This window comes from Pseudoalteromonas marina, assembly GCF_000238335.3.
GTDB classification, from domain to species: Bacteria; Pseudomonadota; Gammaproteobacteria; order Enterobacterales; family Alteromonadaceae; genus Pseudoalteromonas; species Pseudoalteromonas marina.
In genome coordinates, this window is record NZ_AHCB03000008.1 from 1 (window position 1) to 57,671 (window position 57,671).

Annotated in this window: 55 protein-coding genes, 2 tRNA genes and 1 rRNA gene (1 of these 58 running past the window's edge); 31 read left to right on the top strand and 27 right to left on the bottom strand. The window is 40.7% G+C overall.

What is annotated here, in order from left to right; genetic code table 11:
- Positions 1–156: 156 nt before the first annotated feature.
- The 3 genes from PMAN_RS13960 to PMAN_RS13970 form a co-directional block, all read right to left on the bottom strand.
- Positions 157–232, bottom strand: a tRNA-Ala gene (locus tag PMAN_RS13960).
- 44 nt (positions 233–276) lie between these two features.
- Positions 277–353: transfer RNA gene (locus PMAN_RS13965), tRNA-Ile, on the bottom strand.
- Between the two features lie 75 nt (positions 354–428).
- A 16S ribosomal RNA gene (locus PMAN_RS13970) occupies positions 429–1,964 on the bottom strand.
- A gap of 578 nt (positions 1,965–2,542) precedes the next feature.
- On the opposite strand from PMAN_RS13970, the gene PMAN_RS13975 reads away from it, so the two are divergent.
- Positions 2,543–3,079, top strand: a complete 537-nt coding sequence (locus tag PMAN_RS13975; protein WP_010558126.1) for a gamma carbonic anhydrase family protein — start codon at positions 2,543–2,545, stop codon at positions 3,077–3,079.
- Here the strand turns inward: PMAN_RS13975 and PMAN_RS13980 are convergent.
- Together PMAN_RS13980 and aroE are read right to left on the bottom strand one after the other, a co-directional pair.
- On the bottom strand, positions 3,062–3,322 hold the full coding sequence (locus PMAN_RS13980) for a DUF1488 family protein (protein ID WP_008130816.1): 261 nt from the start codon (positions 3,320–3,322) through the stop codon (positions 3,062–3,064). The two genes, PMAN_RS13975 and PMAN_RS13980, sit on opposite strands and share 18 nt — an antisense overlap.
- Complete coding sequence (gene aroE / locus PMAN_RS13985; protein WP_010558125.1) at positions 3,319–4,143, bottom strand: shikimate dehydrogenase; 825 nt, start codon at positions 4,141–4,143, stop codon at positions 3,319–3,321. Before aroE ends, PMAN_RS13980 begins: the two co-directional genes overlap by 4 nt.
- 53 nt (positions 4,144–4,196) lie before the next feature.
- On the opposite strand from aroE, the gene PMAN_RS13990 reads away from it, so the two are divergent.
- On the top strand, positions 4,197–4,634 hold the full coding sequence (locus PMAN_RS13990; protein ID WP_021032469.1) for a group II truncated hemoglobin: 438 nt from the start codon (positions 4,197–4,199) through the stop codon (positions 4,632–4,634).
- Positions 4,635–4,676: 42 nt separating this feature from the next.
- On the opposite strand, the gene hemF is transcribed toward PMAN_RS13990, so the two are convergent.
- The 6 genes from hemF to PMAN_RS14020 all read right to left on the bottom strand — a co-directional run bounded on the left by hemF (position 4,677) and on the right by PMAN_RS14020 (position 9,624).
- Positions 4,677–5,627, bottom strand: a complete 951-nt coding sequence (hemF, locus tag PMAN_RS13995) for an oxygen-dependent coproporphyrinogen oxidase (protein ID WP_006794008.1) — start codon at positions 5,625–5,627, stop codon at positions 4,677–4,679.
- 1 nt (position 5,628) lies between these two features.
- Positions 5,629–6,192 carry an L-threonylcarbamoyladenylate synthase type 1 TsaC gene (gene tsaC, locus PMAN_RS14000; RefSeq protein ID WP_006794007.1) on the bottom strand — a complete coding sequence of 188 codons (564 nt, stop codon included), beginning with the start codon at positions 6,190–6,192 and terminating at the stop codon, positions 5,629–5,631.
- A gap of 24 nt (positions 6,193–6,216) precedes the next feature.
- Positions 6,217–6,786, bottom strand: coding sequence for a DNA topoisomerase family protein (locus PMAN_RS14005; RefSeq protein ID WP_010558124.1), 570 nt, complete (start codon positions 6,784–6,786; stop codon positions 6,217–6,219).
- 118 nt (positions 6,787–6,904) lie between these two features.
- Positions 6,905–7,378, bottom strand: coding sequence for a DUF494 family protein (locus PMAN_RS14010; protein ID WP_006794005.1), 474 nt, complete (start codon positions 7,376–7,378; stop codon positions 6,905–6,907).
- Position 7,379: 1 nt separating this feature from the next.
- Complete coding sequence (dprA, locus tag PMAN_RS14015) at positions 7,380–8,471, bottom strand: DNA-processing protein DprA (RefSeq protein WP_010558123.1); 1,092 nt, start codon at positions 8,469–8,471, stop codon at positions 7,380–7,382.
- Positions 8,472–8,502: 31 nt separating this feature from the next.
- The gene (locus PMAN_RS14020; protein WP_006794003.1) at positions 8,503–9,624 is read right to left on the bottom strand and encodes a LysM peptidoglycan-binding domain-containing protein; all 1,122 of its coding nucleotides are present in this window, start codon (positions 9,622–9,624) and stop codon (positions 8,503–8,505) included.
- A 119-nt stretch (positions 9,625–9,743) separates the two neighbouring features.
- On the opposite strand from PMAN_RS14020, the gene def reads away from it, so the two are divergent.
- The 4 genes from def to trkA all read left to right on the top strand — a co-directional run bounded on the left by def (position 9,744) and on the right by trkA (position 13,975).
- Positions 9,744–10,250 carry a peptide deformylase gene (gene def, locus PMAN_RS14025; RefSeq protein WP_006794002.1) on the top strand — a complete coding sequence of 169 codons (507 nt, stop codon included), beginning with the start codon at positions 9,744–9,746 and terminating at the stop codon, positions 10,248–10,250.
- 21 nt (positions 10,251–10,271) lie between these two features.
- Positions 10,272–11,225, top strand: coding sequence for a methionyl-tRNA formyltransferase (gene fmt, locus PMAN_RS14030; RefSeq protein WP_010558122.1), 954 nt, complete (start codon positions 10,272–10,274; stop codon positions 11,223–11,225).
- Positions 11,218–12,513, top strand: coding sequence for a 16S rRNA (cytosine(967)-C(5))-methyltransferase RsmB (gene rsmB / locus PMAN_RS14035; protein WP_010558121.1), 1,296 nt, complete (start codon positions 11,218–11,220; stop codon positions 12,511–12,513). The genes fmt and rsmB overlap by 8 nt, the downstream gene beginning before the upstream one ends.
- Before the next feature lie 85 nt (positions 12,514–12,598).
- Positions 12,599–13,975, top strand: a complete 1,377-nt coding sequence (gene trkA / locus PMAN_RS14040) for a Trk system potassium transporter TrkA (protein WP_006793999.1) — start codon at positions 12,599–12,601, stop codon at positions 13,973–13,975.
- A 67-nt stretch (positions 13,976–14,042) separates the two neighbouring features.
- On the opposite strand, the gene PMAN_RS14045 is transcribed toward trkA, so the two are convergent.
- The 8 genes from PMAN_RS14045 to PMAN_RS14080 all read right to left on the bottom strand — a co-directional run bounded on the left by PMAN_RS14045 (position 14,043) and on the right by PMAN_RS14080 (position 21,617).
- Positions 14,043–14,258, bottom strand: coding sequence for an EF-hand domain-containing protein (locus tag PMAN_RS14045; RefSeq protein ID WP_010558120.1), 216 nt, complete (start codon positions 14,256–14,258; stop codon positions 14,043–14,045).
- A gap of 80 nt (positions 14,259–14,338) precedes the next feature.
- Positions 14,339–14,551, bottom strand: a complete 213-nt coding sequence (locus PMAN_RS14050; protein WP_006793997.1) for a calmodulin — start codon at positions 14,549–14,551, stop codon at positions 14,339–14,341.
- A 144-nt stretch (positions 14,552–14,695) separates the two neighbouring features.
- Entirely contained in the window at positions 14,696–14,908 is a 213-nt protein-coding gene (locus tag PMAN_RS14055; protein ID WP_006793996.1) for an EF-hand domain-containing protein, read from the bottom strand.
- Between the two features lie 464 nt (positions 14,909–15,372).
- Positions 15,373–16,035, bottom strand: coding sequence for a flagellar brake domain-containing protein (locus PMAN_RS14060; protein WP_010558119.1), 663 nt, complete (start codon positions 16,033–16,035; stop codon positions 15,373–15,375).
- 36 nt (positions 16,036–16,071) lie between these two features.
- Entirely contained in the window at positions 16,072–17,523 is a 1,452-nt protein-coding gene (locus tag PMAN_RS14065; RefSeq protein ID WP_008130797.1) for a TrkH family potassium uptake protein, read from the bottom strand.
- A gap of 96 nt (positions 17,524–17,619) precedes the next feature.
- The gene (locus PMAN_RS14070) at positions 17,620–18,234 is read right to left on the bottom strand and encodes a YigZ family protein (protein WP_006793993.1); all 615 of its coding nucleotides are present in this window, start codon (positions 18,232–18,234) and stop codon (positions 17,620–17,622) included.
- A gap of 57 nt (positions 18,235–18,291) precedes the next feature.
- A complete protein-coding gene (gene pepQ, locus PMAN_RS14075) occupies positions 18,292–19,614 on the bottom strand; it encodes a Xaa-Pro dipeptidase (RefSeq protein WP_010558118.1) in 1,323 nt (440 codons plus the stop codon).
- Between the two features lie 116 nt (positions 19,615–19,730).
- Positions 19,731–21,617 carry a transglycosylase SLT domain-containing protein gene (locus tag PMAN_RS14080; protein WP_010558117.1) on the bottom strand — a complete coding sequence of 629 codons (1,887 nt, stop codon included), beginning with the start codon at positions 21,615–21,617 and terminating at the stop codon, positions 19,731–19,733.
- Between the two features lie 192 nt (positions 21,618–21,809).
- Between PMAN_RS14080 and fadB the strand changes: the two genes are divergently transcribed.
- From fadB to tusA, 3 genes are all read left to right on the top strand, one after another.
- A complete protein-coding gene (gene fadB, locus PMAN_RS14085) occupies positions 21,810–23,969 on the top strand; it encodes a fatty acid oxidation complex subunit alpha FadB (RefSeq protein ID WP_008130792.1) in 2,160 nt (719 codons plus the stop codon).
- A gap of 4 nt (positions 23,970–23,973) precedes the next feature.
- Entirely contained in the window at positions 23,974–25,143 is a 1,170-nt protein-coding gene (gene fadA / locus PMAN_RS14090; RefSeq protein ID WP_008130791.1) for an acetyl-CoA C-acyltransferase FadA, read from the top strand.
- A gap of 290 nt (positions 25,144–25,433) precedes the next feature.
- The gene (gene tusA, locus PMAN_RS14095; RefSeq protein WP_006793987.1) at positions 25,434–25,673 is read left to right on the top strand and encodes a sulfurtransferase TusA; all 240 of its coding nucleotides are present in this window, start codon (positions 25,434–25,436) and stop codon (positions 25,671–25,673) included.
- A gap of 150 nt (positions 25,674–25,823) precedes the next feature.
- Here tusA and PMAN_RS14100 read toward each other — a convergent pair whose 3' ends face one another.
- The 7 genes from PMAN_RS14100 to dnaA form a co-directional block, all read right to left on the bottom strand.
- Complete coding sequence (locus PMAN_RS14100; protein ID WP_008130788.1) at positions 25,824–26,273, bottom strand: early set domain-containing protein; 450 nt, start codon at positions 26,271–26,273, stop codon at positions 25,824–25,826.
- 103 nt (positions 26,274–26,376) lie between these two features.
- Positions 26,377–28,446, bottom strand: a complete 2,070-nt coding sequence (gene glyS, locus PMAN_RS14105; protein ID WP_006793984.1) for a glycine--tRNA ligase subunit beta — start codon at positions 28,444–28,446, stop codon at positions 26,377–26,379.
- A 2-nt stretch (positions 28,447–28,448) separates the two neighbouring features.
- Positions 28,449–29,351 (bottom strand): glycine--tRNA ligase subunit alpha, encoded by a 903-nt coding sequence (gene glyQ, locus PMAN_RS14110; protein ID WP_008130780.1) that lies wholly within the window; start codon positions 29,349–29,351, stop codon positions 28,449–28,451.
- A 141-nt stretch (positions 29,352–29,492) separates the two neighbouring features.
- Entirely contained in the window at positions 29,493–31,919 is a 2,427-nt protein-coding gene (gene gyrB, locus PMAN_RS14115; RefSeq protein ID WP_008130779.1) for a DNA topoisomerase (ATP-hydrolyzing) subunit B, read from the bottom strand.
- A gap of 12 nt (positions 31,920–31,931) precedes the next feature.
- A complete protein-coding gene (gene recF / locus PMAN_RS14120) occupies positions 31,932–33,026 on the bottom strand; it encodes a DNA replication/repair protein RecF (protein WP_010558116.1) in 1,095 nt (364 codons plus the stop codon).
- Positions 33,027–33,041: 15 nt separating this feature from the next.
- Positions 33,042–34,145: a DNA polymerase III subunit beta gene (dnaN, locus tag PMAN_RS14125; protein WP_006793980.1), complete on the bottom strand. Its 1,104-nt coding sequence runs from the start codon at positions 34,143–34,145 to the stop codon at positions 33,042–33,044.
- A 13-nt stretch (positions 34,146–34,158) separates the two neighbouring features.
- Entirely contained in the window at positions 34,159–35,547 is a 1,389-nt protein-coding gene (gene dnaA / locus PMAN_RS14130; protein WP_010558115.1) for a chromosomal replication initiator protein DnaA, read from the bottom strand.
- 518 nt (positions 35,548–36,065) lie between these two features.
- On the opposite strand from dnaA, the gene rpmH reads away from it, so the two are divergent.
- The 20 genes from rpmH to glmU all read left to right on the top strand — a co-directional run bounded on the left by rpmH (position 36,066) and on the right by glmU (position 55,032).
- Positions 36,066–36,200, top strand: coding sequence for a 50S ribosomal protein L34 (gene rpmH, locus PMAN_RS14135; protein WP_004335215.1), 135 nt, complete (start codon positions 36,066–36,068; stop codon positions 36,198–36,200).
- A gap of 7 nt (positions 36,201–36,207) precedes the next feature.
- Complete coding sequence (rnpA, locus tag PMAN_RS14140) at positions 36,208–36,633, top strand: ribonuclease P protein component (protein ID WP_006793978.1); 426 nt, start codon at positions 36,208–36,210, stop codon at positions 36,631–36,633.
- 126 nt (positions 36,634–36,759) lie between these two features.
- The gene (gene yidD / locus PMAN_RS14145; RefSeq protein ID WP_006793977.1) at positions 36,760–37,035 is read left to right on the top strand and encodes a membrane protein insertion efficiency factor YidD; all 276 of its coding nucleotides are present in this window, start codon (positions 36,760–36,762) and stop codon (positions 37,033–37,035) included.
- A gap of 8 nt (positions 37,036–37,043) precedes the next feature.
- A complete protein-coding gene (gene yidC / locus PMAN_RS14150; RefSeq protein ID WP_010558114.1) occupies positions 37,044–38,720 on the top strand; it encodes a membrane protein insertase YidC in 1,677 nt (558 codons plus the stop codon).
- Between the two features lie 134 nt (positions 38,721–38,854).
- Complete coding sequence (mnmE, locus tag PMAN_RS14155) at positions 38,855–40,219, top strand: tRNA uridine-5-carboxymethylaminomethyl(34) synthesis GTPase MnmE (protein WP_010558113.1); 1,365 nt, start codon at positions 38,855–38,857, stop codon at positions 40,217–40,219.
- A gap of 938 nt (positions 40,220–41,157) precedes the next feature.
- Positions 41,158–41,607: an FMN-binding protein MioC gene (mioC, locus tag PMAN_RS14160; RefSeq protein WP_006793961.1), complete on the top strand. Its 450-nt coding sequence runs from the start codon at positions 41,158–41,160 to the stop codon at positions 41,605–41,607.
- Between the two features lie 426 nt (positions 41,608–42,033).
- Positions 42,034–43,923, top strand: a complete 1,890-nt coding sequence (gene mnmG / locus PMAN_RS14165) for a tRNA uridine-5-carboxymethylaminomethyl(34) synthesis enzyme MnmG (protein ID WP_006793960.1) — start codon at positions 42,034–42,036, stop codon at positions 43,921–43,923.
- A 15-nt stretch (positions 43,924–43,938) separates the two neighbouring features.
- Complete coding sequence (gene rsmG / locus PMAN_RS14170; RefSeq protein WP_010558112.1) at positions 43,939–44,559, top strand: 16S rRNA (guanine(527)-N(7))-methyltransferase RsmG; 621 nt, start codon at positions 43,939–43,941, stop codon at positions 44,557–44,559.
- Between the two features lie 14 nt (positions 44,560–44,573).
- Complete coding sequence (locus PMAN_RS14175; protein ID WP_006793958.1) at positions 44,574–45,359, top strand: ParA family protein; 786 nt, start codon at positions 44,574–44,576, stop codon at positions 45,357–45,359.
- Positions 45,360–45,379: 20 nt separating this feature from the next.
- Positions 45,380–46,306 (top strand): ParB/RepB/Spo0J family partition protein, encoded by a 927-nt coding sequence (locus tag PMAN_RS14180; protein ID WP_010558111.1) that lies wholly within the window; start codon positions 45,380–45,382, stop codon positions 46,304–46,306.
- A 142-nt stretch (positions 46,307–46,448) separates the two neighbouring features.
- On the top strand, positions 46,449–46,829 hold the full coding sequence (locus tag PMAN_RS14185) for an ATP synthase subunit I (RefSeq protein WP_006793956.1): 381 nt from the start codon (positions 46,449–46,451) through the stop codon (positions 46,827–46,829).
- 15 nt (positions 46,830–46,844) lie between these two features.
- Complete coding sequence (gene atpB, locus PMAN_RS14190; protein ID WP_006793955.1) at positions 46,845–47,702, top strand: F0F1 ATP synthase subunit A; 858 nt, start codon at positions 46,845–46,847, stop codon at positions 47,700–47,702.
- 53 nt (positions 47,703–47,755) lie between these two features.
- Positions 47,756–47,989: a F0F1 ATP synthase subunit C gene (gene atpE, locus PMAN_RS14195; RefSeq protein WP_004335261.1), complete on the top strand. Its 234-nt coding sequence runs from the start codon at positions 47,756–47,758 to the stop codon at positions 47,987–47,989.
- Positions 47,990–48,030: 41 nt separating this feature from the next.
- Positions 48,031–48,501, top strand: coding sequence for a F0F1 ATP synthase subunit B (gene atpF, locus PMAN_RS14200; RefSeq protein ID WP_006793953.1), 471 nt, complete (start codon positions 48,031–48,033; stop codon positions 48,499–48,501).
- Between the two features lie 16 nt (positions 48,502–48,517).
- Positions 48,518–49,051, top strand: a complete 534-nt coding sequence (gene atpH / locus PMAN_RS14205; RefSeq protein WP_006793952.1) for a F0F1 ATP synthase subunit delta — start codon at positions 48,518–48,520, stop codon at positions 49,049–49,051.
- Positions 49,052–49,065: 14 nt separating this feature from the next.
- A complete protein-coding gene (gene atpA / locus PMAN_RS14210) occupies positions 49,066–50,607 on the top strand; it encodes a F0F1 ATP synthase subunit alpha (RefSeq protein WP_006793951.1) in 1,542 nt (513 codons plus the stop codon).
- A 60-nt stretch (positions 50,608–50,667) separates the two neighbouring features.
- Positions 50,668–51,528: a F0F1 ATP synthase subunit gamma gene (atpG, locus tag PMAN_RS14215; RefSeq protein WP_010558110.1), complete on the top strand. Its 861-nt coding sequence runs from the start codon at positions 50,668–50,670 to the stop codon at positions 51,526–51,528.
- A 33-nt stretch (positions 51,529–51,561) separates the two neighbouring features.
- Positions 51,562–52,947, top strand: a complete 1,386-nt coding sequence (atpD, locus tag PMAN_RS14220) for a F0F1 ATP synthase subunit beta (RefSeq protein WP_006793949.1) — start codon at positions 51,562–51,564, stop codon at positions 52,945–52,947.
- A gap of 13 nt (positions 52,948–52,960) precedes the next feature.
- On the top strand, positions 52,961–53,383 hold the full coding sequence (locus PMAN_RS14225; RefSeq protein ID WP_006793948.1) for a F0F1 ATP synthase subunit epsilon: 423 nt from the start codon (positions 52,961–52,963) through the stop codon (positions 53,381–53,383).
- Between the two features lie 290 nt (positions 53,384–53,673).
- Positions 53,674–55,032 carry a bifunctional UDP-N-acetylglucosamine diphosphorylase/glucosamine-1-phosphate N-acetyltransferase GlmU gene (gene glmU, locus PMAN_RS14230; protein ID WP_010558109.1) on the top strand — a complete coding sequence of 453 codons (1,359 nt, stop codon included), beginning with the start codon at positions 53,674–53,676 and terminating at the stop codon, positions 55,030–55,032.
- Between the two features lie 28 nt (positions 55,033–55,060).
- Here glmU and PMAN_RS14235 read toward each other — a convergent pair whose 3' ends face one another.
- Positions 55,061–55,903: a LytR/AlgR family response regulator transcription factor gene (locus tag PMAN_RS14235; protein WP_010558108.1), complete on the bottom strand. Its 843-nt coding sequence runs from the start codon at positions 55,901–55,903 to the stop codon at positions 55,061–55,063.
- A gap of 143 nt (positions 55,904–56,046) precedes the next feature.
- Here PMAN_RS14235 and PMAN_RS14240 point away from each other — a divergent pair, with 143 nt between their 5' ends.
- Both PMAN_RS14240 and PMAN_RS14245 read left to right on the top strand, forming a co-directional pair.
- Positions 56,047–57,276, top strand: coding sequence for an acyltransferase family protein (locus PMAN_RS14240; RefSeq protein WP_010558107.1), 1,230 nt, complete (start codon positions 56,047–56,049; stop codon positions 57,274–57,276).
- 85 nt (positions 57,277–57,361) lie between these two features.
- Positions 57,362–57,671, top strand: partial view of a choice-of-anchor I family protein gene (locus PMAN_RS14245; protein WP_010558106.1) — the start only. It continues 1,493 nt past the right edge of the window; only the first 310 of its 1,803 coding nucleotides appear in the window; it begins with the start codon at positions 57,362–57,364; its stop codon lies off the right edge, out of view.

Consider the following 57,671-nt stretch of genomic DNA (forward strand, 5'->3'; position numbering starts at 1 on the left):
CTGTACAAATAACAATGTTATTCATACGAATTTTATTATCAGCTTTTCCAAATTTTTAAAGAGCAAGAGATACAAAAACCTCTCAAAATTAAACACACTCTATTCTCAGGCTATTTAGCTGCCCGATAAAGAATATTTATTTTTAAGAAGTAAAAGTGGTGGAGCTAAGCAGGATCGAACTGCTGACCTCCTGCGTGCAAGGCAGGCGCTCTCCCAGCTGAGCTATAGCCCCACATATGCTGGTCTTATTGTTTAGTTACCGACTTCGTGAAGAAGTGGTGGGTCTGAGTAGATTTGAACTACCGACCTCACCCTTATCAGGGGTGCGCTCTAACCAGCTGAGCTACAGACCCAAACAATAAGTGTTGTTCTCTTTACAATAACAATCATCTGTGTGGACACTACGAACAAATAAGTTCTAAATCGTATAAGGAGGTGATCCAGCCCCAGGTTCCCCTAGGGCTACCTTGTTACGACTTCACCCCAGTCATGAATCACTCCGTGGTAAACGTCCTCCCGAGGGTTAGACTATCTACTTCTGGAGCAACCCACTCCCATGGTGTGACGGGCGGTGTGTACAAGGCCCGGGAACGTATTCACCGCGTCATTCTGATACGCGATTACTAGCGATTCCGACTTCATGGAGTCGAGTTGCAGACTCCAATCCGGACTACGACGCACTTTAAGTGATTCGCTTACCTTCGCAGGTTCGCAGCACTCTGTATGCGCCATTGTAGCACGTGTGTAGCCCTACACGTAAGGGCCATGATGACTTGACGTCGTCCCCACCTTCCTCCGGTTTATCACCGGCAGTCTCCTTAGAGTTCTCAGCATTACCTGCTAGCAACTAAGGATAGGGGTTGCGCTCGTTGCGGGACTTAACCCAACATCTCACAACACGAGCTGACGACAGCCATGCAGCACCTGTATCAGAGTTCCCGAAGGCACCAATCTATCTCTAGAAAGTTCTCTGTATGTCAAGTGTAGGTAAGGTTCTTCGCGTTGCATCGAATTAAACCACATGCTCCACCGCTTGTGCGGGCCCCCGTCAATTCATTTGAGTTTTAACCTTGCGGCCGTACTCCCCAGGCGGTCTACTTAATGCGTTAGCTTTGAAAAACAGAACCGAGGTTCCGAGCTTCTAGTAGACATCGTTTACGGCGTGGACTACCGGGGTATCTAATCCCGTTTGCTCCCCACGCTTTCGTACATGAGCGTCAGTGTTGACCCAGGTGGCTGCCTTCGCCATCGGTATTCCTTCAGATCTCTACGCATTTCACCGCTACACCTGAAATTCTACCACCCTCTATCACACTCTAGTTTGCCAGTTCGAAATGCAGTTCCCAGGTTGAGCCCGGGGCTTTCACATCTCGCTTAACAAACCGCCTGCGTACGCTTTACGCCCAGTAATTCCGATTAACGCTCGCACCCTCCGTATTACCGCGGCTGCTGGCACGGAGTTAGCCGGTGCTTCTTCTGTCAGTAACGTCACAGATATGAGGTATTAACTCACACCCTTTCCTCCTGACTGAAAGTGCTTTACAACCCGAAGGCCTTCTTCACACACGCGGCATGGCTGCATCAGGCTTTCGCCCATTGTGCAATATTCCCCACTGCTGCCTCCCGTAGGAGTCTGGACCGTGTCTCAGTTCCAGTGTGGCTGATCATCCTCTCAAACCAGCTAGGGATCGTTGCCTTGGTGAGCCATTACCTCACCAACTAGCTAATCCCACTTGGGCCAATCTAAAGGCGAGAGCCGAAGCCCCCTTTGGTCCGTAGACATTATGCGGTATTAGCAGTCGTTTCCAACTGTTGCCCCCCCCCTCAAGGCATGTTCCCAAGCATTACTCACCCGTCCGCCGCTCGTCAGCAAAGTAGCAAGCTACTTTCTGTTACCGCTCGACTTGCATGTGTTAGGCCTGCCGCCAGCGTTCAATCTGAGCCATGATCAAACTCTTCAATTAAAAAGTTTTGTGTCTTTCGACAGCTCAATGAATTCTGAATTTATTTAATATCTTTCGATATTGAATTGACTGTGCTGAATAACTACCGAAATAATTATTCTGTTGGTCACTCAGTTTCAATTGAGACTCTAATTTGTTTGCCTCACTACCTAAGTAGCTTGGCTGTTAGAACTCAATCTGTACGAGTGCCCACACAGATGATTGCTTTATATTGTTAAAGAACGTTGCGACGTTGTCGCTAGGGATGCGTATAATACATCCTTTATTTTTCGAGTCAATACTTTGTTTTAAACTTTCTTACGATAATTTAAAACCGAAGTTTTACTTAACTCTCTGATTAACTTTTGCCTCGCTATGCGTTGGCGCCTGCCGTCTCAGTGGGGTCGCATTATAGGGAGAACAGATTTTTACGCAAGTACTTTTTCAAAGAAAAACTAAAATAAAACACTGTTCGGTCACTATATGAGCGAAAGCCCTTAAAACTGATAGTTTTATAAACAATATAGGCTTTACTGGCACTGAAATAAGCACTACTGCTACACTAATGCACTTAATATGTTTAATTTAAAGGTGCATATATGGCAATACGTTCTTATAGAGGAATTACCCCTGCGTTTAATAAGTCTGTTTATATAGACGAGTCGTCTGTATTAGTCGGTGATATTACTATAGGCGATGATAGCAGTGTATGGCCTTTAGTTGCTGCTCGCGGCGATGTTAACCATATTCGTATTGGTGAGCGCTCTAATATTCAAGATGGCAGTGTATTACATTTATCGCGTGCAACTAAAAGTAATCCAGATGGTTACCCTCTTATAATAGGCGATGATGTAACGGTTGGTCACAAAGTGATGCTACATGGGTGCGTGCTTGGTAACCGTATACTCGTGGGTATGGGTGCGATTATCATGGATAATGTAATTGTAGAAGATGATGTTATTATTGGTGGGGGCTCGTTGGTACCACCAAATAAGCGCCTGGAATCAGGCTATTTGTATGTAGGAAGTCCAGCAAAGCAAGCCCGTCCATTGACTGAGCAGGAGCTCGCTTTCTTAAAAATATCGGCAGATAACTATGTCCAATTAAAAGATGAATATCTAGCTGAAGCTAACTAATTCCACTTCAATTTGACCTGCCGAGTTATAACTTTCTTCTTCTATTAGTTGCTCGGCACGTTCTTCGTATTCAAAACGGTATTTTTCAAAATAATCTGTAGCGTGACTTTCATCCGTGAGTTTAAGTTTACTTATCGCAATAACACACTCCACCAGCATGCCACTCACTTGAGCAAAAAACACTAACTGATGATCAGGCTCTCTAAACTCGAGTCTATCTATAAATTGTACAGCTTGGTTCATTTTAGTGAGCCTTGTTTAAGCGCTTTAACCACGGGAAGAATTTCTGGCATTTTGTTATGCCAAACATAATAAGCTTGTGCTGCCTGCCCTACCAACATACCACTGCCATCTAAAAGCTTAGTATTGTTACTATGCTCTGCAACCCAGTTCATAAAAATAGTGTTTGTCAGTGAATAAAACATATCGTATGCAACATCACAGCATGTTAAGTGCTTTTTATCTAGGGCTGGCAATTCGTTATTCATGCTGCTAGATGTTGAGTTTACAATTAGTGAGTAATTACTTACTGGTAAACCATCGAACCCATAGCCTGAAACTTTTCCGTATTCAGCAAATAGCAGAGCTAAGTCTTTTGCTTTTTGAGCGGTACGATTAACAATAATAATTTCTGCGGGTTTTTGTTCAAGCAATGGTAATATAACCCCCCTTGCAGCACCACCAGCACCAATTATTAAAATACGCTTATTTGTAATCACAACTTTATTAGCAAGGAGGTCATTTACAAAACCAACACCGTCGGTGTTATCTCCTAATAATGTTCCATCTTTTCTTTTTTTAAGTGTATTAACCGCGCCGACTATTTTAGCAAGCGGTGTAAGTTCATCAGCCATTGCAAACGCCTGCTCTTTAAATGGCATGGTAACGTTCGCACCTTTTCCACCTTGCTCAAAAAATGTCGATACTGTTTTTTCAAAGCTGTCGATAGGTGCTAATATTGCGCGATAGTCGATTTGCTCACCTAGCGAGATAGCAAATTGTTTATGTATCGCGGGGGATTTTGAATGTTTAATTGGATTTCCAAAAACCGCATATTTGTCCATTTTAAAACAACCTCTTTGCAGCTAAGTGCTGCTTATAATCGATGATAAATAATATGATTAAACGACTTTTTTCTAAATCTAAGCCTAAGAAAGTAGATCAAACACCTACACCTGAAAAAACGCCTTACGAAATCATTGGCGGAGAGAAAGGTGCACGCGCTATTTCTGAACGATTCTACGACATTATGGCCTCAGATGAATACGCTAAACCGTTATATGATATGCATCCTCAACCATTAGATAGAATTCGCCAAGTCTTTTTCGAGTTTTTATCTGGTTGGTTAGGTGGGCCTTCACTATTTGAGCAAAATCATGGGCAGCCCATGTTACGTAAACGCCATATGCCATTTTTAATTGACCAGAACTTACGGGATCAATGGATGTATTGTATGAACAAAACTCTTGATATTGAAATTGACAACCCACTACTTCGAGAAGGGCTTAAAAACTCATTTGCTCAGCTAGCAAGCCACATGATTAACCAACATTAATCATAAACAATAAAAAAGACGCTTTCGCGTCTTTTATATTGTTTATATTTGCCACTCTCGGGCTATTAGCTCTTCTGGTTTACTTGAAAGCCAAGCTTGTGGTCGCAAGTAATACTGATATAAGTTTGCCTCAAGGCTGTTTTCAGCTGGTGTAAAGTTATACTCCCAGCGCGCTAGTGGTGGCATCGACATTAAAATAGACTCTGTTCGCCCGCCACTTTGCAATCCAAATAATGTGCCTCTATCCCACACTAAGTTAAACTCAACGTAACGACCACGGCGGTAGAGCTGAAAGTCACGTTGCTGTTCAGTGTACTCATCGTTTTTGCGACGTTCAATAATCGGAATATAGGCATCTAAAAAGCCATTGCCGACTGACTGCATAAATGCAAAGCTTTGCTCAAAGCCTAGTTCATTTAAATCATCGAAAAATAAACCACCCACCCCACGTGTTTCATCACGATGTTTAAGGTAAAAGTACTCATCGCACCATGTTTTGTATTTTGAATAAACATCACTACCAAACGGCACACATATATCGTGTGCAACTTGATGCCAATGCTGTACGTCTTCAAATACCGGGTAAAAAGGGGTTAAATCAAAACCTCCACCAAACCACCATATTGGCTCTTCGCCCTCTTTTTCTGCTATAAAAAAGCGTACGTTGGCATGACTTGTTGGTACGTGCGGGTTTTTGGGATGAATAACAAGTGAAACCCCGCAAGCATGAAAACTACGCCCTGCAAGCTCTGGCCTATGGGCGGTTGCAGAACCTGGCATGGATGCGCCAAATACATGAGAGTAATTTACGCCCCCCTGCTCAATTACGTTACCATCAGTAGTTACTCGAGTACGGCCACCACCGCCTTCAGCTCTTTGCCAGCTATCTTCGACAAATTTAGCACTGCCATCTGCAGCTTCTAGCCCTTGGCAAATGGTATCTTGCAAAGCCATAAAGTAGGCTTTTACTTGTTCTAATAATTCGCTTTGCATATTACCCTCTAAATACTTTACCGGTCATGGCATCTTTTATTGTGCTGGGTTGAGTGTTTCCACCTAACGGCTCATCAACATAAAAGCCAACTTGATCAGCAAATTGCTCCTTTGCTTGCTCAATGCTTATTACTGTTTCTTGGCCTGTTAAATTTGCACTGGTTGATACCAGTGGCTTTCCAAACTCTTGGCATAAGCGCTTAACTGTTGGGTGATTTGTTACCCTAACCGCAATAGTATCAAACTGCCCTGTTAACCATTTTGGTGTGCTTTTTGCCGCTGGCATAACCCACGTAATAGCAGCAGGCCAACTAGAAAATATGTCTGCACGTTTGTCCATAGGTACTTTAGCATCATCAACATACTTTAATAATTGCCCATAATTATCAGCAATTAAAATAAGGCCCTTTTCAACTGGTCGCTGCTTAATTGCCAATAATTTTTCAACAGCATGCTGATTATCGGGGTCACATCCTAAGCCGAACACAGCCTCTGTTGGATAAACAATAACTTCGCCTTCATTTAAACATGTAAGTGCTGAAGGCGTATTTGAAAGTTCTGACAAGATGGTCTCCAAAAATGTTAAACGTTATTGAGTAAGCTTATGCATGCAACTTTTTTGCGGGCATTGCAGTAGTGTACCATTTGCCATGTGTCTTTCTATTACGATGGGCCAATCACATTTTGGACATGGCTGCTCTACAGGTTTATTATTAAGCGTGTATTTACAGCTAGGGTAGCTGTCGCATGAGTAAAATACTTTACCAAACTTATTACTGCGAGCAACTAAGTGGCCTTTTTTGCATTTTGGGCATGCTGGTAACGTAGCCTCTTGTTCCTTTTGCTCGTTGTCGTTTGCAATATAATGGCAATCAGGGTACCCCGTACAACCAATAAACATACCGTAACGGCCATTTTTAACCACCAGCGGTTTGCTGCATTGAGGGCAAGAGGAATCTTCAAGTACTTTTATTTCGTTACTTTCGTGTTGTACTAATGGCCTAATAAAGTCACATTGAGGGTAACTTGCACACCCCAAAAAAGGGCCTGACTTACTGTTGCGGATCACTAACTCTGAACCACACTGTGGGCATACTTCGTATTCTTTTTCTAAGGCGTGCTTATTCGCCGAGAAAAGCGAATGGTCGATTTTACTCATAGTGTTCCTAAGAGGTAAGTGAATTTTCGCCTAATATACCCAAACCACTTAAAGATACAAGCTATGCTATGCGCTTCATCTCTAGTAATTTGGGTTATATAAATAAATTCATAAGGTATTAATGCAATAACTCGGTGGGCTCATCAAAAATTAAGTCTTCCATTTGCTCATATGCTTCTTCAGAGCCGGGGACATTAAATAACACCATAAGCACTATCCACTTTAAATCATCTAAGCTAATCGCTGGCTTATCAAGTGCTGCAAGCTTATCCATAACCATTTCACGGGTAATACTGTTAATAACCCCAATTTGCTCAACAAACATTAAAAAACCACGGCACTCGACGTTTAACATATTGCATTCGCTTTCTGTAAATATACGAATAGCGCGCCCTGGGTTAGCGATTAAATAAGGAGATTCATCGCTGTGTTGTAAATCGGCTAACTGTTCTAGCCAATTTAAGGCTTTAAATATTTCTGGTTTATTAAAGCCTGCACGAACTAACTCGTCGGTTAATTCATTTTGCTCAGCAAAAATGTCAGCTTCGCTATGAATGTAATTTTCAAATAGATACATAAGAATATCGAACATGCTACCTTCCTACGCTAAGCCTAATATAACCATCTAAAATGCGTTCAATTTGATCGTCTAACTCTAAATCAAGCAACCTTGCCAGTACTTTATCTATTGGCCATTGAACACGGCGTACAATATCGTCAACAGTTGTTACCTCAAACCCAATACTGTTTAAAACTTCACAATCACTACTTTGCTGAAGCGTCTCTTCTTTACTATATAGACCGCTTTGATAAGAAAAGCTCACTTCATCTAAAATATCTGTCACATTTTCAACAAGTTTAGCACCCTGCTTAATTAAAAAGTGGCTGGCTTGTGCAAGCGGGTTTTTAATAGAGCCTGGTACTGCAAACACCTCTTTATTTTGTTCAAGCGCATAACGCACAGTAATTAATGAGCCGCTTTTAATTTCAGCTTCAACAATTAATACACCTAAAGATAAGCCCGAAATAATCCTATTTCGGCGAGGAAAATTATGTGCGTTAGCGGCGGTTCCGGGTAAAAACTCACTAATTAATAAACCACTATTGAGTACTTGTTCTGTTAATAGTTTATGGCGTTTAGGGTAGTAAATATCAACACCCGTGCCTAAAACCGCGATAGTTTTACCATTCCCTGCTAAAGCACCTTTATGTGCTGCGCCATCTATTCCTCTAGCCATGCCCGATGTCACAGTAATACCAGCCTTTGTTAATTCGTAGGCAAACTCGGAGGCTATTTCAAGCCCTGTAGGGGTGGCGTTACGGCTACCAACAATGGCTATTTGCGAGCTAGAAAGTAAAGACACATCGCCCTTACAAAATAGTAATAAAGGTGCGCTAGCTATGTGTTTTAGTGAATCTGGGTAACGTGTATCAAAAAAACAAATAACTTCAATATTATGCTCTGCAACAAGCCGCTCATAATGCTGTACTTTTTGCCAATCTGTATTGAGTAAATTACTAGCCTGATTAGCCGTTAACCCTAACTCGTGTAATTTAGTGTGGGGTAAGTCAAACAATGACTCAAGTGGGTGGTGTTTAGATAGGGCTAATAAGGTTTTTGTGCCTAATCCCTTACACATATAAAAGGCAAGCCAGTGAGCTAACTTGCCTGATGACTGATCCATGCTCTCTCCTAGAGCACCGACTCGCTACTTCTTAATGAATAACTGCAATATCTCCAACGCGAATTGGGTGCTGGTTTTTTGTTATTAATGCATAACTTACTTTGTCATACACTTTGAATACGATTAACTCGCCTACTTTTTCTTTAGGCATTTTCCATGTTGTATTATCTTCGTCAGCTTTATTACTAAACAACTGACTTGCATCAGATAACAGTTTTTCAAATTTACTTGAATCCTCTGGGTAACGAGGACCACGAGGGCCATCAATAACCGTAGGTGACTCACGCTCTAAATCTAAAACATGACCTGGTTCAATATTTTGCTCGCTGCCTAAGTTTAGCACTACAACATCCATCGTGCTGAATTCTCTTACTTGGCGAGGAGACGCTATAACTTGCCCTTCTACTGGCTCTAGTGGGCGGTGAATATCAAAATAGGCTGGCAGCAACTGCCCCTCCATTGCTGGCATTAAAAAATCACCTTGTTTAATTTCTCGTTTTACTGACTCAACACGTAATGACGACGGCACACCATTACTTTCATCGCCACTTCTAAACGCTCGCGCCATGCCAACGTACGATGCACGCGTTGCTAATACTTCGCCTGTGTTTAAATCTCTGTAGGGTTCACCCTCGTTGTAAATCGCATAAGCACCATGTACTTTTAAGTCACCTTTAACGTATAAAATATGGCCTAAAGTTTGGGTTTTTGTGTTTTCGTTAGCACCTAACACATACGGCATATTTTTTATATCGTCGCTGTTAATCGCTTGCTCGTAGCTTAAATAAGGTTTAATCATTTGCAAAGGTAAGGTGGTAATTGCATTCAACCCTTTTGGGGTAATACGTCCTTGAGGTGACAGCTTTCGGTACGCTTTATTAATAACTAAACGTGGATTTCCGTCAGCATCGTATATAAGTGCCAACGCATCACCCGGATAAATTAGGTGAGGGTTATCGATTTGCGGGTTCATTTGCCATAGTTCTGGCCATAACCATGGCTCATCTAAATAAATGCCAGATATATCCCACAACGTATCACCTTTTTTTACAACATACTGTTTTGGTGCATCTTTTTTTATTTTTAACACATCAGCAATCGCCCCAAAAGAGGTGCTTAGTGCCAGTATGATTGCAACTAACGGAAATTTCATTGAGCTTCCTTGTATTGTTTTTTCATTATTATTGCCCAAAACCTGTTAAAGGTGAACGTGAATGGCTAAAATAAGAGCATACAATACCCTAAATTAAGCACAAGTGAAAAAGGTAACTAATGGCTAGGTTAGAAGTTTTAAGATTTCCAGATGAGCGTTTACGTACAATAGCAAAAGATGTTGCAGACGTTGACGACCAAGTTCGCCAAATTGTAAAAGACATGCTCGAAACCATGTACGACGAAAATGGCATTGGTTTAGCAGCAACACAAGTAAATATCCACCAGCGTATTGTGGTTATTGATGTCTCTGAAGAGCGTGACGAACCACTGGTATTAATTAACCCGCAAATCATTAAAAAAGATGGGTCAACGATTAGCGAAGAAGGCTGTTTGTCAGTGCCTAACTCGTACGCAAAAGTAGACCGAGCAGAAACAGTGACTGTAGCTGCACTAAACGAAAACGGTGAAGAATTTGTGTTAGACGCAGATGAGCTATTAGCTATTTGCATTCAACACGAACTAGACCACCTTCAAGGCAAGCTATTTATTGATTACTTATCTCCATTAAAGCGCCAACGTATTCGTAAAAAGCTTGAAAAAGAAGCTAAGTTTGCAGCACAGTAATTAGTACCTTAGGAAAACTCAGTGATCCAACCATTACGCATAATATTTGCCGGTACGCCGGATTTTGCCGCACGCCATTTACAAGCGCTAATAAATAGCGAACATGAAATTGTGGGCGTATATAGTCAACCAGATCGCCCAGCAGGTCGTGGTAAAAAATTAAAAGCGAGCGAAGTTAAAGCGCTAGCACTTGAAAATGACTTGCCTGTTTTTCAGCCTCAGTCATTAAAAAATGATGAGGCACTTGCAGAGCTCACCGCTTTAAACGCCGACATAATGATTGTGGTGGCCTATGGCTTAATTTTACCCAAAGCTATTTTAAATGCGCCACGCTTAGGCTGCTTAAACGTGCATGGTTCTATACTACCTCGCTGGCGTGGTGCTGCGCCTATTCAACGTGCAATTTGGGCGGGTGACGAGGAAACGGGCGTAACCATAATGCAAATGGATGAGGGCTTAGATACCGGCGACATGCTGCATATTAGCCGCTGTCCTATTAGTGACACAGAAACCAGTGCCAGTTTATATAACAAACTAGCAGAGTTAGGTCCTAGTGCATTAATCGACACCGTTAATAAGCTAGCTAATGGCGACATTACCCCTCAGCCTCAAAATGATGAGCTAGCTAACTACGCTAAAAAACTCTCTAAAGAAGAAGCAAATATAGATTGGTCTATGAGCGCCGTGCAAATAGAACTTAATATTCGCTCTTTTAATCCTTGGCCAGTGTGTTTTACCCAAATGGGCGAACAAACCGTAAAAATATACCAAGCGAAAGTAGTTGATCAATCAGGTAAGCCAGGCGAAATTTTAACAAGTGATAAAAACGGTGTTGTGGTTGCCTGTGGTGAACACGCTTTAAGTATTACTCAGTTACAACCGCAAGGTAAAAAACCAATGGCAATTAGCGACTTTTTAAATGGTCGCAGTGACTGGGTTAGCCCTGGCACACTATTAGGCGAAAATAATGAATAAAGTACAAAACGTACGAGCGCTAGCCGCTGAGACTTTATATAACGTGGTTGATAAAGGCGCTTCGCTTAATCAAGAACTACCATTTGCAAGCCAAGGTTTACCACCAAAAGACAAAGCACTGTTACAGCAAATTTGTTATGGCGTATTACGCTACTTACCTAGCCTTGAAAACTACTGCCAACATTTAGTAGAAAGCCCACTAAAAGGTAAACGCAGAATTTTTCAGTTTTTACTCTACGTAGGTATTTATCAATTGCAGCACATGCGCGTTCCACCGCATGCAGCAATAAGCGAGACCGTAAATGCACTGGGTCAAATGCGTGCACTAGGGTTAAAAGGGTTAATAAATGCTATTTTACGTAGCTTTCAACGCCAGCAAGCAGAGCTTGAAGAAAAAGCAAAGCTTATTCCAGTGTGTTTATACAACCACCCCAATTGGTTTATTAAACAGGTAAAAGAAGCCTACCCAGAAAACTGGGAAGCCATACTTGAAGAAAACCAGCAACAAGCACCAATGTGGTTACGTGTAAATCAATCACAATTTAGCACGCAAGAATACAGTGATATGCTAACGGCTAACGATATAGAACATACATTAAACCCAAACTTCATAGACGGGATTAAACTAGCCAAGCCGCGTGATGTTTTTTCACTTCCTGAGTTTGATACGGGTGCTTGTTCAGTGCAAGATGCAGCAGCGCAATTAGCTGCTCGCTTTTTAGAGCCAAAAGATGATGACGTTATTTTAGATGCCTGTGCAGCACCTGGCGGTAAAACATGCCATATATTAGAGCTTGCCGACGCCGACGTACTTGCACTTGATAGCGATGCCACTCGCCTTGAACGCGTAAAGCAAAACTTAACCCGTATAGGTTTAGGTGCCGACCTACAATGTGGTGATGCATCGCAACCGCACACATGGTGGGACGATGAACAGTTCGATCGTATTTTATTAGACGTGCCTTGTTCAGCAACCGGCGTTATTCGTCGCCACCCTGATATAAAATGGCTACGCCGTGCATCCGACATTGAAGACTTAGCCGCACTACAAGGCGATATACTCAATAGCATTTGGCCTCTACTCAAGCCTGGTGGTACATTGGTATATGCAACATGTTCGGTTCTTCCAAAAGAAAACCAACAACAAGTTGCTAAATTTTTAGCTAATAACGATGACGTAGAGCATATTCCACTTCATGATAAAGACACCCTCACCACACCGGGTTTGCAGCTACTTCCGGGTGAAAGTGATGGTTTTTATTACGCTAAAATGGTTAAAAAAGCCTAGTTAAACAAGGCTTAATAACGCGTACAACAAGCCATTTTTAAATTTAAAAATGGCTTTTTATTACTACTTAATACACTGGTAAATAATGAAAATAATCATACTCGGTGCTGGACAGGTTGGCGCCACGCTAGCTGAAAACTTAGTAGGCGAACAAAACGAAATTACCGTAGTAGATATTGACGGTAACCGTATACGCGAACTGCAAGATAAATACGACCTTCAAGGTGTAATGGGCCACAGTGCTCACCCTGATGTTTTGCGCCGCGCCGGCGCAGACGATGCCGATATGATTATTGCGGTAACCAGCTCAGATGAAGTAAACATGGTGGCGTGCCAAGTGGCGTATAGTATTTTTAATACACCCACTAAAATTGCCCGAATTCGCTCTGAGCAGTATTTAAAATACCGTGAAAAACTTTTCCAAAACGATGATTTACCAATCGACCATTACATTGCCCCAGAAGCGTTAGTTACTAAGTATATACGCCGCTTAATTGACTACCCTGGCGCATTGCAAGTATTGCAGTTTGCCGATGGTATGCTCTCGCTAGTTGCAGTAAAAGCCTATTACGGTGGTTTATTAGTGGGCTATGCCTTATCTGCATTAAAAGAGCATATACCCAATGTAGAAACTCGCGTTGCAGCTATTTACCGTCAAGGCAAAGCCATTAAACCGCTCGGTACAACCGTTATTGAAGCCGACGATGAAGTGTTCTTCATTGCGGCAACCAAACATATACGCGCCGTAATGAACGAACTGCAGAAGCTTGAGCGTTCATACAAAAAAATAATGATTGCTGGTGGCGGTAACATTGGTGCAGGCCTTGCTCGCTCTCTTGAAAAAAATCACACCGTTAAGCTAATAGAGCGCAGTAAAGAACGTGCTGAACAGCTTTCAGAAATGCTCGACAACACGGTAGTATTTTGTGGCGACGCCTCCGATCAAGAACTTCTTTCTGAAGAACATATCGAACAAGTGGATGTGTTTATCGCCGTTACCAACGACGATGAAGCCAATATTATGTCGGCCATGCTTGCCAAACGCATGGGCGCGCAAAAAACCATGGTGCTTATTCAACGTGGTGCGTATGTAGACCTAGTACAAGGTGGCGAAATAGACATTGCCATATCGCCGCAACAGGCAACAATTTCTGCATTGTTAACCCATGTACGTCGAGGTGATATTGTTAACGTGTATTCATTGCGTAAAGGGGCTGCAGAGGCTATTGAAGCAGTTGCTCATGGCGATGAAAATACCTCCAAAGTAGTTGGCCGTGCAATTGCCGATATAAAACTACCAGCCGGAACAACTATTGGGGCCATTGTGCGTAACGACGATGTACTTATTGCCCACGACGACACCATTATTATGTCGGGCGATCACGTGATTATGTTTTTAATTGATAAAAAGCATATCAACGTAGTAGAAAAGCTCTTCCAAGTAAGTGCTATATTTTTATAACGCATCAAACACAAAAAAGCCGCTGAACATGGCGGCTTTAGTGGAGTATGATTGGGGCTTATCAATGCTACTGTACTTTGGAAAATTCTTCTTTAGAAAGCTCACCATTTCCATCTGTGTCTAAATCTTTAAAAATTTTCACTAGTTGTGAGTTTACTTGAGCTTCTTCCATGCTGATAACACCGTCACTGTTGCTATCAAACGATGCAAAGTCTACCGCTGCATAAGCTGCTGAAGAAGATGCTAAAACTAAAACCGCAAGTGTTGTATTTAATGTTTTCATAGTGATGTTCCTAGTAAAATGAGAAATCCTTTTCTAAGATCCCTGTCTGTGAAAAATAGCTAAACCAATACCGGTTAACTTTAAAATTTTGCAAACTCGTCTTTAGACAGCTCACCGTTACCATCTGTATCTAGCTCTGTAAACTCAGCCATTAAATCAGTGTCTATTGCCGCCTCACTTGGGCTAATTGCTCCACTGCTGTCGGTATCTAAACTGTCAAAATCTGATGCTGCAAACGCAGCTGAAGAAGACGCTAATGCAATAAGTGCTAGTGCTTTATTTAAATGTTTCATAACTTAATCCTTCATGCTTAATGTTCTATCAAAAAAATGGGCTTATTACCTTTTAAAATGGTTTCACTTCCTTGTTATCCTTTTTCGTAAGCTCCCTTGCTTACTTAGGTTGTCTTTGGCAACTCAGGACTCCATTTACTGAATTTAGGCTTTTGAAAACTCTTCTTTTGATAACTCACCATTTTGGTCTGTATCGAGCTCTGAGAACATGCTCATTAATTTTGCATCAACTGATGCTTCGGCTTGGCTAATTGCACCATTACCGTCTACATCGAGTGTATTAAAGTCAGAGCCTGCAAAAGCGGCTGACGAAGAAGCGAGTGCGATAAGTGCTAATGTTTTATTAATGCGTTTCATAGTATGTATCCTTCAAGTTGTATGTGAGTGATTGGTACTTACTGTTAATCACGTTTTTCGATTAGTACAACCAGACTATTACAACTTAAATGCCAATATTTATTAGTTTATATTTTTCAGTGCCTTACGTGTTAAATACTGAAAAAAGTGCAAATTTAAGCATTATTTTTGTAGCTATTTAGCAACGCTGGTTTAATTAAAAAATATAAGTTATTAAAAATCAGATATTTAGGTTTAATGTAAAAAACCACAAAGCGAAGTTATTTAAATGATCAAGGTGTAATTAGGTATTGAGCAGGAAGTTTTAAACTGAACAAGGTGTAAAAATAAAATAAAATATAAAAAATTTGAATGCTATATCTCTGTTTTTATTTAATAAAAAATAATAATTTAGAGCTTGGTAATTTATTTTCGTTCATAAAGTAAAAAGTCGCTATTTTGTTGCAAAATAGCGACATTAAAACCTAATCGGCATCGAGTTCTATCATAGCGGGGTCAATAAAGTGCTCTTTCATAAAAGCTTTCATCTCTTCTTTACTGGCTAATAACTTAATACCGCAACGCAGGCCTGCATTATGATCTTTCACGCTGCACACTTCGCCTTCAAAGCCTTTGCTATTACTACCTAATACCACAGTGCATTGTGAGTCTTTGATGCTTTCTAGATCTGCGTCAGTTTTTACATCAAACATAGCCCCCGTTAGCGAAATATCTTTTATAACACCATCGAGTACCTTGTCATCACTGAGTTTAAGTTTTGCAGGTAATAGAGTTGGGATACGGGTTTGCGAACGTAAACTAAATAGCTGAACTTGCTTGGGGTAGTTTATAAAAATCAGCCTAACGGGGTGTGATGCAATAGATTTAATTTGCTGTCTAAACGCAATTATTTGTCCATCGTCACCCTCTATTAATGCTCTTACAACGACGGTGACGCCATCTCGTAAGTAATCATTTCCACCCGGTAAACGTTTGGCTGTAGGGAAGTTTAAAATAATAAACTTTTCATCAAGCAAGCCTACCATTTCTGTTTTCACGCGCTTACTGCTAGTGGGTGTTAATATTTCTAAGTCAACTAAACTGCCAACCGGTATATTATTTAATTTATCTGCATGTGTTGCTGGCATATCCATTCCATAAACATAGTAGTAAAACGTTGTGTTTTATCCGCGCCAAAACGTAGGCGTAAATAACACAAGCAAAGTAAAAATTTCTAGTCGGCCAAATACCATTGCAATAGTCAGCAACCATTTAGCGCCGTCGGTTATTGCACCATAATGCGAGGCAACATCACCCAACCCTGGGCCTAAGTTATTTAAACACGCTGCCGTGGCCGAAAAAGCCGTAATATTATCCATTCCCGTGCCCATAAGCGCCAGCATAATAATAATAAATACTAAGGCATAGGCAGAGAAGAACCCCCACACAGCTTCTACAACCTTATCGGGCAATGCTTTACGGCCAAGTTTGATTGAATAAATAGCACGAGGGTGCACTAGGCGGTTTAGCTCACGTACGCCTTGCAGGTAAAGTAAAAACACGCGCACCACTTTCATACCGCCCCCGGTAGACCCTGCACAGCCACCAATAAAGCTCGAAAATATTAATAAAATAGGTAAAAACAGCGGCCACGTTGAAAAGTTATCGGTAGCAAAACCTGCCGTTGTACTCATTGATACCGCTTGAAATAGTGCTTGGTCAAGGGTTTCATCACCATTGGCGTATATCTCGTTTGACGACAACACAGTAAAACAAATAACCACCAGCGCCAATTGAATGCATAAAAATACTTTAAACTCGGGGTCGCGAATGTAGACCTGCACGTTCCGGCTTGCCACCGCAGCGTAGTGCAAGGAGAAGTTAATAGCGGCAATGATTAAAAAGAATACACAAATAAAGTTAATAACCGGGCTGTCGAAATGGCCCATAGAAGCATCATATGTCGAAAACCCACCAATGGCGACGGTAGAAAACGCATGACAAATAGCATCAAACCAGTCCATTCCCGCCGCCCAATACGCCAACATACAGGCAATGGTTAACGACACATAAATATACCAAAGGTGCTTTGCGGTATCGGCTATGCGAGGGGTCATTTTTGAGTCTTTTACTGGGCCGGGGATTTCAGCACGGTACAGCTGCATTCCACCAACACCTAGCATGGGCAGTATTGCAACAGCTAATACAATGATCCCCATACCGCCAAACCACTGTAATTGCTGGCGATAAAACAGCACTGACTTAGGTAAATATTCAATCCCCGTCAGCACCGTAGCGCCTGTGGTTGTTAAACCCGAAAAGGCTTCAAACACCGCATCAGCAAGGGATAAATTAGGTTCTTGTAAAAAGATAAGAGGCAAGGATGCGAATGCCCCCAGTACCAACCAAAACAAAACCACTATTAAAAAGCCTTCGCGGGCTTTTAAATCCCCGTTTTCGTGTCGGTTTGGGTAATACGCTATTAAGCCAATAATAATACTGAAAATAAACGCTAAAACAAAAGGAACACCACCACCATCTTTATAAATTAAAGACACCACAGCAGGTGGCACCATGGTAATACTAAACAGCGCAACAAGTTGCCCAAGAATTTTTATGATGGTACGAAATTGCATTTAGCTAATCGCTTTTATTATTAGTAAATTCAGGCTCAACTGCATTAGCCTGGTTAAATAGAATGAATATGCATTGTATGCAACTTGTGTAGGTTATTACTCTTTAATAGTTAACTCAACTGCGCCGTGACTTAAATCAAAAATATCTTTAATTGCTTGCTGTGCTTGGCGGCTATCAATAGTGATCACCCAATCAATATTAGCAGTAAATTGCTTTTCAATGTTGAGCACTTGGTAGTGCGTTTTAAGTAGCTGCTCAATTGCGCCTTGCATACTGTATTCACTGCTGCCAATTAGCTCAACACTTGGAACTTTAAGTACGGTGTCTAATTTGGCTAATGCATTATTTAACGACCCGCCATAAGCTCGCACTAACCCGCCAGTTCCAAGTTTAATTCCTCCAAAATACCGGGTTACCACGGCAGTAACTTCACCAAGTCCCGATCCCACCAGCACATTTAACATTGGTTTACCGGCCGTACCATTGGGTTCACCATCATCTGAAAAACCATACACGTGGCTGCCACCGGGGTTACCTGCCACATGGGCCCAACAATTATGCCGAGCATCGCTGTATTTATCTTCAATACTTTTAATAAAAGCTTTAGCTGCGGCTAAATCGGGAGTATGTGCAATATGCACAATAAACGTGCTTTTTTTAATTTCTTCTTGGTGAAACACAGCACCGGCTGGGTATTTATATTCTGACATATTTTACTTAACCAAAAAAATGGGGCCATTAGGCCCCTTCTCTTGCTAACTTATCACTTAATCTAAGTGTAAGTCGCGCGTCATATTTTCTAAACTATCATCGTGCACAATAATGTTATCTTCAATACGAATACCGCCATAAGGTTTAAACGCTTCAACCTTATCCCAGTTGATGTATTGCTTGTTGTCGGTTTGCGCTAAATCACCTAACAACGAATCAATAAAGTACAAGCCAGGTTCAATAGTAAACACCTGATTTTTCTCTATCATACGTGTACAACGTAAAAATGGGTGCCCTTCTGGAGATGCTTGATGAGTACCTTTGTCGTCACTCATAAAGCCGCCCACGTCGTGTACTTGTAAACCAAGGTGATGCCCTAAACCATGCGGAAAGAAAGTAGAGGTGATTTTACGCTCTACAATATCTGCAGCTGGTAAGTTAACTATATTAAAGTCGCTAAGAATTTGCGCTATGCGGTTATGGCACTCAACATGTAAGTCGCCGTAAAGCATACCTGGCTTTAATCCTTTGCCTAATTCGATTTGCGTAGCCGTCATTGTATTAACTAGCTCAGCAAATTCACCCTGCTTTTTGAAGTCATAAGTACGCGTTATATCTGCGGCGTAGCCGTTAAAGTTTGCGCCAGCATCAATTAAAAATGAGTTATGCGTTTGCGGTGCGTTTGGCTCAAAATGAGTGTAATGCAAAATAGCGCAGTTTTCGTTAAGCGCCACTATATTGCCATACGGCATTTCGTTTTCGCTTTGGCGTGTAGCCATAAGGTACGCTTGTTGAATATCAAACTCACTACCACCATTAAAAAAAGTGTCGCGTGCAGCTTTATGGCCATCAACCGCTATGCGGTTAGCATTACGTAAACACTCAAGTTCATACTGCGTTTTGTATGCTCTATTAAAGTGTAAATAGTTAAGCACGGGCTCTGGGTTCATTATGCTAAAGCCAAGTGCTTGAGCTACTTCTATGTATTCGCCCATGTAAGCGTACTTTGCTTTGTCATAAGGAAGTAGCTTTTCAACCTGATCGGGTTGTAACAATAGTTCTATATCAAAATACTCAGCCCAAAAATCATGTGGTTCGTCAGGTACTTTATGCCAAAAATCAACAGGACGATAAAAAATAAGCTTAGGTTTGTCGCTACCATTAACAACAATCCAGCAATGTGGATTATCAATAACAGGTAACCAAGCTTTAAAGTGAGGATTAACTTTAAACGGGTAATACATGTCGTCTAAAAATTGGCGCTTTGCTTGGCCAGAGTGAATAACTAATCCTTCTAACCCTTCGCTTTCGCAAATTGTACGAGTACGCTGCTGCAGTGTTGCAATATGTTCGGCGTATAAAACGGCTAATTTATCCATTGTTAATCCATCTGTTAAATTTAACTTGCTTTGAGTCTACCACTTATAGCTATTACGCTCAAAAAAGGGAGATGGCCCACTGTGAGCACAATCCCCCTTATTTAAACTTATGTTTACTAACCGCCTATTTTCATTTCCAGTATGGGAGCCAGTAAATTACCCTCTCGGCCCATACGAGTATGATATACCTGCCTGTAAGCAAATACATTTTTGACATAATCGCGTGTTTCTCTATACGGAATAAGCTCTATCCATAACTCTGCTGGCATTGCATCATCAGGCACCCAACGTTTTATACGATGGTAGCCTGCGTTATAAGATGCTGTAGCAAGTATCTCGTTACCATGGTTTTTCTTTTTCAAGTAACGTAAATAACTGGTACCTAGCCTAATATTTGTTTTAGGTTGATATAACCGACTATTAGACACACTGCCTTTATTTACATACTTAGCGGTACTTGGCAGCAATTGCATTAAACCTCGTGCATTAGCACTTGATCGCGCGTCAGGAGCAAATGAGCTTTCACGCCTTGCAATAGCAATACTCCAAGCTACATCTATTTTATTACGCTTGCTGTAGCGCTCAAATATGTCTTGAAAAGCAAATGGAAAACGTTGTTCAACATTATCCCAGGCTTTTATTTTAGCGAGTGTGAATATCGTGCTGTCGTGCCACCCCAAATTGGTAGATAAAACAGAGGCTGCAAGCTTTTCTTCTTCATTTGAAGTGTTTGTTAAGTAATTCCATTCACGTCTCGCTGAAGTAACACGCTCTAACTCATATAATGCTTTTGAACGTTTAAAACCAGGGGCATTACTCACCTTTGCGATTAATTGCTCACTAACCACTTTTGGTTGATTATTTAGATCAACCGGCAAGCCTAAACGCGCAGCGGCTAAAAAACCATAATAGTCTCGGTTAGTCGCAATACTTTGCCACATTTTTTTAGCTGTTTGATCGTCACCGCGTTCTGCATAACTATACGCAAGCCAATATTGCTGGCCTAAACTAAGATTTTCTTTGCCTGTAAAAAACGCAGCAATGCCTGCCCAATCTTGGGTTTTAAGCATGTTACCAAGCTGCCATTGCATTAATTTGTTGTCTTGGCGCTCTTTTGGCACTTTGTTTAACCAAAAACTGGCTTGCTTATGCCCACTAGAAGCAAGTGATAAAGCAAAGGTGTAGTATAAATCTGCCTTTTCTTTATCGCTGTAGTTAAACATACGCTCTATTTTTTCCCATGCGCGCAGCGCTAGTTCTTTGTCGCGCCAAATTAGACGCTTAACACCATAAAGTGCAATTTCACCCTCTTTAGGCGATTTATTTTTATAGCGATATAACCCCGCCGCAGCGCTTGGGTCGCGGCGAACTTTTAAATATAAGTCAGCAAGGTAACGCTCATTTTTTGGTAAAAGTGTTTTTAAATAAGGTAGTAGGCTTTGCGTTCCGCCTTGCGCGGCAAGTGTAATTCGTTGCCATACAGTATCGGCATTCATATAGCCTTTTTTGCGCCAGTACGAGAATAACGAATCGCACTCCTTAGGTTGTGACTTTCCCACCGTCCATAAATCCGTCACCTGATTTAAAATGGCTTTTTCTGGGGCGCCTAAATCTAATTGATAACCCAAATATGTACAGGTGTATTCAGCGTTGCTCGTGTCGCGGTAATTACGAATATACGCCGCTTTTCTATTATTTTTTTCAAGATACTCCAGCCATACTTTACGAACGGGCCATTCAAGTGGCGTATGCTGATATATATTTAAGTAATCTTCTATTTCTGCTTGATATTTTATGCTCGGGTTTCGTTGCCAGTATGTTTTTTCTACATACGGTTTTAGTGGGTGGTTTAGGTTATTAACTACGTTTTTAAACTCGCGGTAACTTGCGTTGCGTACTTTTTTTTCAGCATCTAAAAATGCGTCGTTATCGATGCTAGCCTCGGCAGAATAAAGAGGAAAAATAAAAGCAGCTGCCGCAAAACTAAATAATTGTTTTTTCATAATGTCCTTTAATAAAAAATTAAAGTAGTGAATAAAAGCTTTTTCACCACCTTAGCACCAAACCAGCTATATTTTAACCAGTCGTTTGTAACCGAGTTAAATTTTTCGTTGCATTTTTTACTCAAAGCAAGCACACTGATTGAAATGCAAACTCATCGTACCAGTCTTAGTTCGTCAACTAGGGAGAATAAAATGTTATATAAAAGCGATTCCTTTGAAGTTAGCTTCCTAAAGGAAAACATCGCCGAGTTTAAGTTTTGTGTTGCAGGTTCTGTAAACACATTATCTCAAAAAACTCTTTCAGATTGTGCAGCAGCATTAAAAGAATTAGCTGCTAATTCTGATATCAAAGGCATGGTTTTTACCAGTGATAAAGACCACTTTATTATTGGCGCCGACATCTTCGAATTTTTACCTACATTTACTAAACCTGAAGAAGATTTAGTCGTGTGGATCAAAAACGCAACTGACGTTTTTGATGCAATTGAAGATCTTCCATTCCCAACTCTAAGCGTTGTAAACGGCTTAGCACTTGGCGGCGGATGTGAGTGGGCACTTGCTACCGATTATCGTGTTGCAAGCGAAAGCGCTAAAATGGGCCTACCAGAAGTTAAACTTGGCATAATGCCTGGTTTTGGTGGCACAGTGCGCTTACCACGTATCATTGGCGCAGATAACGCCATGATGTGGATCACTTCTGGCGCTGAAAACCGCGCAGCTGACGCCCTTAAAGTAGGTGCGTTTGACGCAGTAGTTAGTGCTGACAAACTTTTAGAGTCAAGTGTAGCAACACTTGAGTTAGCGATTGCAGGCAAGCTAGATTGGCAAGCAAAACGCAACGCAAAACTACAGCCACTTAAATTAAACCGTGTTGAGCAAGGTATGAGCTTTGCTATGGCAGAAGGTATGGTAATGGGTAAAACCAAAGGCCACTATCCTGCTCCGGTTATGGCAGTGCGTACTATTAAAGCAGCGGCAAACTGTACTCGCGATGAAGCAATGGCAATCGAAAATGCTAACTTTGCAAAACTTGCGCGTACCAACGAAGCTGCAGCGCAAACGGGCATTTTCTTAAATGACCAGTTCATCAAAGGTAAAGCACGCAAACTTGCTAAGCACAGCGATGTAGAAATTAAACAAGCTGCAGTATTAGGCGCGGGTATTATGGGCGGCGGTATTGCATATCAGTCTGCTTATAAAGGCACACCAATCATAATGAAAGACATCCAACAAGATGCGCTTGATTTAGGTATGGGTGAAGCGTCTAAATTATTAGGTGCAAAAGTTAAGCGTGGCCACATGCCAATGGAAAAAATGTTGGCAACACTAAGCAAAATTAAGCCAACACTTAACGATGCAGACCTACAAGACGCTAACATTATTGTTGAAGCCGTTGTAGAAAACCCTAAAGTTAAGCAAGCAGTATTAGCAGACCTTGAAAAGAACATGCCAGAAGGCACTGTACTTACATCAAATACGTCGACTATCTGTATTGACCTACTTGCTGAAGCACTTGATAAACCAGAAAACTTCTGTGGTATGCACTTTTTCAACCCAGTGCCAAAAATGCCATTAGTAGAAATTATCCGTGGTGCAAAAACGTCAGACAAAACAATTAACGCAGTCGTTGATTACGCCCTTAAACTTGGCAAGTCTCCTATTGTTGTAAACGACTGCCCAGGCTTTTTTGTAAACCGTGTTTTATTCCCTTACTTTGCAGGCTTTAGCAAATTAGTTGTTGAAGGCGCTAACTTTGCAAAAGTAGATAAAGTAATGGAAAACGTATTTGGCTGGCCTATGGGTCCGGCTTACCTACTTGATGTTGTAGGTATTGATACGGCTTATCATTGTACTGGCGTAATGGCTGACGGTTTCCCTGAGCGTATGGCACGTGCAGAAAAAGATCCGGTAACTGTTTTTGCTAACGAAAAACGTTTTGGTCAAAAGAACAAAGCAGGTTTTTACAAGTACGAAACAGACCGTCGTGGTCGTCTTAAAAAATCAAGCGATGCAACAGCCGTTGAGCTACTAGCGCCAATTACTGATGCACCGAAAGAATTCGATAAGCAAGAAATCATTGACCGTTGTATGATTCCAATGATCAACGAAGTACTTCTTTGTTTACAAGAAGGCATTGTTGCTTCTCCACAAGAAGCTGATATGGCACTTGTTTACGGCGTTGGTTTCCCTCCATTTAGAGGCGGCGCGTTCCGTTACTTAGATCAAACTGGTTTAGCTAACTTTGTTGCAGCAGCAGACAAATACGCTCACCTAGGTGCGATTTACCAAGTATCAGAGCAAACTCGCAAATGGGCTGAAGAAGGCCGTGTTTTCTATAAGGTGGAAGGTTAATATCATGAATAATCCAGTAATTGTAGATTGTATCCGCACACCAATGGGTCGCTCAAAAGGCGGCGTATTTAAAAACAAGCGTGCGGAAGACTTAAGCGCTCATTTAATGAAGGGCTTACTAGAACGCAACCCAGCGGTTGATCCAGCATCAATCGACGACATTTATTGGGGTTGTGTACAGCAAACATTAGAGCAAGGCTTTAACGTTGCACGTAACGCATCACTACTTGCGGGTATTCCACACTCAGTACCAGCAACCACAGTTAACCGTTTATGTGGCTCGTCAATGCAAGCATTGCATGACGCAGCACGCGCCATTATGACGGGCGCTGGCGACACTTACCTAATTGGTGGTGTTGAGCACATGGGCCACGTTCCTATGACTCACGGTAACGACTTTCACCCAGGCTTAGCAACTTCAATTGCACAAGCATCTGGCTCTATGGGTTTAACGGCAGAATACCTTGCTACTATTCACGGTATCAGCCGTCAGCAGCAAGATGAATTTGCTTATCGCTCACATCAACGTGCACATGCTGCAACAGTTGAAGGCCGTTTCCGCCGCGAAATTCTCGCAATGGAAGGTCACGCAGCAGATGGTTCTTTAATTTTAGTTGAAGATGACGAAGTAATTCGTCCTGAAACAACGGTTGAAGGTTTATCTCAGCTTCGCCCAGTATTTAACCCAGCTTCGGGTTCTGTTACAGCGGGTACGTCTTCAGCACTTTCTGACGGCGCATCAGCCATGTTAGTAATGAGCGAAGAAAAAGCAAAAGAGCTAGGTTTACCAATTCGTGCGCGCATTAAAGCAATGGCGGTTGCCGGTTGCGATCCATCAATCATGGGTTACGGCCCAGTACCAGCAAGTAAAAAAGCACTTGCCCAAGCTGGTATCACTATTGATGACATCGACGTAGCTGAGCTTAATGAAGCCTTTGCTGCGCAATCACTACCAGTACTTAAAGACCTAGGTTTAGCTGATGTGGTTGACGAAAAAGTTAACTTGAATGGCGGCGCTATTGCACTGGGTCACCCTCTGGGTTGTTCTGGTTCGCGTATTAGCACCTCGCTAATTCACTTAATGGAAGACAAAAATGCTAAGTACGGTTTAGCGACAATGTGTATTGGTTTAGGCCAAGGTATCGCAACTGTATTTGAGCGTGTTCAAGACTAATACTCTTAACACGTAAACCATCTTGGTGAGTAAAAAGGCGCACTGACGAAAGTTAGTTCGCCTTTTTTATTTGCCAAATTTTAAGGTGCTATACTAACGCAATTTAGTTTTGTGTTGTTGTGATCGGGTTTATAATTTGGCGTTGATATAAATACACTTAAATTAAAACTGATCCAGATCTAAGTAAAATAGTTAATTTATACTTAAAATTACGCTAAACTTTGGCGCAACAAAAAATCTGACTACTCGTAAAGTCACAGATTTGAAAACTATTTACAGGCATACGCACTATGAATTTTGATAACCCCGATCACCAATTAGATGCCATTGGCCTTCGCTGCCCCGAGCCTGTAATGATGGTACGTGCTGCTATTCGTAAAATGAACGATGGTGAAACACTGTTAATAACCGCTGATGATCCATCAACCACCCGTGATATTCCAAGCTTTTGTGTTTTTATGGATCACACGCTGGTGGCTAAAGATGCCGATGAAGCACCGTATAGGTATGTGGTGAAGAAAGGGTTGTAAAGTTCTCAGTTCTCAGTTCTCAGTTCTCAGTTCTCAGTTCTCAGTTCTCAGTTCTCAGTTCTCAGTTTCAAAATAGAAACCGTGCTCGTTAAATCAAGTACGGTTTTTTACTTCTCTTTACGCTAAAAACTGACAACTATAAACATTCTGCTATTTCTTAGTAATAGTCACTTTTGGCTCGTCATAGTCACTAAAATCAATGCTTACTATGTATGTGCCTTTTATCGCAGGCGTGTAGCTAAAGTAATTATAAATAGTATTACAGTCTGCTGTTGCTGCTTGCCCAAGTGTTAAACTTTGACCTTGTGGGAATGAGTCGCTGTAACCACAGTTAAAGCCTTCACTAAAATCGGCATCGGCAATTTTGAATTCGTACACTTTACCTGGTGTGCTAAATTTTACCTGTGCTTGATACAGTGCTGGGCCTACTAAGCTAAATTGGTACTGTGGCTCTGCGTCCCATAAAGTAAAATCGCCTCGCAGGTACATGGTGCGGTCGAGTTCTTTTTGTGGCAATACATCGTTAATTGATATTTGGCTTGAACATGCACTGAGTAACCCAGCAATAGCGAGTGGTATTATTTTTTTTATTGAAATCATCAATTTTCATCCTATTCATTATACCTATTAGCTTAATTAAACTAGGTAGGTATTAAAACTAAAAAGCCAGCGTTATGCTGGCTTTTTAAATTGCTAATGGCAGTTATTTTTGTAAAACAGAAATATCTGCAATATCCAAAAATAAACCACTTAACTGGCTTAATAGCGCAAGGCGATTTTGCTTAACAGCTTCATCGTCGGCCATAACCATTACGTTGTCAAAAAAGTTATCAACACTTTCACGAATGCCTGCCAATTGGCTAAGCGCTTCTTGGTAGTTTCCATCGGCATAAAGTGGTGCAAGCTCAGTTGCAAATTTTGCCACTTGTGATGCCAATACTTTCTCAGCGTCGTCGCTTAATAAGCTCTCATCAACATTACCTTGGCTTGTGATGTCGTTTTTAGCAAGAATGTTACTTACGCGTTTATTTGCGGCTGCAAGCGCTTCTGCTGCGTCTAAAGTACGGAAGTGGCTTACAGCTTTAACACGACGGTCAAAATCAACTGGTTTAGTTGGACGACGTGCTAGCACAGCTTGAATAACATCTACTTCAATACCTTCGTCTTGATACCATGCACGGAAACGTCCAAGCATAAATTCAAATACGTCGGTTGATACATTCAGGTTAGTAAGCTTTTCGCCAAACAGTGTTTGTGCTTTTGCTACTAGGTCTAAAATATCAAGAGGTAATTCTTTTTCTACCATAATACGCAGTGCACCAATAGCAGCACGACGAAGTGCAAATGGGTCTTTATCGCCTTTTGGTGCTTGGCCTATACCAAAAATACCCACCAGCGTATCAAACTTATCTGCAATGGCTACTGCACAACTAATTAGGTTTGTAGGTAAGTTGTCGCCTGCAAAGCGTGGCATGTATTGCTCGTTTTGTGCAAGCGCTACATCTTCTGCTTCACCGTCAAAGCGAGCGTAATGCATTCCCATTACACCTTGTACATCGGTAAATTCCATTACCATTTCGGTCATTAAGTCTGTTTTACTTAATAGGCCTGCACGTTTCGCTAAGTCTTTATCTGCGCCTAATTGCTCAGCAATATACCCTGCAAGTTCGCTAATACGCTCAGACTTATCTTTAAGCGTACCTAACTGCTTTTGGAATAAAACGGTATCAAGCGATTCTAAACGGCTTTCTAATGTTTTCTTTTTGTCGGTCTCAAAGAAGAATTGTGCATCAGCCAAACGTGGGCGTACAACTTTTTCGTTACCAGAAATTACTACGCTTGGATCTTTACTCTCGATGTTAGATACAAACAAAAACTTATTTAAAAGCTTGCCGTTTTGATCTAATAACGGGAAGTATTTTTGATCATCCTTCATGGTGTAAATTAGCGCTTCGGCTGGTACATCTAAAAATGCTTCTTCAAATGTTGCCGTTAAAGTAACTGGCCACTCTACTAGTGATGTTACTTCTTCTAGTAAATCTTCATCCATTGCAACAACAGCGTTAACTGCGCTTGCAGCTTCTTCTATTTGTGCACGTATTTGCGCTTTACGTTGTTCGTAATCTGCAATAACGTAAGCAGATTTAAGTACATCAAAAACCTCATCAGCATGGTTAATGCTAATTTTTTCCGGGTGATGAAAACGGTGACCTTGAAGTTGGTTACTTACTTGCTTACCAAGGATCTCACCTTCTAGCAATTCGCTACCAAATAAAATAGTGACGGTATGAACTGGGCGAATAAATTGTGTTTTATTCGCACCCCAGCGCATTGGCTTTGGTATTGGTAATTTACTTAACGCTTTTGCGATAGCATCTGCCATTAGCGTTTTAGTTTCTTGCCCTGCTACTTTAGCAATGTGCAATAACCATGCGCCTTTATCCGTTTCAAGTGTTTGTGCTTCACTTACCTCAATACCACAACCGCGTGCCCAACCCATTGCTGCTTTTGTAGGATTACCTTCACTATCAAATGCTGCTTTAGTTGCTGGCCCGCGCTTTTCAACTTCTTTGTCCTGTTGTTTAGCTTCAAGTGCTTTAACTTGTAAACCTAAACGACGAGGCGATGCATACCAACTTACGCCTTGATGTGCTAATTCTAGCGATTCTAACTCTTGAGTTAAATTTGCAGCAAATGCCTCGGCAAGTTTACGCAACGACTTTGGTGGTAACTCTTCAGTGCCAATTTCTACTAATAAATTTTGTGCTGTCATGCTTACTTATCCTTACACAGCGGGAAACCAAGCGCTTCGCGTGCATCGTAATAACTTTGTGCACACGCTTTTGATAACGCACGAACACGTAAAATATAACGCTGACGTTCTGTAACCGATATAGCATGGCGCGCATCTAATAGGTTAAATGCATGCGATGCTTTCATCACTTGCTCGTAGGCAGGAAGTGGTAAATTTGCTTCTATTAACTTTTGGCTCTCAGCTTCACACTTATCAAACTGCGCAAACAAGTCTTCTACGTTTGCATGTTCAAAGTTGTAAGTAGATTGCTCTACTTCATTTTGGTGGAACACATCGCCGTATGTTACACGCCCTAGTGGACCGTCTGCCCATACTAGGTCGTAAATGCTATCTACGCCTTGAATGTACATCGCTAAACGCTCTAGGCCGTAAGTAATCTCGCCAGTTACTGGTGAGCACTCTAATCCACCTACTTGTTGGAAGTAGGTAAATTGCGTTACCTCCATACCGTTTAACCAAATTTCCCACCCTAAGCCCCATGCGCCAAGCGTTGGTGATTCCCAGTTATCTTCTACAAAGCGTACTTCGTGAGTTAGGGTATCAATACCCATTGCTTCTAGTGAGCCTAAGTAAAGCTCTTGAATGTTATCTGGTGATGGCTTTAAGACTACCTGAAATTGGTAGTAATGTTGTAAGCGGTTTGGGTTTTCACCATAGCGGCCATCCGTAGGACGGCGACACGGTTGTACGTATGCGCTAGACATTGGCTCAGGGCCAATTGATTTCAAAAATGTTTGCGGGTGAAATGTCCCAGCGCCCACTTCCATATCAAGTGGTTGAATAATGACACAGCCTTGCTGTGCCCAATAATCCTGTAAAGCCAGGATCAAACCTTGGAAGGTTTTTACGTCGTATTTTTGCATATTTGGCTTTTTACTATCTAAGAAGTAGCGTGAAAATTATCCTTAGTATACCGTGTGTACACTCAGGTTTTAAGCAGTTTGTGTATTTGTAGAAAATAAAAAAGGAGCCCTTAGGCTCCTTTTTATTATCTAAATATGTTTTTACACGTCTAAGTTAACTACGCGTAGTGCGTTAGTTTCAATAAAGTCACGACGTGGCTCTACCTGATCGCCCATAAGCGTAGCAAATAACTGATCCGCGCCTACAGCATCTTCAATGGTTACTTGTAACATACGGCGTGCGTCTGGATCCATGGTAGTTTCCCAAAGTTGATCTGGGTTCATCTCACCCAATCCTTTATAGCGTTGGATATAGATCCCGCGCTTAGATTCAGTGATCAACCATTCCAAAGCATCCACAAAGTTATCAACAGGTTTTGTTTTCTCACCGCGTTGAATATAAGCACCTTCTGTAATGATGTTTGCAATGTTAACACCAGTCACAGCAATACGTTGGTAGTCACGCGATGTGATGAAGTCGTAGCTTAGTACGTGAGACTTATCTACACCGTGTTGACGAATATTCACAACAGGATAATACAAGTTTCGCTCTGCATCATACTGAGTTGCAGCGTTGAAAATAGTTGCATCTTCGTCACGGTCAACTAAATCGTCAACAAGCTCTTTTGTCCACGCAATTACTTTAGCTTCGTCTGCAAGGTCTTCTTTTGTTAATTCGCTTTGGTAGATTAAACGTTCCATTACCGTGTTAGGGTATTTACGTTTTAAGCGCTCGATTACTTTAACTGTATTTTGGTAATCGTGAACTATTTTCTCTAATGCTTCACCTTCAAGCGCAGATGCGTCTGCACTTGTGTATAAAGCTGCATTATTAAGTGCAAGCGATGTTAAGTACTCAACAAGTGCTGGGTCATCTTTAATATAGCGCTCTTGCTTACCTTTTTTCACTTTATAAAGTGGTGGTTGAGCAATATATATATATCCGCGCTCTACAATTTCCGGCATTTGACGGTAGAAGAATGTAAGCAATAAAGTACGAATATGAGAACCATCCACGTCCGCATCGGTCATGATGATAATACGGTGATAACGTAGTTTTTCAGGGTTATATTCGTCACGGCCAATACCACAACCTAATGCAGTAATTAGTGTTGCAACTTCTTGTGAAGACAGCATTTTATCAAAACGTGCTTTTTCTACGTTTAGAATTTTACCTTTAAGCGGAAGAATCGCCTGATTCTTACGGTTACGACCCTGCTTGGCTGAACCGCCAGCAGAGTCCCCTTCCACTATGTAAAGTTCTGATTGTGCAGGATCTTTTTCCTGACAATCGGCTAATTTACCCGGTAAACCTGCAAGATCCATTGCACCTTTACGACGTGTCATTTCACGCGCTTTACGCGCCGCTTCACGCGCACGTGATGCATCTATAATTTTCCCAACAACAATTTTTGCATCTACTGGGTTTTCTAATAAAAACTCAGTGAATTTTTCAGCCATTGCTTGTTCTACGGCAGACTTAACTTCGCTAGATACTAGCTTGTCTTTTGTTTGCGAAGAGAACTTAGGATCAGGAACTTTAACACTAATTACAGCTGTCAAACCTTCACGCGCATCGTCACCGGTTGCGTTACTCGTTGTTTTTGCTTTCTTGTTAAAGCCTTCTTTTTCCATAAAGTTATTAAGTGTACGTGTTAGCGCAGATCTAAAACCGGCTAAGTGAGTACCACCATCACGTTGTGGAATGTTATTTGTAAAACAGTAAATGTTTTCTTGGTATGCGTCATTCCATTGCATTGATACTTCAACGCTAATTCCGTCTTCTACACGCTCATGTGTAAAGTGGAAAACACCTTTATGAATAGGTGTTTTGTTACGGTTAATGTATTCAACAAATGCCTGAATACCACCTTCGTATTTAAAGTGGTCGCTTTTATTTTCTTCACGCTCATCATTTAAAATGATACTAACGCCCGAGTTAAGGAACGACAGTTCACGTAGGCGTTTTGCTAAAATATCGTAATGAAAATCTAAATTAGTGAATGTTTCTGCACTTGGCCAAAAACGTAGTTCCGTACCCGTTGTTTCAGAATCTCCAATAACAGCAAGTGGCGCATCTGGCACACCCATAGTGTAAAACTGCTCATGAAGTTTACCTTCTCGACGCACGGTTAGTTTTAATTTTTCTGAAAGTGCGTTTACAACCGAAACACCCACACCATGTAAGCCGCCTGATACTTTATAAGAGTTATCATCAAACTTACCACCAGCGTGAAGTACCGTCATGATTACTTCGGCAGCCGAAACGCCTTCTTCTTCATGGATAGACACTGGGATACCACGGCCATTATCTCTAACCGATACAGAGCCATCTAAGTGAATCGTTACAAAAATATCATCACAATGACCAGCAAGGGCTTCGTCTATTGAGTTATCAACGACCTCAAACACCATGTGGTGTAAGCCTGTGCCATCATCGGTGTCCCCTATATACATCCCAGGACGCTTTCTTACTGCGTCTAATCCTTTAAGTACTTTAATACTCGACGAGTCATAATTCTCAGACATGGTTAATCCCACTTATCTTGTTATTAGGTTGCCATGTTTCACGTGGAACATTTTTAGTTCTCGTTGCATGGGTTCCACCACAGCAGAAATACTCTCAGATAAAATTGAAGAGATAAATATTTGAGAACTGCAGTGAGACAATAGTTGTCCAACTTTCTCTTTTGTATCTTCGCCTAACTCTGAGGGTAAATCATCTATTAGCAATATAGATTGCTTATCGGTCTCTGACTCAATTAAGCTATTTTGCGTTACTTTTAACGCATACAATAATAACTTTAACTGCCCGCGTGAGAACGTATTCTCTACACTGTTGCCAGCGACACTGAAACTAAAGTCGGCCTTATGTGGGCCTTTACTTGTAAATCCTTGGCGAGCATCTCGCTCAAAGTTTTGCTCTAACGCATCTGCAAGAGATTCATTCTCTTTCCAGCCTGCATTAAACGTCATTTCTAAATCGCGTATAAGCGTTAATTCTGAGCACATTTTATCAAAAAATTGCTGCTTAAACCTACTTATATACGCCAATCTTAATTTATTTATTTCTTCAGCCAGTCTAACAAATTCTTTGTCCCAAAACTTAATTTGGTCAAAATAATTCTTAGGCTTAGATTTTAGTAAAGCATTACGCTGTTTTAATACTTTATTAAACGATTGCCACAAGTAAAAAAACTCATGTTCCACGTGGAACAAACCTAAGTCTAAAAACTTTCTACGCTCTTTTGGCCCACCAAAAAATAAGGAATAGCTCTCAGGCGTAATAATTTGAACAGGCATAAGCTGTGCAAGATCAGATATTTTACGGCTCGCTTTACCCTGAATCTTTAAATTTGTTTCACCTAAACGCGTTTTGCTAATACCAATAGGAATTGATAAATCATGCACCGTCTTTCGGCCATGAATTACAAATTGCTCTTGCTGGTGTGCAATGATGCTTTTGTGCTTTGGTGTTCTAAAAGACTTGCCGTGAGAAAGGTAATAAATAGCTTCTAAAAGGCTGGTTTTTCCGCTGCCATTTTCACCATATATAATGTTTACGCCATTAACAGGTTCTAGCGTCAGCGCCTCAATATTACGAAAATATTTGAGGCTCAAATGACTTAAGCTCATTATATGTTTGTGATCTTATAAACGCATAGGCATAACAACATACATTGCTTCATCATCACCAGCACCTTCTATTAGTGCACTGCTGTTTGAGTCTGCTAACGTAAACTGTACATCTTCAGTTTTTAATGTGTTTAATACATCCAAAACATATGAAACATTAAAACCAATCTCTAACTCATCACCTTGATAATTTACTTCAACAACCTCTTCAGCTTGTTCTTGCTCTGGGTTATTGGCAGTAATTTTTAATAAACCATTTGATAAGTTTAAGCGTACACCACGAAACTTCTCATTTGATAAAATAGATACACGCTGAAAAGCATTTCGTAACCATTCACGGTTAGCAATAATTGTTTTATCACCGCCTCGTGGAAGTACACGACGGTAATCAGGAAAACGACCATCAACTAGTTTACTGGTAAACGTAAACTCAATGTCAATAATACGAATGTGGTTAGCACCGAATTGAATAGTGACTAGCTCATCGTCGGCAACCATAAGGCGCATGATTTCTTGCACACCTTTACGTGGAATAATTAATTGGCGTTGAGTATTAAGTGATTGAGTAAGCTTTTTCTGTGCAATCGCCAAGCGGTGACCATCGGTAGCCACCGTTTTAATATCGCTATTATCAACTTCAAACGACATACCGTTTAAGTAATAACGTACATCTTGGTTTGCCATTGAAAAGTGCGTGCTTTCCAGTAATTTACGAAGCTCTAAACGCGTTAGTTGAAATTCAACTTCACCATCCCACTCTTCTAAATTGGGGAAGTCAGCCGCTGATAACGTTGTAAGTGAAAAACGACTTTTACCACTCGTTAATAACAACTGGTGGTCTTGTAAGCTTAACGTAATGTCTGAACCTTCAGGTAGACTTTTACAAATATCGAGTAACTTTTTAGCAGGTAAAGTTAATTTTGTATCGGCAATATCATCACCAACAAAAACACCAGACACTAATTCAATTTCAAGGTCGGTCCCTGTCATCGAAAGCTGTCCGTTTTCTACTACTAACAAAACGTTAGATAAAATTGGTAACGTATGCTTACGCTCAATTGCGCCCGATACTTGAACCAATGGCTTTAAAAATTGTTGTCTTGATATTGTTATTTGCATAAAAAAGTCAGCCCTAAGATGACAATGTTCTTATTAAATTTTGATAATCTTCTTTAATTTCGTGACTTTCATCACGTAACGATTTTATTTTACGACACGCATGTAAAACCGTTGTATGGTCACGGCCACCAAACGCGTCTCCAATCTCAGGTAAACTGTGATTGGTTAATTCTTTAGACAGCGCCATAGCAACCTGACGAGGCCTTGCTATAGAGCGGCTTCGGCGTTTAGAAAGTAAATCCGAGACACGAATTCGATAATATTCAGCCACTGTACGCTGTATATTATCAATTGTGACGAGCTTATCTTGCAGCGCCAATAAGTCACGCAATGCTTCTTTTACAAAGTCGATAGAAATAGGACGTCCAGTGAAGTTTGCATTTGCAATTACACGGTTAAGTGCGCCTTCAAGTTCACGTACATTTGAACGTAATTTTTTTGCAATGAAAAAAGCCACTTCGTGAGGTAAGTTTATTTTACTCTGCTGCGCCTTTTTCATCAAAATGGCTACACGTGTTTCAAGCTCTGGTGGCTCAATAGCAATTGTTAATCCCCAACCAAAACGAGACTTAAGCCTGTCTTCTACCCCTTCAATTTCTTTAGGGTAACGGTCAGAAGTTAAAATAATTTGCTGATTACCTTCAAGCAACGCATTAAAGGTATGAAAAAACTCTTCTTGAGAACGTTCTTTATTGGCAAAAAATTGAATGTCATCAATCATTAATGCATCAACACTACGGTAATAACGTTTAAATTCTTCTATTGCATTATTTTGTAGTGCTTTAACCATATCTTGTACAAAACGCTCTGAATGCATATACACAATTTTAGCATCAGGCTTATTTGCCATAATGCCATTACCTACAGCATGGAGTAAGTGCGTTTTACCTAAGCCCGTACCACCGTATATAAATACAGGGTTAAATGCAGAGCCAGGGTTATCGGCCACTTGAGTTGCAGCCGCTTTTGCTAATTGGTTAGATTTACCCTCAACAAAACTATCAAAGGTGTAGTTTTCTTTAATGTTTGATTTATAGCCCGATTTAGGTGCGGGTTCAACAACCGGTTTTTGCTCACGCGGCTGTTGCTTTGCTGATGCTTGAATACTAGGTGCAGGCTGTGTTTCTGTAGCAGGTGCAACCTGTGTATTTAAAAGTGGTTTGCTACCTACATCAAAACGAAGTTCCGGTGCTTCGTCACCACAAATCTCCACGAGTAATTCGTTAATGCGGTTAAGGTATTTTTCTCTCACCCAATCAAGCACAAAGCGATTAGGTGCATAAATAGTCAGAGTATCTTCGGTACTTTCTGCTTGAAGTGGTCTTACCCACATACTGAACTGCTGCGAAGGCAATTCATCTTGCAATACATATAAACAACTTTGCCAAACCGACAGATACACAGTTAAACTCCCAGAGATATAATTTTTATTCCCGCACATCAAAAATGGTTAAAAACCATGCATTTATTGCGTTTAAATAGCCAAATAAGCGGCCCAAGACCAAGTATTATGAAGGCACTTTATCCACAAGTAAAAGGCTGATTTTTATAAAATTATGTATAACGACATGAAAAAAAGCTAACAACCTGATTTAATTAAATTTTTAATTATTAGCCTGATAACAGATCATAACAAAATAACACCAAGATCGCGAACCAATTTTACGATCCAATTTACTTTTCCCCCGCTTTTATTCACTTTTTATACAAGGGCTGTGGAAAACTTCTTATTTATGATGATCCTACTAGATCGCGCTTTACGATCACTAACTGCCTGCTTAATAAACACGGTGCTTAACGCGTAATTATGATTGACTTTAGGTTGTTTCATCTATAATATCTCGCGCTCGCAATGGCACCTGTGCCAGGATCGCGACCTGCATAGGATGTTTTAACTTTAACCGATCGGATGAGATTGTTATGAAAAGAACTTTTCAACCTAGCGTTTTAAAACGCAAACGTGCACACGGTTTCCGTGCTCGCATGGCAACTGTAAATGGCCGTAAAGTATTAGCACGTCGCCGCGCTAAAGGCCGCAAAGTTCTTTCTGCTTAATTTATAAGTGGAAGACTTTAGCTTTGGCAGGGAGTTACGTCTGTTAACTCCCTCGCATTACTCTCGTATATTTAACGAACCCGCTCGGGCTGCAACTCCTTACTTTACTCTATTAGCTAAACCCAATGACCAAGAAAAACCTAGGTTAGGACTTACTGTTGCTAAAAAACGTGTAAAAAAGGCATGCCAACGAAACCGTATTAAACGTCTTGCTCGCGAAAGTTTTCGTTTAAATCAACACAACATCGATAACATTGATATTGTGCTTATGGTTAAAAATGGCATTGACGAGCAGTCTAATGAAGAATTAACCAAGCAACTGACCAAGTTATGGCGAAAAATCAACGAACGCTGTAAACCAGGTGCACCTAAGCCTCCACCCTTTAAGAAACGCCCAAACAAATCAGCTAAATCTAATAAACAAACCCAATAGCAATAGAATTACAGGGTTAATTAATGTATCTTTAGCTCACCTTTTAATCATGCATTTAAAATTTCCAATAGAGCCTTTAAATACATGATATCTATCTCACTAAATTTAACTAGGGGCATAAACATCATGAGGTTACTCAAACCACTTGTTGCTTTACCGACATTATGTTTAGTGTTATTGATCCGCGGTTATCAAAAGTGGATTAGCCCGCTATTAGGTCCGCATTGTCGTTTTAATCCAAGCTGCTCACATTACGCAATTCAAGCAATTAAATTGCATGGATTGATAAAAGGAAGTTGGTTAGCATTAAAACGCATATTAAAATGCCATCCTTTACATTCAGGTGGTGATGACCCAGTACCTGAAAAAATAACCCATATTAACCACCAACACGAGAAATAAGAGCTGTTATGGAATCGCAACGCACGTTTTTATTCATTGGCCTAATGCTAGTGTCGTTTTTATTGTTCCAAGAATGGAATAATGATTATAACCAGCCAAAAGTCGATCCAAGTGCCACAACACAAACGCAACAAGCAAATTCAACTGAATCGGATGATTTTATACCTTCATCGTCAGACTCTGGCTTACCGGCTTCAACAACATTAGCTAAACGTTCTGTTATAGAAATAACAACAGATGTGTTTAAAGTTAAAATCGACACCAAAGGTGGTGATATTGTTGAATCGGACTTACTTCAATACGAAGAAGTGAAAGGCGAAGAAACACCTTTCATGCTGCTGGGTGAATTTGATGGTAATCAATACTTTTCACAAAGTGGTTTAATTGGTTTAAATGGCCCAGACGCATCTGCAAACGGTCGCCCTACTTACCACAGCGAACAAACGTCTTATACCTTAACAGGTGATGAGTTACGCGTACCGTTACAGTTTACTGATAGCAACGGTGTTAGCTTTACTAAAACGTATGTATTTAAAAAAGGTCAGTATGATGTTGGCTTAGAATACACAGTAAACAATACAACCAGTGCCCCTATTCAAGTGCAGCTTTACACACAAGTTAAGCGCACAGTACAAGAAAAAGGCAGCTTAGTTGATCAAAACTATTTAGGTGCAGCTTACGGTACAGACGAAGAACCGTACGAAAAGTATAGCTTTTCTGACATGGCCGACAAAAACCTAAATGAAAGCACGCAAGGTGGTTACATTGCATTTATTCAACATTACTTTGTAAGTGCGTGGGTACCAAAGCAAGACCAAACCAACACCCTTTATAGCTTAATTACAAGCAGTAACGCCGCTATCATTGGTACAAAAGCAGAACCTGTTAATGTTCAAGCCGGTTCAGAGCAAACCATTACTTCTATTTACTACATGGGCCCCAAAGAGTCTGATGTATTAGAAGCGCTTCACCCTGACTTAGACCTAACTGTAGACTACGGCTGGTTATGGTTTATTTCACAGCCACTATTTGAACTACTGAAGTTTTTATACTCTGGCGAAGGTTCATTCTTTGGCTTGTTTGATATAAATGTTGGCGGTTTAGGTAACTGGGGTTTAGCAATTATTGCTATCACTATTATTGTTAAATCATTGATGTACCCGCTAACTAAAGCGCAATACACGTCAATGGCTAAAATGCGTGCCCTTCAACCAAAAATGGCAGCTCTTAAAGAAAAGTATGGTGATGACCGTCAAAAGTTCGGTCAAGCTACTATGGAGATGTACAAAAAAGAGAAAGTAAACCCAATGGGTGGTTGTTTCCCTATTTTGCTACAAATGCCTATTTTCTTAGCGTTGTTTTATGTATTTTTAGAATCAACAGAACTTCGCCATGCTGAGTTTATGCTTTGGTTAACTGATTTATCAGCACAAGACCCATACTACGTATTACCAATTTTATTTGGTGCTAGTATGTTTATAACTCAAAAGCTTCAACCTATGACGGTTACCGATCCAATGCAGCAAAAAATGATGACCTTTATGCCGGTTATCTTCTCTGTATTCTTCTTATGGTTCCCATCAGGCTTAGTACTTTACTGGTTAGTATCTAACCTTATTTCAATCGCGCAAATGCTTTATATTTATCGCGGTATGGAAAAGAAAGGAATAAAAGTAAGAGGCTAACTTAGCCCTACTTATTATAAAGGCGACTTAGGTCGCCTTTTTTATTGCCCATTTTTTATCAGAGCATTCGCGAGTGGTAATTTCATAGGTTACAATAGCGCCATAACGTACACATTGTTGGTAAATTAAATAGCATGATCAATCAAGACACAATTGCAGCACAAGCAACCGCACCTGGGCGTGGTGGTGTTGGTATTATTCGGGTTTCTGGCAGCCTTGCCAAAAGCGTTGCTGAAAAAGTTATTGGTAAAATACCAAAAGTGAGATACGCCGATTATGTACCATTTAAAAACTTAAATGGCGATCAGCTTGACCAAGGTATTGCCATTTATTTTGCCGGACCTAACTCATTTACTGGTGAAGATGTACTTGAGTTGCAAGGTCATGGTGGCCCAGTTGTGCTTGATATGCTACTTAAAGAAATTAGCAAAATAGAAGGTGTACGTTTAGCAAAACCAGGTGAGTTTTCAGAGCGTGCATTTATGAACGACAAGCTTGATTTAACCCAAGCAGAAGCAATTAGTGACCTAATTAATGCCACCAGTGAACAAGCAGCTAAAAGCGCCTTACAATCACTTCAAGGTGAGTTTTCTAAACACATTGAAACACTGGTTGAAAAAGTAATTCATCTTCGTATGTACGTAGAAGCAGCAATCGACTTTCCAGATGAAGAAATAGACTTTTTGTCAGATGGCAAAGTATCGGGCGATCTAAACGCAATTATAAACCAATTAAACACCGTAACTGACCAAGCTAAACAGGGAAGCATAATGCGCGAAGGTATGCGTGTTGTGATTGCAGGTCGTCCTAACGCGGGTAAATCAAGCTTACTAAATGCCCTAGCAGGCCGAGAGGCAGCAATCGTAACCGAAATAGCAGGTACCACCCGCGACGTACTGCGCGAACACATCCATATTGATGGCATGCCACTGCATATTATCGATACCGCAGGTCTTCGTGAAAGCCCTGACCGCGTAGAGCAAATAGGTATTGAGCGCGCATGGGATGAAATAAACCAAGCCGACCGCGTTTTATTTATGCTTGATGGCACCGATACTGTAGACACCGACCCACATAAAATTTGGCCAGAGTTTATGGCAAAATTACCAAAAGGTATGGGTGTTACAGTGATCAGAAACAAAGCCGATTTGTCGGGTGATGTTGTAGGCTTGGATGAAAACCAACAATACCCGGTCATAAGTTTAAGTGCTAAAAACGCTGAAGGTATAGAGCTCGTTCGTGAACATTTGAAGGCCTGTATAGGTTTTGACGGCGCAACAGAAGGTGGCTTTATGGCTCGTCGCCGTCATTTAGACGCTTTAGAGAGCGCAGCTTATCATTTAGATACGGGTAAAACGCAGCTTGAAATGCATGTTGCAGGTGAAATTTTGGCCGAAGAGCTGCGCCTAACGCAGCAATTTTTAAACGAAATAACCGGTGAGTTTACTTCAGACGATCTGCTTGGAAAAATATTTAGCTCGTTCTGTATTGGTAAATAAAAGACCTAACAATTAAATAATTAAAAATTAAGGGCGTAAAAACGCCCTTTTTTACTGCCTAAATTAAGCCTTTCTATATCAACATATGGGTATTTTTAGATAAGCTGAGTGCTATTTTAGGCTCTTATTTTCTCTAAATTAGTATCTTTAAAAGCTTATTAATGACCGACTTTACAAGATATAACCGCCTATTTAAGGTGATATATCTCACACATACGAATAAGTTAAGCCACTATAATTAACCTTAAAACAAGCTGAAATCACTGTTTTTAATATTTTATTAGCTAAAATTGCAGCCTTAATTGGCTATATATCAAAAAATAAGGCGATCACAAGTGTGTATTGATCGCACTATCCACCAGCTCAAACATGTAAATGCATGATCGAATATCACAAAAACTTTAAATTTAGTCAGATCAGTTATCCACAATTTCCATTTTTTGGACAAAAATCCAAAATTTTTTAGCTGAAATACACGTTATTAGCTCTATTTTTAGTAAAAAACGGCCGTTATAGAAGTATTTTGATATTTATTTAATAAGATCATATTTAATTGATCGTTATTTAAAATTATTTTCGATCTAAATAATCGGTTATCAACACCCTTTATATCCACACAATGATCAACATTACTTCTATATTAAACATTCATCATATTTGGACTTACAAAAGCTTAAAATCAATAACTTACAAAATTTTAGCTACATAGAGTATAAAGTTAAACAGAACTTCCCCCAATCTTATTAACAGTTTGATCAGAAGGTTACATTTGAAGGTATTATTTTACATCTATATAAATCAACAACTTAAAAAAACTTTAAACAATGATCTAAAAATTAGCCTAAAAATAGTTATCCAAACCCACACTCTTCCCTTTACTGCAGTTTGTACTCGGCTATCATAGGCAGCAATTAAAACTAATGCGATCATAACTAATCATGAGTTCAGTAAATATTATTGTGGGCAGCCAAATGGGATCGGCCGAGTATGTTGCGGAGCAATTAAGCGATGAGCTAAATAACCAAGGTATTACAACCCAACTCCATGATCAGCCAAAATTTAATGAAATAGATCAACACAATACGCTCTGGTTAATATGTACATCTACTTATGGCGCAGGTGATTATCCCGATAATCTTTTAAGCTTTGTAGAACAAGTAGCGCAATCAACTGATTTAAAGCATTTAAAGTTTTCGGTTATTGCATTAGGTGATACCAGCTACGACACATATAACTTAGCAGGGCGCAATATAGAAGCACTACTAAGCAAAAAAGGCGCTATAAAAGTGGCTGAACGCTTAGAGTTAAATATATTAGACGAGTCACTCCCTGAAGACACAGCCCTCGCCTGGTTAGACACTTGGGTTACCCAAACAGGTTTAAAATAAAGAGATCAAGTAAAATCTCATATAAAAGTTACTCACAATTTACTAATAATTTAATTAATAATGTGGATAAAGTTTGAATAAACTGCATTTTAAAGCATGCTTATCCATGGGATAAGATCTAACTAATCTCATCCTGTGCATAAAGTGGCTTTTTGATCAGTGCTTATTTGTGGGATGATCCGATCATATTAACACCTTTAGATCAGATCTAATTTAATGTTTTTAAACAAGATCTAAAGCTTATCAACAGAAAACCCGATCAGTAGTAGTAATAGTATTAAAAGATCTCTTTAAAAGATCCTTTATATTATTAGAGATCACTTACTTAGATCTGAGCACAGTTTAATCATTTATCTTCTGCTCATTTCTAGGTAGAATACGCTCCCTTTTGAAGTTTACCGGTTTGATTTAAGTAGGATCCCATTAATGATTTTTCATGAAAATTTTGACGTTATCGTAGTAGGTGGTGGACATGCAGGCACTGAAGCCGCATTGGCAGCTGCCCGTATGGGGATGAATACCCTGCTACTAACTCACAATATGGATACCCTTGGTCAAATGTCTTGTAACCCAGCAATTGGTGGGATAGGCAAAGGTCATTTGGTAAAAGAAATCGACGCGCTTGGCGGTGCAATGGCACAAGCTATTGATAAAGGCGGGATCCAATTTCGTACTTTAAATTCTTCAAAGGGACCTGCGGTTCGTGCAACCCGTGCACAAGCTGATCGCGCTTTGTATAAAGCGGCTATTCAAACCACATTACAAAATCAAGAAAACTTAAAAATATTTCAGCAGTCGTGTGATGATCTTATTGTTGAAAACGATCGAGTAACCGGCGTAGTAACTCAAATGGGGTTACGTTTTAGTGCACCTAGTGTAGTACTTACCGTAGGTACATTTTTAGGTGGCCAAATACATATTGGTTTAGAAAATTACAAAGGCGGACGTGCAGGTGATCCACCATCAATAGCTTTAGCACAACGATTACGTGAACAGCCTTTTAGAGTAGATCGTTTAAAAACAGGTACTCCACCACGTATTGATGCGCGTACGGTTGATTTTAGCAAAATGCAGGAGCAACCAGGCGATGCCCCTACACCTGTATTTTCATTTTTAGGTAAACAAAGTGACCACCCGCAACAAATACCGTGTTACATCACTTACACAAATGAAAAAACACATGATGTTATACGCAAAAACTTACATCGCTCACCCATGTACTCAGGTGTTATTGAAGGCATTGGTCCACGTTACTGCCCATCTATTGAAGATAAAATTGTTCGCTTTGCAGATAAAGACAAACACCAAATATTTGTAGAGCCAGAGGGTTTAACATCTTACGAGCTTTACCCTAATGGTATTTCGACAAGTCTACCGTTTGATGTGCAATTAGAAATAGTGCAATCGATCACCGGTTTTGAAAATGCACATATTTGCCGACCAGGTTATGCTATTGAATACGATTACTTTGATCCACGTGATTTAAAACAATCACTAGAAACTAAATTTATTGAAGGCTTATTCTTTGCAGGCCAAATAAACGGAACTACTGGCTACGAAGAAGCGGGTGCACAAGGCTTAATTGCTGGTATGAACGCGGCACTTAAAGTGCAAGGTAAAGATTCGTGGACGCCACGTCGTGACGAAGCATACGTTGGTGTATTAATTGACGACTTAGCAACGCTTGGTACAAAAGAACCTTACCGTATGTTTACCAGCCGTGCTGAATACCGTTTATTGTTGCGTGAAGATAATGCCGATATTCGTCTAACTGAAAAAGGCCGTGAGCTAGGTTTAGTTAACGATGAGCGCTGGCAGGCATTTAACGAAAAAATGGAAATTATTGAAAAAGAAAAACAACGTATAAAAGACACGTGGATTCACAAAGATCATACTGTTGTTGATCAAGTAAACGCTTTATTAAAAGCCCCACTAACGCGTGAAGCAAGTTTAGAAGAATTACTACGCCGCCCAGAGATCCGTTATGATGATCTAATGGCTATTGAAGGCTTAGGATCTGAATTTACAAATAAAGCGGCTTTAGAGCAGGTTGAGATCCATACAAAATACGCAGGTTACATTGCCCGTCAGCAAGATGAGATCAATAAACAGCTTCGCCATGAAGAAACAATTTTACCAAAAGAGTTTGATTATAAAACCGTATCAGGTTTATCAAACGAGGTAGTGGCAAAACTAGAAGAGTCTCGTCCAGACACTATTGGTCAAGCTTCGCGTATTTCTGGTATCACACCAGCGGCTATTTCGTTATTATTAGTGTATCTGAAGAAGCAAGGCTTATTACGCAAATCTGCGTAACGGTAAGGGCACCTAGTGTTACAACAACAATTAACTACATTGTTAGCGCAAACTGATATTGCGCTAACAGAAAAACAACAGCAACAGCTTGTTCGTTACGTTGAACTATTGGATAAGTGGAACAAAGCGTATAACTTAACCTCAGTACGTTTACCTCAAGAAATGATGGTAAAGCATATTATGGATAGCCTTGTTGTTGCACCTCATTTACCCGGTCATCATTATATTGATGTTGGTACAGGCCCTGGGCTTCCTGGTATTGTATTAGCTATTGCACTTCCTAATACCCAATTTGTGTTACTCGACAGCTTAGGTAAACGTGTACGCTTTTTAATGCACGTAAAGCATGAACTTGGGCTTGATAATGTTACCCCGGTACAGTCAAGAGTTGAAGAATATCAGCCAAGTGTTAAATTAGATGGCGTACTCAGTCGTGCATTTGCATCATTACAAGATATGGTTGATTGGTGTTCACACCTAATTGATCAATCTGGCCATTTTATTGCGCTTAAAGGCGTTTACCCTAGCGAAGAGTTAGAGTCATTACCCGCTGGCGTAAAGTTTGAGAAAAAAATTGCATTAGAAGTACCTGAGTTAGATGCACAACGACATTTAATTATTCTTTCTAAAGACTAGGGATCAGAGACACTGTGGCAAAAGTCATCGCATTAGCAAATCAAAAAGGGGGTGTAGGTAAAACTACGACCGCTGTTAATCTCGCTGCGTCTATGGCCGCAACGAAGCGTAAAGTGCTGTTAATTGATCTCGACCCGCAAGGTAATGCCACTATGGGCAGTGGTGTAGATAAATATGGCGACGTGCCCACTATTTACGACCTACTTATTGAAGATAAGCCCATTGAAGACGTGATCATTAAAGAAACATCTGGCGAATACCATATGATTGCAGCAAACGGAGACGTAACCGCTGCCGAAGTTAAACTAATGGAATTATTTGCCCGTGAAGTGCGTCTTCGTAATGCACTTGAAAAAATTCAGGACCAATACGAGTTTATATTTATAGACTGCCCGCCTTCATTAAACATGCTAACTGTTAATGCTATGGCCGCTGCAGATTCTATTTTAGTACCAATGCAATGTGAATATTATGCACTGGAAGGCCTAACAGCATTAATGGATACCATTACGCAATTGGCTAAATTAGTAAATCCTGAATTAAAAATTGAAGGCATATTACGCACTATGTACGATCCGCGTAACCGCCTAGCAAACGACGTTTCAGAACAATTAAAACAACATTTTGGTGATAAAGTGTATCGCACTGTGATCCCACGAAATGTTCGTCTAGCTGAGGCGCCAAGTTTTGGCGCACCTGCTATGTATTACGACAGAGCATCAAGTGGCGCAAAAGCGTATTTGGCACTTGCCGGTGAAATGCTGCGAAGAAAAGAAAAAACAGCGTCCGTTGTCGCCTAACTTTGAGGTAAAAAAATAACATGTCTGCTAAAAAACGAGGTTTAGGCCGAGGACTCGATGCACTTTTAAGTTCGTCTAAGCCTGCACCGAGCGCCAGCAAGGAACAAGACACACAAAACGTAACAGAGGTTGTCCAAAGCACAGTTAGTGCTACAGATAACCCGTTACAAACATTGCCTATTGAGTTTTTGCATTCAGGCAAGTACCAACCTCGTAAAGACATGTCTGAAGAGGCACTCGAAGAACTCGCCAGCTCTATTCGCTCACAAGGCATTATTCAACCTATCGTTGTGCGCCCTATTGCCCACAATAGCTATGAAATTATTGCCGGTGAACGTCGTTGGCGCGCAGCGCAAATTGCAAAACTAGACGCAGTTCCGTGTATTATTAAAGATGTACCCGATGAAGCCGCCGTTGCTATAGCACTGATTGAAAATATTCAGCGTGAAGATTTAAATGCAATGGAAGAAGCGGTTGCGCTTAATCGTTTATTAAATGAGTTTGAATTAACACATCAGCAAGTGGCTGATGCAGTTGGTAAATCAAGAACCACCGTAACAAACTTATTACGTTTAAATAATTTAAATAGTGATGTAAAAATTCTGTTAGAACATGGTGACATAGAAATGGGCCATGCGCGTTGTTTACTAGCACTTGAAGGCGAAGCGCAGTCTGACGCAGCACGAACCGCCGTTGCAAAGGCACTAACAGTAAGAGAAACTGAAAAGCTAGTGCGTGCAATTTTAGAGCCAGCACCCGCCAAACAAGAACACCAAAAAGACCCAGATGTTAAACAGTTAGAACAACAATTAGCTGAAAACCTAGGTGCTAAAGTAGAGATAAACTACAACAAAAAAGGCAAAGGTAAATTGGTTATTTCATATACTAATTTAGACGAGCTTGACGGCATTTTGAATCGTATTAATCACGACAATACCCACCATTGATCTATTACATGTCTAAAAAGAGACATTTGTAGCAAATTTGTGTTACAAACACTCTACTCAAGTTGCAAAACTGGCAGGATACAGTATAATTTCGCCAGTTTTCACACCCTAACGATTTGAACGCCATTAAGGTTAACAAAAAGTGAATAATAAGTTAGCAAGTCCGTATAGGCTTGCCGCATTTAAACTAATTTGTCTTCAGGGTGTTGTAGCATTATTTGCTGCCGTAATTATTTTTATTGGTTTGGGAGTTGAAGCCAGTCTGTCAGCGTTAGCTGGTGGTGCAGTTGCGATACTTCCTCACTGTGTTTTTGCACTTTACGCATTCCGATTTATGGGGGCGAGTCGTGCAGAACAAGCGTATAACGCGTTAAAACGCGGTAACGCACTAAAGTTTATGCTGACAATCATATTGTTTGCGCTAGTACTAAAGCATTTTCCGGTAGTTCTACTGCCCTTTTTTAGTATCTATGTACTGGCTTTATTCACTGGATTGTTTGCACCCGTTTTTTTTAAACATTAACTTTTGGGATATAACATGGCTGCAGAAGAAGTTACTCTATCTAGCCATATCCAGCACCACTTAACCAATGCTAAGATGTGCTCGACCGACGCCGGTCTAGCCTTCAATAAAGCATGTACGGACAGTGGTTTTTGGACATGGCATGTAGATACCCTCGCATGGTCAATCGGACTAGGTCTTATCTTTTTATGGATCTTCCGTAGTGCCGCTAAAAAATCAACATTGGGCGTACCAGGTAAATTTCAGTGTTTCATTGAAATGATAGTTGAGTTCGTTGGCGACAACGTACGTGATACTTTCCATGGTAAAAGCAAGCTGATTGCACCATTAGCATTAACGATATTCGTTTGGATATTCTTAATGAACTTAATGGATTTAATCCCAGTTGACTTCTTACCTGCATTTGCTGGTTTAGTAGGTGAGCAAGCCTTTGGCATGGACTCACACGACGTATACATGAAAATTGTACCAACAACAGATATAAACTTAACTGCAGCGCTGGCGCTAGGTGTGTTTATATTAATGATTGGTTACTCAATTAAAATTAAAGGTATCGGCGGTTTTATTAAAGAGCTAACACTTCACCCGTTTAGTTCAAACAATACAGCTATGCAGATTCTTTTAATCCCATTCAATCTATTACTAGAGCTTATCGCATTGGTTTCTAAGCCGTTTTCACTGGCGCTGCGTTTGTTCGGTAACTTATATGCAGGTGAACTAATCTTCATCCTAATAGGTGCGATTGGCTTAATGCAACTACCGTTGCACTTTGTTTGGGCTGTATTCCATATCTTAGTAATCGTATTGCAAGCATTCGTATTCATGATGCTAACAATCGTATACCTAAGCATGGCAAGTTCAGATAATCACTAATTTATAACTTTTAATTTTTACTTTTAATTACAATTGAAACTTTGGAGAAAAAAATGGAACTAGTATTAGGTCTTAAGTACATCGCAGTAGCTTTACTTATCGGCTTCGGTGCAATCGGTACAGCAATCGGTTTTGGTAACATGGGCGGTAAATTCCTTGAAGCATGTGCGCGTCAACCAGAGCTTGCACCATCGCTACAAGTTAAAATGTTTATCCTTGCTGGTCTAATCGATGCTGTAGCAATGATTGGTGTTGGTATCGCGATGGTATTGTTGTTCGTACTTTAATTTTATTTTTTGAACAGCTTACTATTTAAGGAGGAGCGGTTGTGAACTTAAACGCCACTCTTATCGGTGAATTAATTGCGTTTACGGTGTTCGTACTTTTCTGTATGAAGTTCGTATGGCCACCACTAAACGGTGCAATTGAAGCTCGCCAGAAGAAAATCGAAGATGGTTTAGCTGCCTCTGATAGAGCCGAAAAAGACTTAGAACTTGCGCAACAAAAAGCTGCAGAACAGCTTAAAGATGCAAAAGCTCAAGCGGCTGATATCATTGATCAAGCTAAAAAGCGTGCCGTGCTAATTGTTGACGAAGAAACAGTTCGTGGACAAGAAGAGCGTGAAAAAATTATTGCTCAAGGGCACTCTGAAATTGAATCAGAGCGTAACCGTGTGACAGAAGAGCTACGTAAGCAAGTAGCAACACTGGCTGTGGTTGGCGCAGAGAGAATTTTAGAGCGTGAAATCAATCAAGCCGCACATAGTGACATCGTTGAAAAACTTGTCGCTGAGCTGTAATTAGGAGGGTATGAGCATGTCTGAATTGACTACTATCGCTCGCCCATACGCTAAAGCGGCTTTTGAGCTTGCCGTTGAAAAAGGCGCTATTGAAAGCTGGAATGACATGTTGTTTTTCGCTGGCCACGTTGCCAGCGACGAGCAAGCATCAGCCATTTTAGCTGGATTGCCTACTGCTTCTGCACAAGCTGAGTTATTTATTAACTTATGCGCAGAGCAGCTCAACGAACAAGGTCAGAACCTAGTGAAGGTGATGGCTGAAAATGGACGTTTGATTGCACTGCCTGAGGTTGCACAGTTATTCGCTGCGTTTAAAGCAGAGTATGACAAAGAAATCGATGTAGACGTGATTTCGGCAACCCCTCTTACTGCAGCGCAGCAAGAGTCATTGGTAGCGACACTTGAAAAACGTTTCGCACGCAAAGTTAAGCTGAATTGTAGTGAAGACGCGTCAGTAGTTGGCGGCCTTATTATTAAGGCAGGCGACACTGTAATCGACGGCTCTGTACGCGGAAAATTAAACCGCTTAGCCACAACACTACAATCGTAATTGGGAAAAAGAGCATGCAACTTAATTCCACTGAAATTTCAGAACTAATCAAACAACGTATTGAGAAGTTCGAAGTTGTAAGTGAAGCTCGTAACGAAGGTACAATTGTATCTGTTACTGACGGTATCATCCGCATCCACGGTCTAGCTGACTGTATGCAAGGTGAGATGATTGAGCTTCCTGGCAACCGTTATGCTATCGCACTAAACCTTGAGCGCGACTCAATTGGTGCAGTAGTAATGGGTCCATACGCTGACCTTACTGAAGGCGTAAAAGTATATACAACTGGTCGTATCTTAGAAGTTCCTGTTGGTGCTGGCTTACTTGGTCGTGTTGTAAACACGCTAGGTGCTCCTATCGACGGTAAAGGCGCTTTAGACAACGACGGGTTTGAACCTGTAGAAAAAATTGCACCAGGTGTAATCGAGCGTCAATCTGTAGATGAGCCAGTACAAACTGGTTACAAATCTATTGATGCGATGATTCCAGTTGGTCGTGGTCAGCGTGAGCTTGTAATCGGTGACCGCCAAACAGGTAAAACTGCACTAGCAATCGATGCGATCATTAACCAAAAAGACACAGGCGTTAAGTGTGTGTACGTAGCGGTTGGTCAAAAAGCATCTACTATTGCTAACGTAGTACGTAAATTAGAAGAGCACGGTGCACTTGCAAATACTATCGTAGTTGTAGCATCTGCTTCTGAGTCTGCGGCACTTCAGTACTTAGCACCGTTCTCGGGCTGTACTATGGGTGAATACTTCCGTGACCGTGGTGAAAACGCATTAATCGTATATGATGATTTATCTAAGCAAGCTGTTGCTTACCGTCAAATCTCATTGCTACTTAAGCGTCCACCAGGTCGTGAAGCATACCCAGGTGACGTATTCTATCTTCACTCGCGTCTTTTAGAGCGTGCATCGCGTGTAAACGCTGATTACGTTGAAAAGTTCACTAACGGTGAAGTGAAAGGACAAACTGGTTCATTGACGGCATTGCCTATCATTGAAACTCAAGGCGGCGACGTTTCTGCGTTCGTACCGACTAACGTTATCTCTATCACCGATGGTCAGATCTTCTTAGAAACTGACTTATTCAACTCAGGTATCCGTCCGGCAGTAAATGCTGGTATCTCGGTATCGCGTGTTGGTGGTGCTGCACAAACTAAAATCGTTAAGAAACTAGGAGGCGGTATCCGTCTAGCCCTAGCTCAGTACCGTGAATTAGCTGCGTTCTCGCAGTTCGCGTCTGACCTTGACGATGCTACACGTGCTCAACTTGAGCATGGTGAGCGTGTAACAGAGCTAATGAAGCAGAAACAGTACGCGCCAATGTCTGTTGCTGAAATGTCTTTGTCGTTATTTGCAGCTGAGAAAGGTTATCTTAAAGATATCGAAATCGCTAAAATCATGGATTTCGAAGCAGCTTTACTTTCTTACGCAAGTAGCACATACGCAGAGCTTGTGGCTCAAATCAATGAAACTGGTAACTACAACGCCGAGATCGAAGCGCAACTTAAAGAACTTCTAGAGAAGTTCAAGTCTACGCAAACTTGGTAATTTAGTTATTAATGGTGCGCTTTAGTTTACTAAAGCACACCTTGATTCGGAGAGAGAGTCATGGCCAGCGGAAAAGAGATTAAAAGCAAGATCGGGAGTATTAAAAATACTCAAAAGATCACTAGCGCAATGGAAATGGTTGCTGCGTCTAAAATGAAAAAGGCGCAAGAACGAGTGGCTTCAAGCCGTCCATACGCTGACAAATTACGCAAAGTGATTGGTCGTGTTGCTCAAGCAAATCTTGATTTTACTCACCCGTTCTTAGAAGAACGTGAAGTAAAACGAGTTGGTTATATTGTTATCTCTACTGACCGTGGTCTATGTGGCGGCCTAAACTCAAACGAGTTTAAGAAAGTTGCATTAGACATAAAAGCATGGAAAGAAAAAGGTGTAGACGCAGAGTTTGCAACTTTAGGCAGCAAAGCTGCTGGTTTCTTTCAACGCTTTGGTGGTCAAGTGCTTGCTAAAAAAGCAGGCCTAGGAGATAAACCTTCAGTACAAGACGTTATTGGTCCTGTAAAAGTAATGCTTGATGCATTCTCTGAAGGTAAAATTGACCGTTTATTCCTGGTATATAACAACTTCGTTAATACCATGAAGCAAGAGCCAACAATAGATCAGTTACTCCCTTTGCCAAAAGCTGAAGAAGAAGTATCTGCCCACACATGGGACTACTTATACGAACCTAACCCAGACGCTATTTTAGAGTCTTTGTTAGTTCGCTTTGTAGAATCTCAGGTATACCAAGGTGTGGTTGAGAACGCTGCCTCTGAACAGGCTGCCCGTATGGTTGCGATGAAAGCCGCAACTGATAACGCTGGCGACCTTATGGATGAGTTACAGCTTGTTTACAACAAGGCCCGCCAAGCGGCAATCACACAAGAAATTAGTGAGATTGTTTCTGGTTCAGCCGCAGTTTAATGCTTCAGGCAAAGATTAACGAGAGGAATAGACATGAGTTTAGGTAAGGTCGTCCAAATTATCGGTGCCGTTGTGGATATTGAATTTTCACAAGACAACGTGCCAGCCGTATATGACGCGCTAAAAGTAACAGATGGCGATTTAGCTGGTTTGACTCTAGAAGTTCAACAGCAGCTAGGTGGCGGTGTGGTACGTACTATCGCACTAGGTACTACAGACGGTTTACGTCGTGGTGCAGCAGTATCAAACACAGGTGAAGCGATTCAAGTTCCAGTTGGTAAAGCAACACTTGGTCGTATCATGAACGTACTTGGTGAGCCAATCGATGAAGCTGGCCCAATCGGCGAAGAAGACCGTATGTCTATTCACCGTGCAGCGCCTTCATACGAAGAGCAATCAAGTTCAGTAGAACTTTTAGAAACAGGTATCAAGGTAATCGACCTTGTATGTCCGTTTGCTAAAGGTGGTAAAGTTGGTTTATTCGGTGGTGCCGGTGTTGGTAAAACCGTAAACATGATGGAACTTATCCGTAACATCGCAATCGAGCACAGCGGCTACTCAGTATTCGCAGGTGTTGGTGAGCGTACTCGTGAGGGTAACGATTTCTACCATGAAATGAACGATTCAAACGTACTTGATAAAGTATCGCTTGTATACGGTCAGATGAACGAGCCTCCAGGTAACCGTTTACGCGTAGCGTTAACAGGTCTTACTATGGCTGAAAAGTTCCGTGACGAAGGTCGCGACGTACTTTTCTTCGTAGATAACATCTACCGTTACACTCTTGCGGGTACAGAAGTATCAGCACTACTTGGTCGTATGCCATCAGCGGTAGGTTACCAGCCTACACTAGCTGAAGAAATGGGTGTACTTCAAGAGCGTATCGCATCTACTAAGACGGGTTCAATCACATCAATCCAAGCGGTATACGTACCTGCGGATGATTTAACGGATCCATCTCCAGCAACAACGTTTGCTCACTTAGATGCAACAGTAGTACTTTCACGTGATATCGCATCACTTGGTATTTACCCAGCGGTAGATCCACTTGATTCATCTTCACGTCAACTTGACCCATTAGTAATTGGTCAAGAGCACTACGATACAGCGCGTGGCGTTCAAACAGTTCTTCAGCGTTACAAAGAACTTAAAGACATCATCGCAATCCTAGGTATGGACGAGCTTTCTGACGAAGATAAGCAACTTGTATCTCGTGCACGTAAAATCCAACGTTTCCTATCTCAGCCGTTCTTCGTGGCAGAGGTATTTACAGGTGCGTCAGGTAAATACGTTTCACTTAAAGACACAATTGCTGGCTTCAAAGGCATTTTAAACGGTGAGTTTGATGACCTTCCAGAGCAAGCGTTCTACATGGTTGGCTCTATCGAAGAAGCTCAAGAAAAAGCCAAAAGCATGTAATTAGGAGGGTAGTATGGCAGCTATGACTGTACATCTTGACGTAGTAAGCGCAGAGCAGAACTTGTTTTCTGGTTTGGTTGAATCGATTCAAGTATCTGGTAGTGAAGGTGAGCTTGGTGTTAATGCCGGTCACGCGCCACTACTAACTGCCCTTAAACCTGGTATGGTGCGTTTAGTTAAGCAATTTGGTGAAGAAGAACTCATCTACATTGCTGGCGGTACACTAGAAGTTCAACCGAACATAGTGACCGTACTTGCAGACACAGCCGTTCGTGGTGAAGACCTAGACGAACAAGCTGCAGAGCAAGCTAAACGTGACGCTGAAGCGCAAATGGCAAAAGGTGCATCGTCAGAGCTTGATTACAATCAAGCGGCAATGCAACTAGCTGAAGCGGTAGCACAATTACGTGTTATTCAGCAATTACGTAAAAAGTAAGCCTATCTGGTTTATAAAAAGCCCACTTTATGTGGGCTTTTTTGTGCTTGTTGCTAAGGTCCGTGTTTAAATTTAAGCTTTTTTTAGTCGTCGAAGTTATTAACTGAGCTTTTCACTTATATCCTTCACCAATCCCCGCTACAATAACGCTATTCAATTAAGTCTATTTTTCAGTCAAGATTCAGTACTAGCAAATTAGTTTACTGAGTATTTGCACAGGGCGTGACTTACGCAATCTTCTGCATAAACAGACTTGTTAACTAAAACAACGGAAAAAGGAAATTGTTTTAATGGCTCTAACTACTGTAATTCTTGCTGCGGGTAAAGGTACTCGTATGCGATCTGCTCTACCAAAAGTGCTGCATAAAGTGGCAGGTAAACCTATGGTGCAGCATGTTATTGATAACGCAAAGGCACTGGGTGCAACAACCACTAATTTAGTTTACGGACACGGCGGCGAACTATTACAACAACAACTTGCCGATAACGATGTTAATTGGGTACTGCAAGCAGAGCAACTTGGTACTGGCCATGCAGTAGCACAAGCAAACCCTCATATTAACGATGACGATACTGTATTGGTTTTATACGGCGATGTTCCTTTAACTAAGCAATCAACGCTTGAGCGCTTATTAGCTGCAACTCCTAAAAATGGGCTAGCGGTATTAACCGTTAACTTGGTTAATCCAAATGGCTACGGTCGTATGCTACGAGAAGATGGCAAACTTGTCGGTATTATTGAGCAAAAAGATGCAAGCGCTGAGCAGTTACTAATTAACGAAGTAAACACCGGTATTATGGCGGTTAATGGCAAACTGTTAAAAACCTGGTTAGGCAACTTATCTAACAATAATGCGCAAGGCGAATACTACCTAACTGATATAGTGGCAATGGCGCACAGTGAAGGTGTAGAAATTACATCGGCTCAACCAGATCATGCAATGGAAGTTGAAGGTGCAAACAACCGCGTACAACTTGCCGGCCTAGAGCGCGCTTACCAAGCGTGGCAAGCAGAAGAATTAATGTTAAATGGTGCCACCCTAGCCGACCCAGCCCGTATTGATGTACGTGGCAATGTTAAAACAGGCGAAGATGTATTAATTGATATAAACGTTATTTTTGAGGGTAATGTAACCCTTGGTAATAACGTACAAATAGGCCCTAACTGTGTACTTAAAAACTGTACCATAGGCGATAACGTTGTAATAAAAGCGAATACCCTTATTGAAGATGCAAGCGTAGCGGCTAAATGTACGCTTGGACCATATGCTCGCCTTCGCCCAGGTGCGGTAATGGAAGAAGACTCGCACATTGGTAACTTTGTAGAGATGAAAAAAACCCGCTTAGGTAAGGGTTCTAAAGCAAACCACTTAAGTTACTTAGGCGATGCTGAAATTGGCGAAAAAGTAAATATTGGCGCAGGTACAATTACCTGTAACTACGATGGGGTGAATAAAGCAAAAACCATTATTGGCGATAACGCTTTTATAGGCTCTAACTCATCACTTGTTGCTCCTGTAAACATTGGTTCTACTGCAACTGTGGGAGCAGGCTCTGTGATCACTAGCACTGTTGAAGACGAGCAGCTGGCAATAGCACGTTCAAAGCAACGTAATTTAACTGGTTGGAAACGACCAGTTAAAAAATAATAATTAAAGGCTACTTAGGTAGCCTTTTTTATTGCAGCTTAAGTTTAAATTGCTCTTTATAACGCCTAGAAAGGTTGAGCACTTTACCTGTAGTTAGTTTTATTTCGCTGTCGCCGCTGGGGAGTGGTGTAATGCATTCTACTTTATCGAGTTTTACGCCATGACTTCGGTGAATCCTACAAAAGCCCTGCACTTCTAGTTGTTTACTTAATTCAGTGAGCGTCACTCTTAAAGGGTAAACGGACGTACCAATATGTAAATTTACATAATTGCCTGAAGATTCAAGCCAATCCACCTCGTCAATTTTTATAATAAATTCTTTACCCCGCTTTTTAACTAATAAGCGATTAATAGTATCAGTATTGTGTTGCGCACCTTCATCAATAGACGAGGCCTCTCCCAACAACTGTTTAACAATATACTGATAAACTTTAATAAGGGTGATAAAGAATAAAAAGCTTATCGCATCTTTTTGGTATTCATATAAAAATTCAAACCAGCTGAGGCCAAAGTTGTAGTGAAGTTCGTTCAACCAATAAATGAGCTTCCGTCCTCCAACCATTACACTAATATGGAATACGCTGAAAATAATAGACGCTACAAAGTAAGTACACAGCGAAAGCCCAATATTATGCCAATTAAAAGGTACTTTTTTTAATAGCCACACTACAGCCGGAAATATAAGTAACGTGCTAAACGCACTTGAATATTCCCATACAAACGGCTCCCATATTAAAAAAGGAAGTTCGCCGTCTCTTTGCGCCTCCATTATTTGAGTTGTCGCATTAACCGTATTGTTTATTACAACGTAGCTAAACAGGAGTAACGCGGCATAAAAAGTTTGAAAACGTTGAAAGTGTTGAAGGTTCATTATGTATGCTTTTATATTTGTAGGCGACAGCTATCCCTGTATACCACCTTTTATCACTATTGCTTGTAATATAAGCACTTATGTATAGTTTTTGCGAGTTATTTTAAGTTAACTACCGGTATCACAAACACATTGGTTAACGTATGAGTACTCAATTAAACGCAATACAATCTACACACTCTCGCCATTACTTTATTGATTGGTTGAGAGTAATTGCATTTGCGACTCTCATTTTTTATCACATAGGTATGTTGTATAGCCAAAATTGGGGGTTTCATTTTAAAAGTAATTATACGTCTGAACACGTAGAGTATTTTATGTTGCTGTTTTCCCCTTGGAGAATGCTGCTAATTTGGTTTATATCAGGGGTAGCACTTCGTTTTATGCTTGATAAAGTAAGTGGCTATAAATTATGTGCCTTATTTGTTTTAAAGCGTTCTCTTTTCATATTACTCCCCCTGCTGGTGGGGTTATGGTTAATTGTGCCTTTTCAGCTTTATGCCGAAATGCATCAACAAGGCGTTATAGATATAACGTACTGGCAGTTCTATTTAGCGTTTTTAGATACCAGTAATAGCATATTTGTTAATTACCAATCTGGAGTATGGCCGCATGTTGATGTAAATCATTTATGGTATTTACGCTCTTTGTGGCAGTTTATGCTTATTGTTTTTATATACTCATTAGTAGCAAAGCTTTCTATTTTTTCTTCTTTATTAAATACGATTCAAGTAAACCTATCATTTTCTATGCTTACAGGCCTATTGGTAATAGCCATGTTGCTTGCTAATAATTGTTTAAAAGGTGATGCAATACGCGAAGTAAGCGGCTTCATATTTTTATTTACAGGCTACCTGTTATCTAAAAACACTTATTTTTGGAAAAGTTTAAATCGATACCTTTGGCTTTTGTGTACAAGTTTTACTCTATTGTATGTGTGTATTGCTTTGGCGTATCAAAATGAACTGGATTTACCAAACTATGTGTGGACTGCAATATACAATACTCAAAGAGTAGTTGGTGTACTTACCATGCTTACCTTAGCGCAGCGTTTTTTAAATTTTAAAGCAGCTTACTTAAACACACTAAATAGCTGGGTGTTTCCCTTTTATGTATTGCATCAAAGTGTATTAATTATTTTATGTTTTGTGCTACAACCTTTTAACCTTGGCCTTATGGTTGAGTTATTTTTAATTATTGTGGGCACTTGGGGGGCGTGCGCAGCTATTACATTAGTGGTAATGCGCATTGATATTATTAGGCCCTTGCTAGGTCTTAAAATAAAAAACAACTATTCGAAAGCGCTTAAAAAAATGGGTTATGTATTGGGTATGTTGCTTACCTTACAATTAGCCTATCAGTTGGCTTTTTAAAGTAAAAAAGCTTTATTAAAAGTGCCACAACTTTGTAATACCTCTGTGTTGATATTTACCTAATACCACACTAAGGAAAAGAACAATGTTAAAAAAATCAATAATAGCGCTTTCACTTTTATCTATGCTGACTGGTTGCTCATTAGATGGCGATGATGGTCAAAATGGCGCACAAGGAGCTCAAGGAGCTCAAGGCGAGCAAGGTACAGCAGGTGAAAATGGAATTAACGGCACCAATGCAAATTCGGCTTTAACTATTAACCTAATAGGACGAGCAGTACTCAATGCGCAAAGCCCTGAAGGTGCTGCCGAAATAGTCGCATATCAAGCATCAAAAAAATGGATTTACGCTATTAATAGCTCGGGGGATGCTGCGGTTGTAAATATTATTCCTG

Coding starts and splice junctions, on each gene's coding strand:
- PMAN_RS14050 (WP_006793997.1), bottom strand. CDS start 14,551: ATGAAACATTTAAATAAAGCACTAGCACTTATTGCATTAGCGTCTTCT.
- PMAN_RS14080 (WP_010558117.1), bottom strand. CDS start 21,617: ATGAAAAAACAATTATTTAGTTTTGCGGCAGCTGCTTTTATTTTTCCT.
- yidC (WP_010558114.1), top strand. CDS start 37,044: ATGGAATCGCAACGCACGTTTTTATTCATTGGCCTAATGCTAGTGTCG.
- dprA (WP_010558123.1), bottom strand. CDS start 8,471: ATGGATCAGTCATCAGGCAAGTTAGCTCACTGGCTTGCCTTTTATATG.
- PMAN_RS14045 (WP_010558120.1), bottom strand. CDS start 14,258: ATGAAAACATTAAATACAACACTTGCGGTTTTAGTTTTAGCATCTTCT.
- glyS (WP_006793984.1), bottom strand. CDS start 28,446: ATGACAGCACAAAATTTATTAGTAGAAATTGGCACTGAAGAGTTACCA.
- PMAN_RS14005 (WP_010558124.1), bottom strand. CDS start 6,786: ATGAGTAAAATCGACCATTCGCTTTTCTCGGCGAATAAGCACGCCTTA.
- atpD (WP_006793949.1), top strand. CDS start 51,562: ATGAGTTTAGGTAAGGTCGTCCAAATTATCGGTGCCGTTGTGGATATT.
- PMAN_RS14235 (WP_010558108.1), bottom strand. CDS start 55,903: ATGAACCTTCAACACTTTCAACGTTTTCAAACTTTTTATGCCGCGTTA.
- trkA (WP_006793999.1), top strand. CDS start 12,599: ATGAAAATAATCATACTCGGTGCTGGACAGGTTGGCGCCACGCTAGCT.
- mnmE (WP_010558113.1), top strand. CDS start 38,855: ATGATCAATCAAGACACAATTGCAGCACAAGCAACCGCACCTGGGCGT.
- tusA (WP_006793987.1), top strand. CDS start 25,434: ATGAATTTTGATAACCCCGATCACCAATTAGATGCCATTGGCCTTCGC.
- PMAN_RS13975 (WP_010558126.1), top strand. CDS start 2,543: ATGGCAATACGTTCTTATAGAGGAATTACCCCTGCGTTTAATAAGTCT.
- PMAN_RS14070 (WP_006793993.1), bottom strand. CDS start 18,234: ATGTCAGAATATAAATACCCAGCCGGTGCTGTGTTTCACCAAGAAGAA.
- atpH (WP_006793952.1), top strand. CDS start 48,518: ATGTCTGAATTGACTACTATCGCTCGCCCATACGCTAAAGCGGCTTTT.
- def (WP_006794002.1), top strand. CDS start 9,744: ATGGCTAGGTTAGAAGTTTTAAGATTTCCAGATGAGCGTTTACGTACA.
- atpA (WP_006793951.1), top strand. CDS start 49,066: ATGCAACTTAATTCCACTGAAATTTCAGAACTAATCAAACAACGTATT.
- PMAN_RS14180 (WP_010558111.1), top strand. CDS start 45,380: ATGTCTGCTAAAAAACGAGGTTTAGGCCGAGGACTCGATGCACTTTTA.
- atpB (WP_006793955.1), top strand. CDS start 46,845: ATGGCTGCAGAAGAAGTTACTCTATCTAGCCATATCCAGCACCACTTA.
- dnaN (WP_006793980.1), bottom strand. CDS start 34,145: ATGCAAATAACAATATCAAGACAACAATTTTTAAAGCCATTGGTTCAA.
- atpE (WP_004335261.1), top strand. CDS start 47,756: ATGGAACTAGTATTAGGTCTTAAGTACATCGCAGTAGCTTTACTTATC.
- recF (WP_010558116.1), bottom strand. CDS start 33,026: ATGAGCTTAAGTCATTTGAGCCTCAAATATTTTCGTAATATTGAGGCG.
- aroE (WP_010558125.1), bottom strand. CDS start 4,143: ATGGACAAATATGCGGTTTTTGGAAATCCAATTAAACATTCAAAATCC.
- mioC (WP_006793961.1), top strand. CDS start 41,158: ATGAGTTCAGTAAATATTATTGTGGGCAGCCAAATGGGATCGGCCGAG.
- glyQ (WP_008130780.1), bottom strand. CDS start 29,351: ATGCAAAAATACGACGTAAAAACCTTCCAAGGTTTGATCCTGGCTTTA.
- PMAN_RS14100 (WP_008130788.1), bottom strand. CDS start 26,273: ATGATTTCAATAAAAAAAATAATACCACTCGCTATTGCTGGGTTACTC.
- PMAN_RS13990 (WP_021032469.1), top strand. CDS start 4,197: ATGATTAAACGACTTTTTTCTAAATCTAAGCCTAAGAAAGTAGATCAA.
- PMAN_RS14240 (WP_010558107.1), top strand. CDS start 56,047: ATGAGTACTCAATTAAACGCAATACAATCTACACACTCTCGCCATTAC.
- glmU (WP_010558109.1), top strand. CDS start 53,674: ATGGCTCTAACTACTGTAATTCTTGCTGCGGGTAAAGGTACTCGTATG.
- PMAN_RS14010 (WP_006794005.1), bottom strand. CDS start 7,378: ATGTTCGATATTCTTATGTATCTATTTGAAAATTACATTCATAGCGAA.
- gyrB (WP_008130779.1), bottom strand. CDS start 31,919: ATGTCTGAGAATTATGACTCGTCGAGTATTAAAGTACTTAAAGGATTA.
- atpG (WP_010558110.1), top strand. CDS start 50,668: ATGGCCAGCGGAAAAGAGATTAAAAGCAAGATCGGGAGTATTAAAAAT.
- PMAN_RS13980 (WP_008130816.1), bottom strand. CDS start 3,322: ATGAACCAAGCTGTACAATTTATAGATAGACTCGAGTTTAGAGAGCCT.
- PMAN_RS14225 (WP_006793948.1), top strand. CDS start 52,961: ATGGCAGCTATGACTGTACATCTTGACGTAGTAAGCGCAGAGCAGAAC.
- mnmG (WP_006793960.1), top strand. CDS start 42,034: ATGATTTTTCATGAAAATTTTGACGTTATCGTAGTAGGTGGTGGACAT.
- rsmB (WP_010558121.1), top strand. CDS start 11,218: ATGAATAAAGTACAAAACGTACGAGCGCTAGCCGCTGAGACTTTATAT.
- rpmH (WP_004335215.1), top strand. CDS start 36,066: ATGAAAAGAACTTTTCAACCTAGCGTTTTAAAACGCAAACGTGCACAC.
- PMAN_RS14020 (WP_006794003.1), bottom strand. CDS start 9,624: ATGAAATTTCCGTTAGTTGCAATCATACTGGCACTAAGCACCTCTTTT.
- yidD (WP_006793977.1), top strand. CDS start 36,760: ATGAGGTTACTCAAACCACTTGTTGCTTTACCGACATTATGTTTAGTG.
- PMAN_RS14060 (WP_010558119.1), bottom strand. CDS start 16,035: ATGCCAGCAACACATGCAGATAAATTAAATAATATACCGGTTGGCAGT.
- fadB (WP_008130792.1), top strand. CDS start 21,810: ATGTTATATAAAAGCGATTCCTTTGAAGTTAGCTTCCTAAAGGAAAAC.
- PMAN_RS14055 (WP_006793996.1), bottom strand. CDS start 14,908: ATGAAACGCATTAATAAAACATTAGCACTTATCGCACTCGCTTCTTCG.
- fadA (WP_008130791.1), top strand. CDS start 23,974: ATGAATAATCCAGTAATTGTAGATTGTATCCGCACACCAATGGGTCGC.
- PMAN_RS14065 (WP_008130797.1), bottom strand. CDS start 17,523: ATGCAATTTCGTACCATCATAAAAATTCTTGGGCAACTTGTTGCGCTG.
- hemF (WP_006794008.1), bottom strand. CDS start 5,627: ATGCAAAGCGAATTATTAGAACAAGTAAAAGCCTACTTTATGGCTTTG.
- pepQ (WP_010558118.1), bottom strand. CDS start 19,614: ATGGATAAATTAGCCGTTTTATACGCCGAACATATTGCAACACTGCAG.